We start from the raw sequence: 57671 nt of genomic DNA, 5'->3' as shown, positions 1-57671 counted from the left end.
TGGCTCCGGAGCCTCTCCTGAGGGAAGCGTCAACCTCGCCGGCAGGCGCACGCGAGACGACTGCGCGGTCCAATCCTGCGCTTGCGGAGGCTCCCTCGGTCAGTGAGCCCTGCCTGTTGTCGCTCGTCGTGCCGTTCTTTAACGAGGAGGAGATGATCGGCGCGTTCTTCAGCACGGTCACTCCTGTACTCGAATCGATCGACGGAACCGAGTTCGAAATCGTCTGCGTAAACGACGGCAGCCGCGATGACACGCTGGGCATGCTGATCGGCATGTCGAAAGAAGACAGCCGCATCCGTGTCATCGACCTGACGCGCAACTTCGGCAAGGAGGCCGCACTTTCGGCAGGGCTCGACGAAGCGCGCGGCGCCATAGTGATTCCTTTCGACGCGGACTTGCAGGACCCGCCGAAAATCATTCCGCTATTGGTCGAGAAATGGCGTGAAGGCCACGATGTCGTCGTTGCCAAACGTGTGAGCCGGCTCACGGATTCCTTCCTCAAGCGCCAGACCGCGGCGATCTTTTATCGCATTCACAACGCGATGTGCGACACGAAGATCCCCGAGAACGTGGGTGACTTCCGTTTGATCACACGGGAGGTCGTGGACGCGCTCAAACAGCTCCCCGAGACGCGCCGCTTCATGAAGGGGCTGTTTGCCTGGGTCGGCTACCGGACTGCAGTCGTCGAGTATGTGCGCGAGCCTCGCCTCGCCGGCAGGTCGAAGTTTTCGGGCTGGAAACTGTGGAACTTCGCGCTGGAGGGCTTCACGAGTTTCAGCACGCTGCCGCTTCGCGTATGGACTTACGTCGGCAGCTTCGTGGCATGCATCGCGATGATGTATGCCTCGTTTCTCATTGTGCGAACCTTGATTCAAGGGGTCGCCGTACCCGGCTACGCGTCATTGATCTCGGCCGTGCTCCTGCTCGGCGGGGTTCAGTTGATCGGAATAGGCGTACTTGGCGAATACATCGGCCGCATCTACTACGAATCGAAGAATCGGCCGGTTTATCTGATCCGCCGTCGCTATCAATCTGCAGGCACGAGCGATGCCTGATCTGCGCGCGGCAAGAAGGTTTGTGGTCTATGCGGGCGTCGGTGCGATCGGCACCGTCGCACAGTATTCGATTTTGATTGCGATGGTCCACTCCGGTCTTGCCTCCCCGGCGGTCAGTTCCATGGCCGGGGCGACCGTCGGCGCGATCGTCAACTACAGCCTCAACCGCCAGATCACGTTCCGAAGCAAGAGCAATCCCCTGTCGACCGCGCCGAAGTTCGCCATCATCGCCTTGCTCGGCGTATTGATGAACGGTGTGTGCATGAAGTTCTTCGCGACGGTTCTTGGGTTGAACTATCTGATTGCCCAACTGATTACGACCGCGCTCGTTTTGGGCCTGACTTATCTGCTCAATTCGAAGTGGACGTTTAAGGAACACGGGCGCCACTCCAATCCGAGCTCGAATGCGTCTCTCACCGCGACTTTCGATAAGGTCCCGTCGCCGGACGATGCTCGGTCGACCTAAACGCTGCAAATCGATCACGACGCAGGCCAATGCTTGCTGCGGAGGACACGACCGCGCTGCTGGCCCATTTCCTTTTCGTGGCAGCAGGGCATCCGGCTTGACACTGCCCCTGGCTCATTCAGGATGCGCACGTCCGCAGTGCCAATGCGTACTGGAGCCGCCGCGAGCCATCCGCGCGAGCACGCAAGCGACGCCCGGCGCACCAGCGTGTCGTAATTCCGGTTGGATTCCCCTCGTACAGACGGCTGCTTTGCGTAACTTGAGGATACGTTTCCAGATCTGGATGACGGCTGGCAACGCATGGTCCGCATGTGAGGGTACCCTGACGAAACGGCTTCGTTCGAGCGAACACCGCGTTGCCCAACGCACAGAGAGCTTAGCGCTCCCCGGCTACATTCGTCGCATGTCCTGGAATTTGCGTTGACCATAGGGCTGATCGGACCACAGGGCGACTAACGCCCTTATCTATTGGTCTTCTTGCCGCGAACGTGGAGGTGCTAGATGACAATAAAATGGCCGCCGGGGAGCGTGCATCTCGCCATTTCCTGGATCATTATCGGCATACTCGGTATGGTCGAAGGACTTTACGGGCGGACGCAATATTACGGCGACTGGATATCCTATCTGAACGTCAGCTGGGCCGTTTCAAACGTTGATTGGCGAGAAATTTTCAACCCATTCTGGAATCCTGGATATCCAGCGCTAGTTGCCGTGGGGCGCGCGCTAGCCGCCCCTACTCCGGAGGGTGAATGGTATGCGATAACGGTAGTCAATTGGCTGATCTATCTGGTTGCATATGCAGCCTGGCGTAGCCTGATCAAGAATGCCCTCGCGCTCTATTGGCCACAGTCTCTCGCGCTGATCAGACATCCATTTACGATCTGGATTGGAGTGTGCGTTTTTCTTGGTGCCTGCCTGGCGCTTAACCCTGTTTCAGCCGCGTGTCCGGACCTGCTCGTGACCACGGGCTTCCTCCTTGCTTCGGCTCAGCTTCTATCCCTTATCCGGCGGCGGGACGTGTTAGCAGCGATCTTGCTTGGCTTGATCCTTGGTATCGGCGTATGGGTAAAAGGCGTATTCACTCCATTTTCTTGCTTGTTTATTCTGACGCTGTTCATTTATTGCTGTGCGAGGGGTAGCCTGTGGCGACCATTCGGTGCGGTTGTGGGAACCTTCGGGGTGTTCTTCGCCATCTATATCGCCGGGATCTCGTGGTCGAATGGCGGATTGACTCTTGGTGCATCCGGTGCCCTAAACTTCGCCTGGCACGTGAACGAGTTACCTCACTTTACCAATTGGCAAGGGGGACCGGAGCAGTTCGGCCGGCCAATTCATCCAACCAGTCAGCTCGTAGCGGGCTTGCCAGCTTTCGGCTTTGGAACAACGTTCCGTACGACCTACCCTCCCTACAATGACATCGCATACTGGTACCAAGGTGTTCGGCCATTCTTCAATTTAAAACTCCAGGTAATCGCACTGGGGCGATCACTTTGGAGCTTGCAACAGATACTCAGGCAACATCCGGCTGTACTAGCTGTGGCCGCGGCCTTTTTACTACACCTTGCCAGGCGATCATGGCGAGCTTCGCTCGTTAAGATAGTGATCCGAATCTGGCCATTGCTATTACCAACCGTCGGAGGCTTTGGCACGTACTTTCTCGTGCATGTCGAAGATCGTTATCTCAGTGCCTTCGTCATGATTATGGCGCTTCTGTCCTTAGCGCCATTGGTTGAGGCGACGCTGCCTTCCCGTCGCGTGCTCGCCATTGCTTTAGCCGTAATCTATAGCGCAGGTGCTCTCGGCGAACTTGTGTTTGCCGATGCATCTACGCTCAAAACGGCGTTTCGCCATACGGACTTTCACGACGACCCGCAATGGCGCATCGCCACCGCTCTTACTGCCTCCGGGTTACGGCCGGGCGACCAGGTGGCCGTTATCCGGGATTCCATTCATGCTGTCAAGGTCACCTGGGCCTATGTGTCACGCTTGCGCATCATCGATGAGTTCGGCGGTCTCCCGTATCGGATTGAACCTACAGATCGCACCCGGTTCGATCCTGTCGACGCAAACCCTTTTCCGGACTACGGTGAAATATTTTGGACACAACTTACTCCACAACAGCGTGACCAGGTCATGAAGGCGTTCTCTCAAAGCGGGGCGCGAGCGGTCGTGTCGCTATCGATGCCAAAAAGTCGGCCCGATCCCGGCTGGGTCCCGCTCAAGGGAACGTCTGCCTGGATTTACACCTTTTCCAGTGTGACCAAATAGGTCGAAAGCCATAAATCGGACTAGTTTCATTACTTGCAAAAGTTTCGCAGATTTCCCGCGACTGGGTACCTTCTTGCCAAAGGGTTTTGCTTTTCCCAAACCAAATCAGACTGCTAGGAGCGATCACATGGAGACGTCGACGTTTCCCCCTGTTCTCGAAGCGGAATTGCCTGACAAGTGGATCGACGCGGATTCCTCGGTGTTTCGGGAGAATTTCGAGCGCAAGAGCTTCGACGTCTCCCACCACCTGGCGTCTCATCCGCTCTTTCAGCTTCCTCAATTGATGGAACTGGCGGAGCGAACCCTGAAAACACGTCCCGATGACCTCTACTTCGACATGGGCGATGTCGCGCCCGGTCAGAAATGGAAAGATACGAATCGTGCGTTCTCGCCGCTGAATGCATTAAAGCAGTTGGAGGACTCCAACGCCTGGTTCATTTTCAGAGGCCCGCAACAAGATCCGGCCTACGCCGAGCTGTACAGGCATGCGATGGCGGAGATCAAGGGTATGGTCGGCGGCGACATCGAATCGCAGATCAAGCGGGAAGACCTCATCATTTTCGTGACGTCACCGAAGCGTGTGACCGCGTATCACATCGATCGGGAATGCAATTTCATTCTTCAAATCCACGGGCAGAAGGATTTGTACGTCTTTGATCGGGAAGACCGGCAGGTGCTTCCGGAAGAAGAACTCGAGCGATTCTGGACGATCGATCACAACGCGCCGAACTATCGACCCGAGTTGCAGGACAGGGCGAAGACATACAGACTGGCCCCCGGAAAGGGCGTTCACGTTCCTGTCAATTGCCCCCATTGGTTGAAGAACGGCGACAATATCTCGGTAACGTTGAGCGTAAATTTTCAGTTTCTCAACACGCTGCGTGCGGATGTCTATCGGGCCAACTATTACCTCCGGAAGCTTGGACTCAACCCCACGCCGCCTGGACGAAGCGCGGTGCGCGATCGCGCCAAGGCTGCGGCGTTCTCGGCGGTGAATACCGCCCGCCGCGTCGCGAAGTCGACCCTGCAAGGAAGCGACTAGTCTTAACGTGTTGCCCTGGCCCGCCCCGGCCCACCGTGGCGGGCCTTGTTGTTGTACGCACGAGCAATGGGGATCACCAGCAGCCCTGTTGGCTTCCCCAATTGTGACCAGCTCGAGTCAGCGAATCACCCGACCTGTTCAACCAGCGCTCTCCAGCTAGCGAGTATCGGTTCGCGCGCAAACATCTGGAGGTGCACGCGCGCCTCGGTAATTCGCCGACCACGCTCCTCATCCGGCATTTCGGCTAGCGAACGCATACCGAACGCGATGGATTCGCGAGCAAGCGGATCGGCGCACAGCATCGCAGCGCCGCCGACTTCCGTCAGGATGCTCCCGCGAGAAACGAGGCATGGCAAATCGTGCTCTATCGCCTCGATCACCGGCATACCGAATCCTTCCAGCAGACTCATCAGCACGAAACCCGAAGCGTTGCGATAAAGCCAACGAAGCTCGTCATCTTTGGTATATCCGGGCATCACGACACCCGGAGATTGCTTCGCGAGTTCAATTGCGGCGTCCGCACCAGACTCGCGCCCTCCGACAACAACATACTGCCACCCTTTCTCCACAAGCCCGCTTGCCGAGAACGCCTCGATACAACGGGCCTGGTTCTTGCGATCGCCGATATTCCCCACCGTCAGCAGAAAACGGCGCGAAACGCCTTCCACCGGACGCCCCTCTCCTTTCTTGACTCCCAAACGGGTTGGAATATAGATGACATTCGACGAGGCAAAGTCATTGCCGTACAGCGCGTGAAATTCCCGCTGCGACGTCTTGCTGACGAAAACCATATGGGGCTTCATCCGCCGGATCTCGTCATAAGCCCGAACATACAATTCATTGACACCGGGCGCGAAATACTGAGGATGTGTGATCGGACCCACATCGTGGCACAGCACGATGTCTCGTGCTTCCAGGCGATGGCGCACGACGCTGAGCGGGTCGAGATGCAGCGTAGGGCGTGGATCGCGGATTACCGGCAAAAGAGCAACCAGCGGCGACCTGTTGACCCGCGCAATGGTTTCCTTGTGGGTCAAGCGGCCCGCGATCCGGCGCATCAGATCATTGTGGGGAAATTCGTGAAATCGTCCGTAGTGGACCGTCGTCACCCTGGTCCCGAGCGTCGAAATGATGTCCTTCCCCAAAAAGAGCTTGCCGGTTCGATCATTGAGCGCCAATGAGAAGTCGACATCAATAGACATTACGTGCCCCCATCAGCCGCTCACGGCCTTCACGGTATCGAACATGCTGCGCGCCGCCTGTCTCCAGGTGAAGCCGCCAGCCTGCCGGAGCCCGGCGGATATCAGCGACTGCCGCACAGGTTCATCGTTGAGTACGGTCAAAATATTCATCCGCCAGGCGTCCGGGTCGAACGGATCGGCATAAAGCACCGCCTTGCCGCAAACTTCCGGCAGCGCGCCATACGGCGCAGCGACGACCGGGCAACCCAGCGCCATCGCCTCCAGCGGCGGCAGACCAAACCCTTCCGTAAGCGAGGGAAAAGCAAGTGCGCCGGCATGGGTCATCAGCCCGACGAGCTCGGCGTCGCTAATGCGGCCGGTAAATCGCACGTTGGGCGGCACGACGTGCCCAACACTTTCGAAGTCGGCCTGCGTCGCGTTGCCGAACAGCACGAGTTCGACGTCGCTCAGCTGTGCGCCGGCGAAGGCCTTGAGCAAAATGCCGATGTTCTTGTGTTTCTGGGTGTTCGCGAGTGCGAGCACGTAGCGCCGTGGCTTCAGGCTCAATACAGCAAGCTGCCGTGCGTCGGGCTGAACCTGCAGAACATGGTCGCAGCCGTTGTGCACAACGACAATCTTGTCGGCGCTGGCAACGCCATAGCGCACAAGCTCGCCCTTGGAAAACTCGGATACGGTAAAGATAATCTTGTGCCGTTTGCCGATGAAAAAGTAGAGCGATTTGTACCAAAGCCGGAAAGGAAGTGAATAGGATTCCGGGGCCGAATACACCTGTGCGTCGTGGATCATCGTTGCCGAATCCCGATGAATCAGTGGCCCGAGATTGCACAGATTAAGAATAAAGTCCCTTCTGCGAGCCAGTGGAAAATAGCATTGCTCCCACGCGATGCGGTGAATCTTGCGAACCCAGCGACTCTCGCGAACGCACGAAATATTGCGGTAAAGCGGAATCTCGACGCGGTCTCTGACAACGAGGGCGCAATCGAGGCCGCTGCCGGCTTGCCCGGCAATCAGCGCGTCGGTCGCAGCAACGAGTTGCTCGGCCACCTTGTGCACGCCCGTCGGCGCTGCCCCGAAGAACTTGCCATTGAACGCTATCGTCTTCGACGCGATCGTCTTCATAACCCTCTCCACGTTCAAGCGTCAATGGCCCGGCAACCGATCAGATGGCCGCTCAAGCGGCAGCCACGATAGCTCCAGAGGTTTCGAGCAGGGTTCGCACAACGCGATGTCCGTTCTGACTCAGGACAGTGCGGCTTTCTCCGACGGGTATGCTATCGACCCAGCCGGCGCAGCACTGCTGGATACCGCACGCAAACGCGTGCGTATTCAGCCTGCGCACGCGCGAGCGCTACGCACGGCCTCAAACGGGTGTATCGGCCGCCGTGGTGTCGAGAACCGCTTTAGGCGTCGATCGGCCAAATCGGGATACGAGCCAGGCACGGATGGGCGTATCGATGAAACGCATGATGAGATAACTGGTCAGCAGGATCGCGGGCAAGAACACGGCGGCCTCCAGAATCGGATCCTTTCTGTGCATCAACTCCTGATAGATGCCGTTGAGCCAGACGAACGTGGGGTAATGCAACGCGTACACGGGATACGACAGTTCCCCAAGAACGAGCGCGGCCGTGCGCACAGGCCCGGTAAGCGCAATCGACGATCCGCCGAGGATCAGCAACGGCATCACGGCGGCAGCCCACAGCCACTGGACGAAGAAGGGGATCTGGCCATTCCACCCCATGATGACCAGGGTTGCGACGCACGCCGGAAGAAATAGCGATTTCCAGATCTTCAACGAGAGCAGCCCGAATTTCACATGGCTGTGATAAAGCAGGACGCCCAGATAATAAGCGCCAAATACACGCGGAAAGCCGGAAAGGAAGGTCTGCGGCGTATCGCCTCCCATACCGAATTCCGCCGTAAGCGCGTAGCCCGTGACCGCCACGACGAGCGCGAACTTTATTCCGTCGAATCGCCGTGTGAGCATCCAGAAGAGGTTGACGACCAGCTCGAGGAAAAGCGTGTATTCGGGGCCATTGAGCGGAAACACCTGCGGCCCGCCAATTGCATGCGGAGCGCCGAAGGTCGGAATGCACGATAGCCCAAGGAGCGTGGCGGCCGCGAGCCAGCCTGGAGAGATATCGGAATCGTGAAGCAGAACATATCTCGCCGCCAGATACGATGCGCTCAACAGGGTTCCGATCACGATCATCGGCATCAGCCGTATGAGTCTGATACGCGCGAAAAGCGCACCGCTCAGTCCTCTTTCGAAGCGGCCACGATACGCCACGCACAGGACATAACCCGACAGGCCAAAGAAAAAGTCGACGGCAATACCGGCGTTGGGGGCCAACCATGGGATCCCCAGCCAATGATTAAGGTGAAAGAGCAGGACCGAGATGGCTGCGAGGCCACGCAGGCAATCGGGCACCGCCAAATGGGAGTCTTTTTTCATCGCGTGCGACTAACACCAGCTCTCGAGAAAACCTTCTCCGCTACTAATATGTTGTCCGAATCGGAAGTACCTCAGAGGCTTGATTGCTAAAAACTCTCAGGTCGCTCAGGCGTGAGCCTTCCACGAAAGAAGTCCCACAAGCCGATCAGATTCCCCATCAGACGCCCTCGCCGGTCGATCCATGGCTCCGGCGCAAAGCTTCGCACGACGTTGCTCGCGATATTGCGTATGACATGATCGACCGCCGGGCGCAAAGGCATCGTCTTCTTTTTCACCAGATAAAACGGATTGATCACCTGCGAATAACCCAGCTTGCATCCGGACACCCTGCCGCGTTTGACGCCCAGGTGCACGCCGAGCGCCGTGTTGATACGCACGACGAGATAGCCCCGATTCCAGATCTGGCCTCCGAAATCGCGATCCTCCTGCCAGCCATAGAGAACGAGGCGCTCATCGAAGCGCAGACCAGCGATGCTGCTGGCGCGGAACGCCATGTTGCACCCGTAGGGACCGCCGGTCGGCGCGACGATCAACCGTTCCGGAAGATCGCCGATCCTCGCAACGATGTCGCGCCCTTCTTCGACGGAATAACCTGGCCCATGAATGCCATCCGCGATGACGGTTCCGGTGACACAGGCAATGGATGGATCGCTGTCCAGCGCCTTGAGGACTTCCGCAGTCCACTCGCTATGCATCAGAAAGTCATCGTCCAGAAAAATCACGACGTCGACATCGTCAGGCACATGGTTCAATGCATGATTGCGTTGCGTCGTGAGCCCAGGTCGCCCCTTCAGGACGATCATGCCGGGTTGGACTGACAGGTCGGCAACGTCCTCGTCCGAGACGCAGGAGACGATGATCAGATCAGGTTTAACCGTTTGCAAATCGACGAAGGCAACGACATCCCTGAGAATGTCTGCTCGACCACGAGTGGCAAAGATCAGGCAGATTTTCCGGTCTCCGCCAGGCGAAGGTTGACTCATTGGCCCGGCCATCGTGGCTCGCGAACTCAAGCTCGATTCCATCATTGACCTCTTCGATCATTACCGGCAGGACTGCGGAGGGCGCTGCATCGGCATGCGAGGCATCGCACGCCTGCCTGCCGCACGCGGCCGCGGATCTCACGCGTACACCACCACGCATGCGCAAAGCGATTGCCGGCGTTCGTTATTCGAGCCATCTGCCAAATCTCGCCGGCAAGGAGAAACCTTCGTCGAATCCGAAAATCTCGCGCAACAAGCCTGCTTTCCAGATTCCGAAAATCAGCATGACCAGCAATGATCCTTCCGCGAGGATTCGCGCGTAGACCATACCTGTGGCCCCCCAGTGGCTGGCAAGGGGAATGGCCACCATCAGGTTCACCACCGCGCTGATCACACCGCTCCAGGCAAGCTGCCTTTCGAGTTTTCGGGGAATCAGGAAATAGATACCGAGTACCCGCGTGCAAACGGTAAGCGGCAGAATGAAGATCATGATATTCAGAACCGGGACGGCATGGCGGAGCTCCGGTCCAAATACCAGCGGTATGAGCCATTCAGAGAGCAGTCTCGTGAGGATCACTCCCGCAACCGCGCCGACAAAGAAGACGGCAAACGTGCGCCGGGCAAGCAGATTCGCCCGGGCCGGGTTACGGGTAACCAGATACATGACCTTCGGCGCCAGAATCTGGGCGGCGGGCGCCATGATGCTCAATGCGGCACCCACCAGGCGCTCGGAGAGACCAAAGGCACTCACTTCCTGGGCCGCGGCCAGCAGCGACAGAATGTAGGTGGAAGCATCCAGCACCAAAACCGCTGTTCCACTGTAGATGAAGATCGTAGCCGACCGTTTGATCAGACCCATGGCCGCACGCACGGGTGAAAGGAAGCCGCTGTATTCTTTTCGGACAAGCCAATACGCCACCAGCGTCTGGATCATGCTGGAGGTAAAAATCACGGGAAACGCCCGGTCGACATCAGCCGGTTTGCGAATGAAGGTAAAGATCAGTGCGAGCGAAAGCAGGAGCCCCAGTACTTCGATCAGGACATTCGTGCGCGGGCGTCCCGTGCTGGTGAAATACCAGCCAATGTTAAAGGCGGACAGCAGCCCTCCCGCAACGACGAAAAACCCCGCAAGCGGCACATTGGCAATGATGTCCGACCTGCAAACCGCGATGCCTCCGACGATCGCACCGGGAACGGACAATAGCAGCCGGGCCGTGAATTGGTCCCGAAAAATCGTATCGCGTTCGCTCGCGACTTCGGTGTGGACGATATCCCGTCCCCCGATGGTAGAAAATCCGAAGTTGACGAGCAGCCAGAGAGCACTGGAAAGCGACAGTCCGGCCAATACCACGCCGTAACCACTCGAACCCAGCACTCTTCCGTAATAAGGAATGAGAACGAGTGGGTAGAGGTAGCGAATTGCGTACGAAAAATAAACAGCCAGCAGTTCCAGCTTTGACAGCGACGAATGCACCTTATTCATGAGCCCCCCTGGCAACCCATCCGCCACGCGCGGGCACACGTCGCAGCACACGCGGCGAGAGTGCGCCCGCTGCGGCCGCAAATAAATAAAAACACGTACCGAGTTCGAAGACGCTAAGCGAAGCCGAGGCGACGATCAAAGTGGCGATCATGGCGTGACGCGCCGCATAGGCGATGGCCCGCTCCGCGAACGGGTAATGGCCAGGCACCGGCGTGAGCAGCGTCTTGCCAAGGAACGTCCCGTAACACACCACACCCACGACGCCAAGGCTCGCCACCAGCACCACCAGAAAGCTCGACGCACGAATGCTTCCCAGCCCAACGCCTATTCCATACGTATCGAAGAAGTTGGTGATGCCCTGAGCATTCCAGCCCATTCTCTCGACGCCGGAGTCACTGCCCGCCTTGCTCAGGATCGCGGCATCGACGAAATCGCCGAGCACTTTCACCACGCCCGGCAAAAAGACGATCACGTAGAGCACGCCCAACAGACCCGCGCATGCCGAAATAACAGACAGCCGTTGCTTGCGTACCGGGGCGAAACGCGAGATCACCGCGGGCCGGCTAAAGAACAGTACGAGCTGATACGCGCCTAAACCGACATAGGCGGTTCCCGAAGTCGACAGCAGCAGGAGGCATCCTGTCGCAATCGAAAGCGGACCGGCCAGTTTCGGGCGATAGCCGACGAGCCAGAGATTCAGGCAATAGACAAAGATCGGCAGCGTAAAAGCCGCAAAGCCGGACGTTTCACTGAACGTGCCGCTGATGCGGACCATCCCGGCCATTTCCTGGCCGGTCAAATCGGCGAACTGCGCCGTCTTGATAGCCGAGAGAACGTCGAGGCCCGCCGCGTGCGCAACGATATCGATCACGCCGGCAAGCGCGTCGAGCGAGGCGAGCAGGAAGATGGCGTTGGCGAACGTCCGGTATACACCGCGATATTGCAGGAACGCAAACATGGAGCAATACACGATGACGTCGGCGACGCAATAGATCGTCTGGGACAAATTGCCGGACACAGGGCCAAGCGGCTGCAACACGATGAACTGGCTGCTGCGGTCGACAGGGAACACGAGTGTCGCGCCGCTCAGCAAACGCGGCAGCAGGATGGCACCCGTAACACCCCAGACGCAGGTGCAGAGCAGCCAGAAACCGGGCTTGCCCTGCGCGACTGCGTCAGCGAGCCCCTTCCCGCCCACGAGATTGAACGCCCTGAGTGCGAAGAACGCGAGAAAGACTTGCGCCGGCAAGATGCCGATGCCGCCCAGTCCGAGCGCGAGCGTACATCCAAACAGGGAAAACGCCGCCATGCCGTAAATCGCGCCGCGATACGACACGTAGAGCGCCGCCAGTCCGGCGACGAACACGATGACTCCGAATATCGTCAGTTCCACTTGCCGAAACCCCTATGCGTTCACCCAGCCTTCGTGCGTGAACGATTTCGTTATTGCGCCAACTCAGGCTGAGTGCCAGCGCCGCACCACAGGCGGCGTGTCGGCGAGCACCTTGTCGGCATCCATCGCGCGTTCCACCACACTGAGAAACTCCTGCTTGAACCGCTCTTCCGTAAAGCGCATCGCATTGCGACGGCAGACTTCCGCTTTGAGCGGGGGTTGCCGCTCGAAGCGCTCCACCGCATCGACAATCGATTCCACGCTTTGCTCGCTGAAGAAGAGCCCCGTGCCGCGCTCGGGATCCGGCGAATCCACCACGATCTCCCGCGAACCTCCGCGACCCAGCGCGATGACCGGCGTGCCACAGGCTTGCGCTTCCACCACGGATATGCCGAAGTCCTCCTCAGCGGCGACGACGAACGCTCGCGCACGCTGCATATGGTCCACCAGTACCTCATCGGGCTGATAGCCGAGCAACGTCACATTGGGCGTGGCACACGCCTTCACCCGCGCAAAGTCGGCGCCGTCACCGATCACCACGAGGCGCCTCGACGGCATCGTGGCAAATGCCTCGACGATGAGCGGTATGCGCTTGTACGGCACCATGCGCGAGGCAATCAAATAGAAGTCTTCGTGCTGGCCACCCAATTCGAACCGCTCCACATCGACGGGCGGGTAGACCACCGTAGCCTCGCTGCCGTAGGCCTTGCGAATGCGTCGCCCCACGAAAGCAGAATTGGCGACGAAAGCGTCCACCCCATGCGCCGTTCGCTGGTCCCAGATACGCATGTAGTGAAGCAACGCACGCACGATCCAGCTTTTCATGCCGCGCTGCAGCCCGGCTTCGCATAGATATTGATGCTGCAGATCCCACGCATACCGGATCGGCGAGTGCACATAACTGACATGCACCTGGTTCGGACCGGTCAAAATCCCCTTGGCCACGGCATGGCTCGAGGAAATCACGAGATCGTAGGACGACAGATCGAACTGCTCGATCGCCAGCGGCATGAGCGGGAGATAAGTGCGAAACGATTTGCGCGCCCGCGGCAAATGCTGAATGAACGAAGTCGTTGCGTGCCTGCCGCCCAGCACGCCCCGCTGCGACTCCGGGAAGAAGTCGACAACGCTGTATAGGTCGGCCTGTGGAAAGAGCTGAAGAATCTGCTCCACGACCTTCTCCGACCCAGCGTAAGTGACAAGCCACTCATGCACGAGCGCGACGCGGCCGAAACGGCGAGTGTCGTTCGCAAGATTGGACGCAAGCGTCACATTAGCCACGGCGAGATCTCCTCGATCAACCTGGTGGCAGTGGCTCGCCAGGTGAGTTCCGCTGTCCGTGCACGGCCCCGCTCGCGCAGATTCTCGCGTAACGCGGCGTCGCTCGTGATTCGTTCGAGCAAGCTCGCCAGCTCCGCAGGATCGTCCGGCGAGGTGTAGAGCACGGCGTCGCTGCACGCTTCCTGGACGGCCGGCAGCCGCGAAGCGATCACCGGGCAGCCGAGCGCCAGCGCCTCGACGGGCGGCAACCCGAAGCCCTCGTAGCGCGACGGATACACGAAGCACGCCGCGCGCCGATAAAGCGCAGCGAGTTCGCTGTCGCTCACGTAGCCGAGATGCTTCACAAAGGCGGGCAACGCATCCTGGCCCGTTCCGTAGACCCGTGCGTCGCCTCCGCCTACCACGATGATGTCGAACTGCGCTTCACGAATGAGGCGCGCAGCCTCAGCCACGAGCTGAAAATTCTTGTGCCGATTGAGGCTTCCCACTGCAAGTACGAATGGACGTTCGTCGAGCGTAACCGACGCTGGAGCCGCATCCTGTTGCACACGCAACATGTGCTCGCCGCTCTCCGGCACAACCCCGATCTTGTCTGCAGGAATCCGGTAAGCGTCACACAGCTCACGCCGCGAGAACTCCGACACGGTAATCACGCGCCGCGATATGCGGCCAAGACGCGGCGCCATCAGGCGATACCAGGCAACGAAAGACCGGCTGTAGCTGTCCGGCACGCGCGCGGGCGCCGCGTCGTGCAGCACCGTGATTTGACGGCGGTACCACAGGGGTCCGGAATTGCAGAGATTGAGCAGCAACCGGCCGCGTGCAGCTTGCGGCAGCGCCAGTTGTTCCCAACGCAGGCCACCGCCCTTTCCGCTCGCGCGCAACGCGACGTGCCGGAACGGATTTGGCATGGCCGCCAGCGCTTCGGGAACGATGATCTCGGTGCGCAATCCAGCGACGCGCGGATCGCGCAGCTCGATCAACTGGTCGAGCGCCCGGATCGTCTCGAACGCAAAGCGATCGACACCCGTCGCGCGGCGACCCAGGAAGCGGCCGTTAATCGTCAGATTGGGGGCAAGCACGTGTTTCATCCCAAGGTGGAAGGCATCGCTCACGGCCGGATTCGACGGGCGACGCCATGCAATTCATATGTCTTGAAGTGTGGCCGGTCTTCGCACCGGCGAATGTTCGCCGTCGCTCATGTCACGCCAACTCACGCATCCAGAGCCGGTTTAGGAGAGTCAGTTGCGACTTGCGATGGAAAGTCGCCGCTAATGCGATTGACGGATCCGGTCAAACGACCGATGGCCGAAGGGGCGTGATGAGTTCGCGTCGCGTGCGGGCGGACAGTCACTCTGCCGCCGGTGAAGTGGGCTGAAGCAGGGCGAATCCGCTCCAGCCCACGAGTCCAAACCATAAGGCGCCGCTCGACCTGCAATTCGACGGACCGCGGCGCTGTTGCCGACGAGCACACGACTGCCGGCGATACCCAGCTACTCCGCCTTCGCGCTCCCCGTATCCTTGGCAAAGCCGTAGCTCGAATAGCCGTACGCGGCATATTCGTTGCCATAGCGTCCCGGACGCGACGTCATGTCATTGAAGATCACGCCGCGAATGGGCACGCCAACCTGTTCGAAGCGTCGCACGGACTCGCGCAGATCGGCCACGCTCGTCGCGCCCTGGCGCGCGATCACGAACACGGTGCCCGCCAGTCTCCCGATGATCCCGGCGTCGGCCACCGGCAAAATCGGCGGCGCGTCGATCAGCACGAGCTCATAGGTCGAATTGGCCCATGCCACGAAATTCCTGAACGCGTCCTTTTGCAGCAGCTCGCTGGCATTGGTCACATAACCCCCGGTCGCGACGAAGTCGACGCCCGGCATCACGTCGTGATTCACCACGTGGTCATAGCTTTGGCAGTGCTCGAAGATGTTGGTGACGCCTGGCATGCTCGGCACCGCCATATGCTGGTTCAGCGAGCCCCGCCGCAGATCCGCGTCGATCAGGAGCACACGCTTGCCCGACGCACCGAATACGGCCGCCAGATTGACCGAGACGAACGACTTGCCGACCATGGGTGTCGGTCCCGCCAGCAGCACGATACGATTGGCTGCGTCCTCCAGCGAATGCTCGAGCGCGGTGCGGAAGCTGCGCAGGCTCTCGACTGCCGGGTCGAACACGGCCGTGTGCGCAAGCACCGTGTTCGCGCCCGGCGCGCCGTGGGGCAAATGACGCGCAAGCGAATGCTGAATGCGGCTGCGCGGTACGGCCGCGAAGACCGCCAGCCCGGTGCCCGTTTCGATTTCGTCCACGACGGAGACGCCGCGGTTGAGCCTCTGACGCAGCAGCACGAGCGCAGCGCCGGCAAACAATCCGGTAAACACGGCCGCGACCACGATAATTGCGCGCTTCGGCCGAATCGGTCCTTCAGGCGGCACAGCGGCGTCGATCATGCGCACATTCGACACGCGCCCTGCCTTGATCAGACGCAACTGCTCGCGGCTGTTCAAAAGATTGGTGTAGATGTTCGTATCGACGGTCACTTCACGCTGCAGGCGCACGAGCTCCTGCTCCACCGGCGGCAGCGCGCGGGTCTGGCCGGCGAGGTGTTCCAGCGACTTCTGCGCTTCGGACAGTTGCCCGTTGATGGCGACGAGAGCCGGGTTGTCGTCGGTGAAACGCGCCATCGCCTGCGCGCGTTGCTGTTGGAGATCGGCGATACGCTGCTGCGCCAGCGCCGAACTCTGCAACAATGCCGACGCTTCGGCGTCCAGATTGACGGCGCCGTGCGCCGAGCGGAACGTGTTGAACTCGTTCTCGGCTTTCTCGAGCTGGGCCTTGAGCAGAGGCAACTGCCGGTCGAGGAAGGCAATCTGCTTTTCCGCTTCTTCCTGCGTGCGCTGGGCATTCTGCCGGATGTATTCGTTGCCGATCGCATTGAGAATGGTGCTGGTGAGTACCGGGTCTTCGCCATCCAGCGCAACACCAATGACATCGGATTCCTTGCCCTTTTCCGTAATGGCGATTGCCGTCTGCAGCCCCTGGATGGCGCTCAGTTCGGACAGGCGCATCACGTTGAAGACCGTGCCCGGTTGCCCATCGATCCGGCCAACGACGAGGTCGATTGTGCCGCCCACCGTCGGCGCGTGCAACGCCTCTCCCACTTTGCCCTCGAGCGTGATGCCGCCCCCCTCGAGCGTGTAGGCGCCCTCGCCCCGGTAGGTCAAGACGAATGGCCTGCCTTGCAGGCGTGTCGGCACGTTGAACTGCGTTACCTCGATTGCCTCGTCGCCCCATGCGTAACCGCCCCATCCCGACCAGTGGTCGAGGCTCAGATGTCGCGCAGCCCAGCGGCCCACCACGGGGAAATAGCGCGGCGTTGCCTTGATGTAGAGCTTGGTCGCATCGACGGCGGAAGACACGACCATCCGCGAACGCAATACCTCCATTTCCGCCGATGCCTGGGTCTTGACCGCGAACTGGGAGGAAAGATCGGCCAGCGCCGACTTTGCCCCGTTCGGGCTCTCCTCCACCTGAATGAGCATGTCCGATTGATAGACAGGGGACGCCAGTACCGCGTAGAGAGTGCCGAAAAGCGTAAAGATCAGCGTAACGATCAGGATCGTCTTGCGGCCCGCATAAAGGGTATCCAGCATATTGCCCATATGTCCGCCGTCGGGGGCGATCGGCATGATCGTCTCCGCAGGCCCTTCGAGCAGATAGTCGCGGTTATTCATCTTGTTCCCCCGAAAGCGAACAGGTCGACTGACGCGGTTCGTGTGGTTTGTATTGTTCATGTGCACATCAGTATCCAATCGCACGGCTCGCCGCCGCGGCCTGGGTCGTCGGCAAAATCAGGCTGATGACACGACTCCACTTCACGAGAGTAGACGTATCGACGAATACGACATCATTCGGCTTGAGCTCGAACGAGTCGGCCGTTGCCATTGCAGAAGCGCTGCTCGCGTCGAGATGAAACACGACCGGCTGGCTGGTATCGCGTCCACGCACGACATATACCTGCGAAGCATCACCCGACGACTGGTTGATCCCTCCCGCGTTGCCAAGTGCCTCGTTGAGCGACATACGTCCGTTATTGAACATCACGCCGCCAGGACGCTCGACCTCGCCGACCACGAAGACCTTGCTGTCCGTCTGTGCAAAGATCCGCACGAGGTCACCATCGTGCAGAATGATCCGGTCGGGATTGAACCCCTTGCGGATCATCGCCGGCATATCGATATCCACGGTGGCGTCGCCGCGCGTCACAGACACATGCGAGCGGTCGGCATTGCTCGTGAAACCGCCGGCCCGGTTGATCGCCTCGGGCAATGTCATCGGTCGGTCGTTGAGCACCTGCACGCCCGGCGTCTTGACCTCGCCGTCGAGATACACGCGCTTGCTGCGATAGGTCTCGATGCGCACGGTGATCTGCGGCTGACGCACGTATTTCGCGAGCTTTCCCGCGAGGATGTCGCGCACGCCCATTTCCGAAAGACCGGCGACTTTCAGCGGACCAATATAGGCATACTGAATAAAGCCGTTGGTATCGACGGTGTAACCGGACGCAACCGAACTGGCGCCCGAGGGAGCGTCGCCACCGCCGCCGCTCGCAGGCAGGTTGAGTTCGGGATGATCCCAGACGACGATGGTGAGAATATCGCCGGGGCCGATTTCATATGGAGTGGCCTTGGCAAACATCTTCTCCACATCCGCGGGAATGCCCTTGGGTCGCGCCGCGGCTTCCTTGTCCACCAGGTCCCTCGTGATCTCGACGAGCGTACCGGATGGCGCACCCGCGATGCCCTTGGCCACCACACTATCGGGCACTGCCGCGCCCGGGTTCGCGCCGGTGCCGGCCGCGCCGGATGTGTAAGTCATGCCCGGCGCCAGGGCACAGCCGCTCAGCGCCGTGAGCGCCAGGCAAACGGCACACGCGCCCGCCAGTCCAAAATCCCGCACGACACGCGCGTGCGCAGTCCCGATCCAGTTCATCGCGTTCAGTCCCATCGCAAATACCCCCAATCGCTCTACACGCGTTCCTGGCCATGCCGTGTGGCCCGGATACCCGAAATGCCAGTCGCTCGCCCGCTCCGTTTTCGACTCAATACGCGCCAGTTCCGCGAATCACGACAAACAACGTCTTGAACAGAATCCCGATGTCCTTCCGGAAGGTCCAGTTCTCCACATAGGAAACGTCGAGCAAAACGCGCGTTGCGTAGTCGATGTCGTTGCGCCCGCTCACCTGCCACAGGCCCGTGATACCCGGCGTGGCCATCAGGTAGTACTTTCTCGCCTCGCCATAGCGCTCCAGTTCCTGGTCGATGATCGGCCGCGGGCCGACAAAACTCATCTGGCCGCGCAGGACGTTCCAGAGCTGCGGCAGTTCATCGAGGCTCGAGCGGCGCAGAAAGTGGCCGATCCGCGTGACGCGCACATCGTTCTTCAGCTTGAATTCGCGCTCCCACTCGGCGCGGGCTTCGGGGTCCCGCTCGAGCAGATCCTTGAGCACCTGCTCCGAGTTCACCACCATCGAGCGGAACTTGAGACAGCGGAATTTCTTGCCATGGCGGCCTACGCGCGTATGGCCGTATAACGCCGGACCACCGTCGCGCTTGACCAGCAGCGCGAGCACGGCGAGCAGCGGCGAGAGCAGCACGATCGCACTCACCGCCGCCACGATGTCGAAGACGCGTTTCAAGGCGTGCCCAATGACTGCGCTACGAACCTTGTCGCGCGCACCGACCTCATAAGCTTCCCGGCGCCACCATTCACGGGTCAGCCGCAGCACGCTGAATTCCGAAAAGAACAGCGTGTGCGACAGCAGCAGGGAAATACCCGTCGTCAACGTCCAGTACATGAACCACGGCAACGCCAGCAGATGATCGTGATGAATCGCATACAGCAGCACGAGTCCGCAAAGCTGCACCGCGAGCCAGGCGAACGCCGTGCGGCCCGCGACGCTGAAAAGCGACCGGCTGCCACGCGTGCCATAGGTCCCGCAGGCGGGAAAGACCGAGAGTGCGAGCGCCGCGCAAAATGCCACCAGCGTGGGATCGGGGTGATGCACCTCGGCCACCTGTCCGGAATTCAGATTCAGGTGGACGGCGCAAATGGCGCCCAGCACGATCAGCACGACATCGACCGTACGTTGCAGCACGATGTCGACCGTACGTTGCGCAAACTCTGACCGTTGCGTTAACTCTGACATTTCCCTACCCCAGTGCGTGTCGTGTTCGCCAGACGTTCATGGGCTGGTAGTCGTCCGCCACCGGCGAACGCACGGAAATCCCCGTCTCAGGCGATCCATACGTCACGTGCCGCCTGCCCCGATAACCCACGACAACACATTACGGCGCGAGCGACGCAGGAACCGTGCGCAATCCCACCAACGGTTTCTGATCGTCGCTGCCTCATGATGCGAACCACGCTGGGGGCGCTCTGCAAGTCACAATGCGAGCGTTGCGTTATGTGCGTAACCGCACATAACGCAACGTCTCTCGGACCCGGTTCGGCTGATTAATATGAAGGATCCCTAACTGTTTACCCTGAAAATCGCGACAATCGACTCTATTTTCATTATTCGATCGCGACATCTGTGATAGACGGAATCTAATCTCCTGTGGAGTGTCTATCCGTTCGCCGTCGCACACATGATGTAGCCAATGACGCGGCAAAATGCTTTCTGGCTGCGCCTCCAACGTGGGTAAGCCAATTGAAAATGCCGGCGTGGAGCGAGCAAGCGCGCGTAATCGGTAGCCGGCAACCGCTCCACGCGAGGAATACGCCGTGATGCATTCCGTAGCAACCACCCATCGTCTGCTCACCGGTACCGCCCGTTCGCGAGACGCGAGCCACGCGAAACGGACCTGGCCGTTCGGCATGCGTGCCATTAAAAGCTTCGCAGCAGGTATCTGCGCACTCGCGTGTGCAACGGCGGTGCACGCGGGCGACGCTGTGCACGCCATGCCAGCCGACGAATTCCTCCAGACGCTCGCTGTCGACACCCACGTCAGCTATACCGACGGCGCGTATGTCAACGTGCACAACGTCGCCGACGATATGGCGTGGCTCGGCATTCACCACGTCCGCGACTACCCGCCCGGCTCTTCCATTCCGTTCTCCAGCTATGTCTATCTCGCGCAGCGCGGAGTGAAATTCAACTTCCTGATGGGCGCGGACTTCGAGAAGCACATCGGGCAGGTTGCGCAGTTGAATACCGAGGTGCCCGGCAGCGTTGCGGCCATCGAAGGCCCCAACGAACTCAACAACTTTCCAGTCGCTTACCAGGGGCTTACCGGCGCGGCAGCCGGGCTCGCTGTGCAGCGCGACCTCTACGCACGCGTGCACGGCATGCCGGAGCTCAAGGCGGTGCCCGTCTACGACGCGACCGGCTTCGACCCCAAGTCAGTCGAGACGCGTGCAGCTTCGGCCGACTTTGCGAATCAGCATGTCTACCCGCAAAACGGCGAGCAGCCTCTCTGGAACGCGAACGGCGACAAGTGGATGCTTGCGGCCATTCACCTGGGCCAGAGATTTCAGTTGCCGCTCGTCATCACCGAGTTCGGCTACTTTTCATTGCCGCAGGCGGGTTGGTACATGCTCGGCGTCGACGAGGACACGCAGGCCAAGGGCGTGCTCAACGGTTATATGGATGCGGCGTCGGCGGGCGTGAGGCGGCTCTATGTTTATGAACTGCTCGACGAAAAGCCCGATCCGGCACACAAGAACGATGAAATGCATTACGGGCTCTTTCGCAACGACAACAGTCCCAAGCCGGTGGCCTACGCCATTCGCAATCTCACGTCGTTCCTGAACGCCAACTCCACGCGACGCGCAAGCGCAGCCGCGCGCAACACGCTCGCCTATACGCTTTCGGATATGCCGCAATCGGCGAATAGTCTGCTGCTGCAGAAGAAGGACGGCCGCTTCGTGCTGGTGCTCTGGAACGAAACGCTCATCTGGGACCGTGCGACAGCAAAGCCGCTCACCAGCCCGCCCGCGCGCGTCGGTCTCGACTTTGGCGAGACAGCGAAACGTGTCGAGATTTACGATCCGCTCGCTCCGGCGGAACCGCGCAAAATCCATCGCGACGTGCGCCAACTCACCGTGGAAGTACCCGACCACATCATCCTGCTCGAAATCACGCCCGCGAACACACCGGGAACCTGAGCGCAGCGCCGAGCGCATGAGCTTCGGGCGGGCAGCCTGTCCGCCTTTGTATAATCGCGCATTCCTCCTTCCGGTCGCGGTTTCCTTTCATGCTCAGTTTTGCCCTCGGCTTTCTCGTTTCCTTGCTGGTCACGCTGCTGATCGTGCGTTACGCGCATCTGCATGAAAGGTTCTCCGTCGATTCCGATCTCGCGGGCGTGCAGAAATTCCACGTGCGTCCCGTGCCGCGCATCGGCGGAACAGGCATCCTCGCGGGGCTCATCGTCGCGGCCGCGCAGTTGCATGGAGCGTATCCGGCTGTCTCGGGCGGCATACTCGGGATCGTCGCGTGCGGGCTGCCCGCGTTCGCTTCGGGGCTGATCGAAGACCTGACCAAGCGCGTTTCGCCGCTTGTGCGCCTCCTGTGCACGATGGGCGCCGCCGCGCTCGCGTTCTGGTTCCTCGGCATCGCGGTCACGCGCATCAGCGTGCCGCCGCTCGACTTTCTGCTTTCCTACGCGGCGATTTCCTTCGTCATCACCGTGCTCGCGGTCGCGGCACTCGCCAACGCGATCAACATCATCGACGGCTTCAACGGCCTCGCCTCGATGGTCGCGTTCATGATGTTCGCCTCGCTCGCCTACGTGGCCTTCCAGGTGCACGACCCCGTGGTGCTCTCCGCGTCGTTCATCATGATGGGCGCCGTGCTGGGCTTTTTTATGTGGAATTTCCCGGCGGGCCTGATCTTCCTCGGCGACGGCGGCGCGTATTTCATCGGCTTCATGCTGGCCGAGCTGTCGATCCTGCTCGTCATGCGCAACCGCGACGTGTCGGCGTGGTATCCGGTGCTGCTTTTCATGTATCCGATCTTCGAGACCTGCTTCTCGATCTACCGGAAAAAGTTCGTGCGCGGCATGTCGCCCGGCATTCCCGACGGCGTCCACCTGCACATGCTCGTCTACAAGCGCCTCATGCGCTGGGTCGTGGGCGCGCGCAACGCCCGCGAACTCACGCGGCGCAATTCGCTCACTTCGCCCTACCTGTGGCTGCTCTGCCTGATCGCCGTGATTCCGGCCACGCTGTTCTGGCGCCACACGCTGCATTTGTTCTGCTTCGTCGTGCTGTTCGCGCTCACCTACGTGTGGCTCTATGTGAGCATCGTGCGCTTTCGCTCGCCCAAGTGGCTCGTGGTGCGCAGGACGCGCAAGCGCTGAACACGGCTTGATGTCACGCATGCGCCGCTGCACAGCCTCGGCGCATGTGACCCCGCTTCGCGCGTAGAATCGAAAGAAAAGACGGCGCGCATGCCCCATGCCCGCCGCCGCTTCCATTCGACGCTATTTGCCGTCTATTCGATTCAGGGAGAGAGCCGATATGAGCCGTTATCTCGCGTTTGCGCTTGCGCTGTTCGCCGTGACGCTCGCCGCCTGCAACACCATCGCAGGCGCGGGCCAGGACATTTCGAAGGGCGGTCAGGCCATCACCAACACAGCGGACAAGGTCAAGTAAGCCGGTTGCGGGCGCGTCGCACTGCGAGCGCCCGCTTACGCCGCGGCGCCCTCGCGCAGCCGCGCAACCTCTGCCTCCAGTTCGCGCACGCGGGCCTCGCGTTGCGCGGCGGCCTCTTCCAGTTCGCGTATGCGCGCCTCGCGCTCGTCTAGCGCCGACTTCACGTCCGCTGCCTCGAAACGCTGCGGAATGTGCTGCGGGCAGTTCATGTCCCACGCGTGCACCGTGAAGACGATCACCCGCTCGGCGCGCGCCTGGTAGCCCGCGGGCATCAGCTCCGCGACCAGCGCCGGGTCTTCGACGACGCGCGCGCGGCCCCAGAGCTTCACGCGCCGCCGCCGCGCATAGTCGATCACGAACAGATGCGCCTTCGGGTTGTCGGCCAGGTTGCCGAGCGTGATGTATTGCTGGTTGCCGATGAAATCGGCGAAGGCAATGGTGTGCTCGTCCACCACGTGCAGAAAGCCCGCCGGGCCGCCGCGATGCTGGATGTACGGCTGCCCTTCGGTATTCGCGGTGCCGAGGAATACACTCGTCTGCGCGCCGATGAATTCCTGGATCTTCGGCGTGAGCGCCACGCCCCACGCGTGATCGCGCTCCACGCGCGCATAGAGTTCCCGCGAACCCAGCCGCTCCTGCATCGCCTTGACCGTCGGCGTGAAGGCGACGTCGCTCGGATAACGGAGGATGCGATCGGCATTCGAGGCGGTCGAGTCGTTCGGGCTCATGGCGGACTCCTGTGCAGCGCGCTGCGGAGTCTAAAGGCTAGGCGCTCCCGCAGAAAAAGATAATCCACCGCCAGCAAGAATCATCCTCCCAAATTCTGGAAGGGCGAGCCGCCAGCGGGCACGCGGCTCGCTGTTCCGACACTTTCGCGTCTCGCGCGAGCGCCAGCGGCGCGCCGACGAGCGCGGCGGCACTTCCCGCGCCGTGCGGCCCGAAGCGCGCTACCCTTGATGTTTACGCCGCGAGGCCCGAGTCCACTCAACCGCCCGGCGGCCGCATGCGCCGGGCGCCATGGCAGGGAGTCGAACATGTCAAAAACGATCTGGATTGTCGTCGCCAACCGTGTGACCGCGCGCATTTTCGCCGCCGAAAGCCCGCTGGGCGCCATCGATGAGGTCGAGACGCTGCTCCATCTGCAAGGCCGCATGTCGGACGAGAACCTCGTGACCGACAAGCCGGGGCGCACCACCGACCGCGTCGGCTTCGGCCGCAGCGCGACCGATCCGGACACCAGCCAGCACGACCACGAAGCCACCGTGTTCGCAGCGGAGATCGCGACGACGCTCGCGAAGGCCCGCAACGACGCGCGCTACGGCACGCTCGTGCTCGCGGCGCCGCCCGCGTTCCTCGGCGCGCTGCGCAAGGCGATCGACGCGCAAACGCGCAGCCTCGTCACGCTCGAACTCGACAAGGATCTTGCGGCGCTCGACGCACGCGAACTCCGCACGCGTCTGCCTGAGCGGCTCGTGCGGGCCGAGGCGTGAGCCAGCCTGTCGGCACAATCCGCGCGGAGCGATATCCGACGCGGTGAGTAAGGATTGCCCCGCTCACCCCGCGAGATGCGCGACGCATGCGCGCACGACGCCGATGACGTTCTCGCCCGCCAGCATGCCGAGCAGCCCGACGAGTGCGATGGTCGGCGGCGCGGGCGATTTCACCTGCAGCACGTTGTAGAGCAGCCCCGCGAGCGCGCCGACCGCGAACGACACCAGATAGCCCTTCATCTTCGTCTCCCGTTCGTCGTTGCGCGCTCACGCCATGTCGATCACGACGCGCCCAGGCGTGCCCGCGGCGACCGCCTCGTAGGCTTCGCGCGCCCGCGCGAGCGGAAAGTGCGCGGCCACGACGGGCGGCTCGAACTGGCCCGCGTCGAACGCTTCGGCGATCGCGCGCATGAGCGGCGCGGATTCGGCCACGCCGAGCTTCGCGCTATCGGCGCCGAGCAGCTGCGTCTCGTTGTGATAGAAGTCGATCAGGTCGAACTCCACGCGGCGCTTGCCCGTCGCGCTGATTTCGACCACGCGGCCGCGCCGCTTCGCAAGCGAGAGCGCCAGCTCGAACGCCACGCCGCCCACGGCGTCGTAGACCACGTCCGCGCCGGCTCCGCCCGTCAGCTCGCGTACGCGATCTGCGGTGTGCTCGTTCATGGGCACGAAGGCGTCGATGAGACGCGCAGCCGGCGAACCGGCAAGCGGCGCCTCGCGGCCCACGCCGATCACGCGTGCGCCGCGCGCCTTGGCGATCTGCGTGACCGCGCCGCCCACGCCGCCCGACACGCCGATCACGGCGATCGTTTCGCCCTCGGCGAGGCGCGCGTAATCGACGGTACCGAGCCACGCCACGACGAAATTCACGCCGATCGACGCGGCCTGTGCGTGCGAGAGCGCCGCGGGCTTGCGCACGAGCGCGGCCTCGGGCACCTCGATGAACTCGGCATGCGTACCGTCGTGCGTGAAGCCGATGTCGCCGCCCGTGCCCCAGACCTCGGCGCCGAGCCACTCTGCGGGGCCCGCCACGACCACACCGCTGAAGTCGCGTCCCGGCACGCGCGGCGGCACCGTGTGCTCGAAATGGCCGGCGACGTTCTTCACATCGCTCGGGTTGACCGAGGCGGCGCGCACCTGCACGAGCGCGCTCCCGGCTTTCGGTGTTGGCGTGGGCAAATCGAGGTACTCGAGCACCTCGGGCTTGCCGAAGGTCTTGAACTGGATGGCTTTCATGGGGGGACTCCGTGCAATCAGGTTTCGCGCAACGCCTTACGTGAACGCGGTATCGAACTGAAACCCAATGTAGTTTGCTGCAGCCCGGTTGTGTGGACAGACGCTTTCGAATTTCGGACAAGGTAACGCTTTAACTAATTGCTGGCTTCTGTACGGGCGCACACAAAACTACGCATTCGCATACCTTTCCGCGATGTCAGAATAGCCGCGATGAAACGCAGCACATCCCGCTCAGGCCGCCATTGGCGAACGCGCAGACCGCGCATCCACCATGCAAAAGCTAAAGTCCCTTACCGTGCTGCGCGCTGTTGCAGCAACAACGGTCATCTTCTTTCACATCATGTCGCCGACTGGACACACGTTCGGTGAATTCGGCGTCGACATTTTCTTCGTGATAAGCGGTTTCGTCATCGCGCTCGTGCTGGACAATCCAGAATTGACCACCCAGCGCTTCCTCGCGGACCGCATCGCCCGCATCGTGCCGCTGTACTGGGTATTGACGTTTGGCGTATTCGCTGGGGCACTCATTGCGCCTGAGTTGTTGAATTCAACGACGGCCGACCTCGGGAATCTGCTGAAGTCGCTCTTTTTCATTCCTTATCGCAAGGAAAGCGGCCAGATATTCCCAATGTTGTTCGTCGGCTGGACGCTGAACTACGAAATGCTGTTTTACGTAGTCACAGCCGTTTCGTTGATGCTGGTGCGCCGTCACCGCCTGCTGTTCACTTCTGCGCTGATCCTTGCGATTTTTTGCACGGCGAAGGCATCGCACTCGCATGGCGTGTTTGCCGCGTTCTATACGAACCAGCGCCTATTCGAGTTCCCGCTCGGCTTCATGGCCTACCAGCTTTGGAAGTTCGGAATCCGGATCAAGCTGCCGCTTGCGGGATGCATCGCGGTAGCGGCCTATGCGTGGATGGCCTACATCAACTGGCACGACCTTTCCAACGCACCGCTGCTCTACTACGGCCTGCCGGCTTTCGTGCTGATCGGCAGCACACTGAGCCTGGAACCGGCGATGGGCTCGGGCTCGTTGACTCGCGCAGCCATATTCATCGGCAATGCGAGTTATGCCATCTATCTGAGCCATCCATACTGTGTGGAAGCTGCACGCAAGCTGCTGCCGGACGCTATCGAGGGCTTCGACGCGACTGCGCCGCTCGGGGTGGCGCTCACGATGATCGTGGCGACGGCGATGGGCGCCGCGCTCTACCAGTTCGTCGACTGGCCGCTGCACAGGCACGCGCGTCGTCTGTTGCACGCCGTGCCGGCCATACGGTTGCGCAGATCGCGCACTGCCGGCGCGAACGATACAGGCATGGGCTCGCAGGAGGAAGCGGCCGGCGACTTGCCAGTCAACGAAGACGCGAACTGAACAGCGCAGTGCGCGGGCAGCGAGCGATCAAAGACGTTTTCCCGCGCTCCCGGACGCGGAGCTCACGCCGCAAAAATTCAAAGCGCGTCGATCGGAATCTTCAGATACCGCACCCCGTTGGCTTCGGGCTCCGGCATGCGGCCCGCGCGGATGTTCACCTGGATCGACGGCAGGATCAGGTTCGGCATGGCGAGCGTGCGGTCGCGCGCGGTGCGCATCTGCACGAACGCCGCTTCGCTCACGGTCTCGTTCAGATGGATGTTGCCGCTGCGCTGCGCGCTCACCGTGGTCTCGAAACACGGCCCGCGCGAAGCGGGCGGATAGTCGTGGCACATGAAGAGCCGCGTGTCGCCCGGCAGGTCGAGCAGCTTGCGCGCCGAACGGTAAAGCGTGTGCGCGTCGCCGCCCGGGAAGTCGCAGCGCGCCGAGCCCACGTCGGGCATGAAGAGCGTATCGCCCACGAACACGGCGTTGCCGATCTGATACGCGAGATCGGCAGGCGTGTGGCCGGGCACGTGCAGCGCACGCGCCTCCAAAGCGCCGACCTGGAATGTCTCGCCGTCCCGGAACAGCACGTCGAACTGGCTGCCGTCCGGGCTGAGCGTCTCGCCCAGATTGAACACCGCGCGGAACACGCCCTGCACCGCGCGAATGTGCTCGCCGATGGCGATGCGCCCGCCCAGTTGCGCCTTCAGATACGGCGCCGCCGAAAGATGATCGGCGTGCGCGTGCGTTTCCAGCAGCCACTCGACGCGAAGGCCATGGTCGCGCACGAACGCAATCACGCGTTCGGCCGATTCCGTGGCGGTGCGGCCCGATTTGGGATCGTAATCGAGCACCGGGTCGACGATCGCGCAGGCGCTGCCGCGCCCGGCGTGCACGACGTAGGTGACCGTGGCCGTGACGGGGTCGAAAAAGGGCTCGACGCTCGGTTCGGGTTTAGGTAGCTGGGCTGGGTTGGACACTGGGTTGGGCATCAACGACTCCGCACAAATGACCCTCTATTGAAACACATATTATAAATTTATATAATGTTTTTAGACAAAGTATAATCTGGATCATTGACTTGCAACCTCGTCCCACGAGGCGACACATGAACTCACCACTCACGCCCGAAGCGCTCGCGGCCCTGCGCGAATCCGCCGAAAAGTGCTGTGCGCTGCTCAAGGCGCTTGCCCACGAAGACCGTCTCCTGCTGCTTTGCCAGCTCACCGAAGGCGAGCGCAACGTCGGCGAGCTCGAGGAGTTGGTGGGCGTGCATCAGCCGAGCCTTTCGCAGCACCTCGGCAAGCTGCGCGACGAAGGCCTCGTCGATACGCGCCGCGAAGGCAAATACATCTACTACCGCCTCGCGAGCCCCGAAGTCATCCAGGTCATGCAGACGCTCTCGAGCCTCTATTGCGGGCGGCTCAAGGTCCATCCGGCATGAGTCTCGACCTCGCTCATTTCACGCCCTACGCCTCGTTCGCGGGCGGCCTGATGATCGGCGCGGCCGCCGCGCTCTTCGTGCTCGTGAACGGGCGCATCGCCGGGATCAGCGGCTTGCTCGGTGGGTTGCTGCCGGGCTCGGGCGGCGAGCGCGGCGTGAATGCCGCGTTCGTCATCGGCCTCATTGCCGCCCCGTTGCTGTGGCGACTGCGCGCGACGCTTCCGGTCACGCAGATCGATGCGTCGATGCTCACGCTGGTCGTGGCGGGCCTGCTGGTCGGCATCGGCACCCGTTACGGCTCGGGCTGCACGAGCGGCCACGGCGTGTGCGGGATCGCGCGCGGCTCGCGCCGCTCGTTCGTCGCCACGGGCGCGTTCATGGCGGCGGGCTTCGCCACCGTGTTCGCCGTGCGTCACCTGGTCGGAGGCTGAAATGCGAAAACTCAGTGCGTTCGCGTGCGGTTTGCTGTTCGGCATCGGCTTGCTCGTCTCGGGCATGGCCAACCCGGCCAAGGTGCTCGGCTTTCTCGATCTCGCCGGCAACTGGGACCCGTCGCTCGCCTTCGTGATGGCGGGCGCCATCGCAGTCGCCGCGCCCGCCTTCTGGCTCGCGCGCAAGCGAGCGTCGAGCCTCGCCGGCGCGCCGATTCAACTGCCCACCTCGCGCCGAATCGACGGCCGGCTGATTGGCGGCGCCCTGCTGTTCGGCGCGGGCTGGGGACTCGCGGGCTTCTGCCCCGGCCCCGCGCTCGTCGCCGCGGGCGGCGGACAGCCGCGCGCCTGGCTCTTCGTCGCCGCCATGCTCGCGGGCATGGCAATTTTCGCCTTGCTGGAGCGGCACCGCCGTTCGCAGGAAGCCACACGAATCAGCACGAAACCGCAATAAAGCAGCGCTACGCCGCACCAGCATCGGGACCAAAATTACATGCAAATCACGCAACACGACGCGCGCTTCGCGAGCGCCGACCAGATCACGCCCGACGACCTCGCCGCCCTCCAGGCCGCGGGCTATCGCTCGATCATCTGCAACCGGCCCGATGGCGAGGGCGGCGACGCGCAACCCACGTCGCAGGCGCTGCGCGCTGCGGCCTCGCAGCTCGGTCTGCAGTTCGCGTATCTGCCGGTGAAGCCCGGCCAGATCACCGCCGAAGACGCTGCGCGTTTCGCCCAGTTGCTGATCGATCTGCCCGGCCCCGTGCTCGCGTACTGCCGCAGCGGCAACCGCGCCACGAGCCTCTATCGGCTCGCGCAGCAAGGCGCGCCCACCCAGGCCGCGCAACCCGCGAACGCCGCGCGCGCCGCGACGGCGGCCTGCGCGTGGGAAGGCGAAACGTGGGACGTCGTCGTGATCGGCGGCGGCACGGCGGGCATCGCCGTCACCGCGAGCCTGTTGCGCCGCGAGCCGAACCTGAAGATCGCCATCGTCGAGCCGAGCGATCACCACAACTATCAGCCCGCGTGGACGCTGGTCGGCGGCGGTGCATACGACGTGACGAAAACGCGCCGGCCCATGGCGAGCGTCATGCCCGCGGGCGTGAAGTGGTTCCGCGCGGCCGCCACGCGCGTCGAGCCGGAAGCGAACGTCGTGCAGCTCGACAGCGGCGTGCGCGTGGCCTACCGCCAGCTCATCGTGGCACCGGGACTGCGGCTCGCGTGGGAGCGCATTGCGGGCCTCACGGAAACGCTCGGCAAGCATGGCGTGACCTCGAACTATTGCTACGACCTCGCGCCCTACACCTGGCAGCTCGTGCAGCAGATGAAGGGCGGCACGGCGCTCTTCAGCCAGCCCGGCATGCCGATCAAGTGCGCGGGCGCGCCGCAAAAAGCCATGTACCTCGCGTGCGACCACTGGCAACGCCAGGGCGTGCTCGGCCAGGTCAACGTGGAGTTCAATCTCGCGGGCGCCGTGCTGTTCGGCGTGGCGACCTTCGTGCCGCCGCTCATGGCGTATGTGAAGCGCTACAACGCGAACCTCGCGTTCTCGTCGAATCTCGTGGCCGTGGACGGCCCGGCGCGCATCGCCACCTTCGAAGTGAAGGATGCGAACGGCAACGTCACGCGTGTGGAAAAGCGCTTCGACATGCTGCACGCCGTGCCGCCACAGGCCGCGCCCGACTTCATCCGCGACAGCCAGCTCGCCGACGAAGCCGGCTGGTGCGAAGTGGATCACGCCACGCTCCAGCATCCGCGCTATCCGAACGTGTTCTCGCTCGGCGACGTGTGCTCGGCGCCGAACGCCAAGACCGGCGCGGCCGCGCGCAAGCAGGCCGTGATCGTGGCCGAAAACCTGCTCGCCGCGCGTGCGGGCGCGCCGCTCGCGTATCGCTACGATGGCTACGGCTCGTGCCCGCTCACCGTGGAGAAGGGCAAGGTCGTGCTGGCCGAGTTCGGTTACGGCGGGCGCCTTTTGCCCACCTTCCCGCTCGACCCGACGCGGCCGCGCCGCCTCATGTGGCTGCTCAAGGCGAGCGTGCTGCCGAGCTTTTACTGGTGGGGCATGCTCAAGGGCCGCGAATGGCTCACGCGGGCTGCGCGCGGCTGACGACACTCGAGGGCCAGGGCGCGCTTAGCCCTCGAAATCGAGCCCGCCTAGCAGCACCTCGGGCTCGCCTTGCGTGCGCGAGGCGAAATCGACGGAGCGCGCCGACTCCCATGACGCCAGCTTGCGCCCGGTCGCTTCGAGATAGTGCTCGAAGCGCGCTTCGCCGCCGGGCTCCATGAGGCGCTCGATCTCCTCGGTGTCCCAGGTCAGCGAGACGTTCAGCGGATACACGTACGGATGCCGGTGCTCGTTCGCGACGCCGCGCAGGCGCACGCGCGTCGGATGCCCGTGACCCGCGTTGGGCACGACATCGACGTGCACCGAAGGGCCGAACTGTTTCGCCAGCTTCGCCGCAATGCGCGGCGCGAATTCTTCCTCGAACCGGCGAACGGCTTCGATACTCATGCGCGGGACACTCCACTGAGGATTGACTGCGGATCAAGGCACTGCCGGTCACGACTGGATCGCGCAACCGGCACGCGATTCACCACGACCGTGCAGCGCGTCGTCCTGGCATCCTACCGCGCCGCCGGCAGGTCAGCCAATGCCCGGCAGCGCACCGCCGCCCAGCCCCCTCACGCCGCGCGGCGCTCCCGCGCGGCCACAAGGCTGCGTACGCCTTCGAGCGAATACACGAAGAGCGCGACCCAGATCGCGCCGTAACCCACGGCGCGCACCGCGCCGAACGGCTCCCCGTAGATGAGCACGCCGGTGAGCAGCTGAAGCGTGGGCGTGACGTACTGGATCAGACCGAGCATCGACAGCGGAATGCGCCGCGCGGCCGCGCCGAACAGGAGCAGCGGGACCGCCGTGATCGGGCCGGAGGCCGCGAGCAGCAGCTGCAGCCCGCGCGACGCATGCGTGAAGTGGCTCGCGCCGGCCAGGCCCACGATCGTCAGATAAACGACCGCAACGGGAAAGAGCAGCACGGTTTCGAGCGCTAGGCCTTCGAGCGCGCCGAGCTGCGCGGTCTTGCGCAAAAGCCCGTAGCCGCCGAAGGTCACGGCGAGCGCGAGACTGATCCACGGCGGCGCGCCGTTCTGCCAGGTGAGCCACACGACGCCCGCGGTGGCCAGCACCACGGCGGCCCATTGCAGGGGGCGCAGGCGCTCGCGCAGGAACGCATAGCCGAACAGCACGTTGATGAGCGGATTGATGAAGTAGCCGAGACTCGCCTCGACGATATGCCCGGCATTGACGGCCCAGATATAGATGCCCCAGTTGGCCGAAAGCAGCACGGCGCTCGCCACGAAGCGCCCGAGCAGACGGCGGTCGCGCAGCGTGGGCCCGAGCCAGCGCCAGTGGTGGCGCACGACGAGCACGGCGACCACGAACACGAGCGACCACGCCATGCGGTGCGCGAGCATTTCGAGCGCGGGGATCTGGTGCAGCGTCTTGAAGTAGATGGGGAAGAGCCCCCAGAGAACGAATGCAGCGAAGGCGTAGAGGATGCCGGGATTCATGTTCGATTCGGATTATGGTGGCGCCAGTGCTGCGCGGCGCTGTTCGGCACGTGCCTGCGCGCAAAGGGACGCGCAAGGCACGTGAAGCTGCGAGCTGGCATCTGGCCCGCATCCTGCCTGTGGGACCGTGCGAAGGCAATTGAAAGCCAGGCGCAACGCGCCTGATTTCGCTAAACCCTGCGCCAAGCCGCCGGTTTTGCGACAATAGCGGATTTTCGCCGCCAGCCCTGGCCGTTGTCCAGCCTGACGCGCCGCTTACGGCGCGCGCTGTTCTCAACGCGGCAGGCGCGGGCGTAGCCCCCTGAACCGGCCTCTTCGCGCGCGATGTCCTTCCCCCATATCGATCTGCTGTATTCGCTGTCCGGCCTGTTCGTCGGATTTCTGGTCGGCCTGACCGGCGTGGGTGGCGGCTCGCTGATGACGCCGATCCTGGTCCTCGTCTTCAACGTGCATCCGGCCACGGCTGTCGGCACCGACCTGCTCTACGCAGCGGCGACCAAATCCGCGGGCACGCTCGTGCACGGGCTCAAGGGTTCGGTGGACTGGCGCGTGACGCTGCGGCTCGCAGCCGGCAGCGTGCCCGCCGCGACGATCACGCTGATCCTGCTGCACCGCTATGGCATGGACACGCCGCGCGCCGGGCATCTGATCCAGGCCGTGCTGGGCGTAGCGCTCCTCATTACGGCCGTCGCGCTCATTTTCCGCCCGCAGCTCGCTGCGTTCGCTTCGCGCCACCGCCACGGGCCGGGCGAAGCGCGCACGCTCTTCTTCACGATCCTCACGGGCGCGGTGCTCGGCGTGCTCGTCTCGCTGACCTCGGTGGGCGCGGGCGCCATCGGCGTGACCGTGCTGCTGCTGCTCTACCCGGCGCTGCCCACGGTGCGCATCGTCGGCTCCGATGTCGCGCACGCCGTGCCGCTCACGCTCCTCGCGGGCGCCGGCCACTGGCTGCTCGGTTCGATCGACTGGCACATGCTGCTTTCGCTCTTGTGCGGCTCGCTGCCCGGCATCGCGATCGGTAGCCTGCTGTCCACCAAGGCTCCCGAAAAGCTGCTGCGAGTGCTGCTCGCCGCGACGCTCACGCTCGTGGGCGTGCGGCTCGTGCTCTCCTGAATGCGGCACACGCCATGCCCGCCGCGCACCTCGCGCACGCTCAAGCGTGGGGCGCCTGGCGGAAAAATCTCCCGTTGAGATCGACCTCGAACTGGCGCAGCCACTGGCCGCGGGCGTCGATGCGGTAAGCCTGCGCCCAGGCGCCGCGCCGCACGATCAGCATGTCGCCATGGTCCGGGTCGTTGGGATCGGCTTCGCCGCGAATGTCGAACTGCATGGGCGCAAAGCCGTGCCGCGCACAGGCCAGCTCGAAGGCCGCCCGGTCGACGAGCGGCAAGTCGGTGTAGGTGTGAATGGTCATGGCGATTTCCTGCTTTCCAGCGATGAGGCCGCGCTCGACCTCGGGAAAGACGCGCGATACCCACGGTATACCCCCAACGGCGGGAAGACTGTGTGTCAAACTACACTTTGGCGGCTGCAGTGCAACATGACGCAATCGCATGCCGCTTGCGTTTGCGGGCTGCAGGTTCACGCGCTACGCGTACAAGCTGCCGGCTTCGAGCGATAACTGCCCCCAAGCACACGCCAACCGTACGCCTGCGAGACCTATGCGCACAAAAAAAGCCCGGCCTGTAGCGGCCGGGCTTTTTGCTGTCGCTTGAGCACAGGCGCCCCGTTTCCAGGGTGCGCTGCTGCGTTTATTGCTCCACTCTGACCGTCAGCTTGTTCGACACCGACGTCACGCCAGGCACACCCTTCGCGACTTCTCCAGCCTTGTCGATTTGGCCCTGATCCGGCACCGTGCCGGTCAGCGTGACAGCGCCACCGTGCGAGCGCACGTTGAGCTTGGAAACGTCGAGGCCTTGGGTCTTCGAGAGCGCCTTGCGCACCGTGTAGCCCAGCTTGCGGTCGGCCTTCTTGGCCGAGGTGGCCGGAGCGGCCGTGGTGGCGGCGGGAGCACTTGCCGACTCGTCCTGCGCGTACGACGCGCTGCAAGCTACCGACAGGCACAGTGCCACGCCCAGCGTCTTCAGAATAGCGACCGATTTCATGTTTTCTCCTTGTGTCTTCGCGTTGTTGCGAGTTGTTGTCTGCAATAGGACCGCCTGCCTTGCCGGAGGACGGCTCGAAGGCCGCCCGTCAGCCATGGTCCGACGGCTTTGTTACCACTACCGATGGCAGCGCACAGCGCGCACTGCGCGCGTACACGGCCAGGGTCTGGACGCGATGCGAGAGGCAAAAGGATGAAAGGACGTCGAATGACACCCGCCGGAACAGGTCCGTGCCCGTTTCCCGTTGTTATGAATTGATGCTCGCGCGAGCCCGCTCGTTCAACTTCTCCACCACTCCCGGGCCCCGGCGCGCCTTGCGAAGCGCAGCAGGCGAATCACAATTTAGCCTGGCTGTGGCGCAAGCGCAAAGAGTTTAGCTCAGGCGCGTGCAGCATGCGCTTAAGGTGTTCGCGGGGCACCCAGGCATGCCGCCGCAACGCCGAATCTCATGTACCATCGGCACCACAGAGCCCGCGCGGCGCGCGCGCCTGAGCCGAGCCGGCGCCAGCGCCGGACCCGACGCGGACCCGACCCGCACTCCCCGAACCACCCGAGGCCCGCCCCACCCCGATGAAGTCCCGCACCGGCCGCAAACCTCCTCCCCGTCTCGTCGCGCGTTTCGTGGCGATCTCGTGGCGCGACCTGGCCGTCACGTTCGGTCCCATCCTGCTCGTAAGCGCGGCGGCCATCTGGCTCGCGGTGCGCCTCATCCAGCCCGCGCCGCCCAACACGCTCACCATGAGCGCGGGGCCCAAGGGCAGCACCTTCTGGAACGCCGCGGAAAAATACAAGGCCATCCTCGCGCGCAACAACATCACGCTGAACGTGCTCGAATCGGAGGGCTCGGCGCAGAACCTGCAGCGTCTCGCCGACCCGAAGTCGAACGTCGACGTCGCGTTCGTGCAGGACGGCCTCGCGAGCAAGGTGCCAGGCGGCCTCGTCTCGCTCGGCAGCGTGGCTTACGTGCCGCTCGTGGTCTTCTATCACGGCCCCGTCGCCACACGGCTCTCGCAGTTCGAAGGCCAGCGCATCGCCATCGGCGCCGAGGGTAGCGGCACGCGCGAGCTCGCGCTCACGCTGCTCAAGGCGAACGGCATCGAGCCAGGCGGCCCGACCAAGCTTTTGCCGCTTTCCGGCGACGACGCCGCGCGCGAACTCGTGGCGGGCAAGATCGACGTCGCGATTCTCGCGGGCGACTCCGCCCAGCCGCCCGTGATGGGCCGCCTCATGCGCATGCCGGGCGTGCGCTTCTTCGACTTCGTCCAGGCCGACGCCTACGCGCGGCGCTTTCCGTTCCTCACGGCCATCACGATCCCGATGGGCGCGTTCGACTTCGGCCGCAACCTGCCGGCCGCTCCCCTGCATTTCATCGCGCCCACGGCCGAACTGGTCGCGCGCGACTCGCTGCATCCCGCGCTCTCCGACCTGCTGATCGAAGCGGCCAAGGAAGTGCACGGCCGCTCCACCCTGCTGCAGCGCGCCGGCGAATTCCCGGCGCCGCGTGCCCAGGACTTCCCGATCAGCGCCGACGCCGCGCGCTACTACAAGTCGGGCAAGAGCTTCCTCTACCGCGTGCTGCCCTTCTGGGTGGCGAGCCTCGCCGACCGGCTCGTGGTGCTGCTCGTGCCGATCATCGTCGTGCTGATTCCGGGCCTGCGGATCGTGCCTTCGCTCTACGCCTGGCGGGTAAAATCGCGCATCTACCGCTGGTACGGCTCGCTCATCGCACTCGAGCGCGCCGCGATGGCGGACAACTCGCCCACCGAGCGGCGGGCGCTGATCCGCCAGCTCGACAAGATCGAGGAATCGGTGAACGGCATGAAAATGCCGCTCGCCTATGCGGAACAGTTCTACGTGCTGCGCGAGCACATCGGCTTCGTGCGCGCGCGGCTTGCCGGGACGCGCGAAGCGCCGGACGCAGGCGCCGGGGCTGAAGAAGAGCAGACAACGGAAAGCGCCGAAGACGCAGAGGCGCCGGAAGGCGGTAGCAACGAGGCAGGCACAGCAGGTACAGAGGCGAGCCATGCAAACGAAAGCGGCGGCAATGAAACAGGCGAGCGCACGCATTAGCGCCGCTGCACGCATTTTGAACCGAACAATGGGCCATGCAGGCAATGGCCCGGATATCGCCCTGGAGAGGAGGAACAGCATGATCGACGGCATCGACGCCAGCCAGCCGGCCTGGTTTTACGACTTCGTGTCGCCGTTTTCGTATCTGTTGCTGGAACAGCAGGACAAGTGGCCCGGCTTCGATTTCGTGCCGACGCCCGTGCTGCTTTCCGAGCTATACCGCCACTGGGGCCAGCCGCTCAGTTCCGCGGTCCCGGCCAAGCGCGTTTTCACCTACCGGCACGCGCTGTTTCGCGCCGAGCAGCTCGGCATTCCGTTCAAGATGCCGCCCGCTCACCCGTTCGACTCGGTCAGGCCGATGCTGCTCGCCATCGCGGCGGGCGGCGAATTCGCGTGCGTGCGCGAGATCTTCCGCTTCATCTGGCGCGAGGGGCGCGACCCGTCGAGCGACGAGGGCTTCGAGCAGCTTTGCGAGCGCGTGGGCATTCCGCACGGCGAGTCGCTGATCGAGGAAGAAGCCGTACGCGCGCAGTTGCGCCGCAACACCAACGACGCGATCGCGATGGGCGTGTTCGGCGTGCCGACGTTCTGGATGAACAAGCAGCTCTTCTGGGGCGAGGACGCCTTGCCGATGGTGCTCTACTGCGCGCGCAGCCCGAACTGGCTCGACTCGCGCGAGGTCAAGCGCATCACCACGCTGCCTTCGGGGCTCGTGAAGCCGGTTACCGAGTGACGGCAACGCGCCGCAGAACCATCCCGCGCGCGTCCTTCTGATGCCGGTCATGCCGCGCGCCCTATGGCGGTAGCGCACGAGCAGGCATATGGTTATGGCTGAATCCGTGCGCGCAACGCTGTTCGTCTGCGCGCACGCGCCCTTGCCCGCCACACCCCATGGACGACGATAACGCCCTCACCCTCGACATCTGGCTGGTGCGCGTGCTGCGCACGCTGCTGGTCGAGCGCAGCGTCACGCAGGCCGCGCTGCGCCTGAACCAGACCCAGCCCGCCATCAGCACGGCGCTGCGCCGGCTGCGCGAGATCCTGGGCGATCCGATCCTCGTGCGCGGCAAGGCCGGCATGGTGCCGACCGAGTACGGCGAGTCGCTGCTGCAGCATGCGCAGCGCGTGCTGCGCGACGTGGAGTTCGTGGCCACGCCGCACGGCGACTTCGACCCGGAGCGCTCGAAGCGCACGTTCCGCCTCGCGGCCCCCGACTACCTCAACGACTTCTTCATGCCGACGCTGATCGCGCGCTTTCGCGAGACGGCGCCGGCGGCGCGGCTGGAAATCCTCTCGCTCTCGCCCACGCTCGATCATCACGGCGCGCTGGACGCGGGCGAACTCGACATCGTGATCGGCAACTGGCCGAAGCCCGAGGCGCGTTTCGCGCGCAGCGACCTCTTCTCCGACAAGGTCGTCTGCATGATGCGCGCAGACCATCCGCTCGCGCGCCGCGAACTCACGCGCGAGGCGTATCTCGCCGCGCCCCACCTCGCGCCCACGCCCTATACGGGCTCGCACGCGAGCGCGATCGATCTGGGGTTTGCGAAGGCGAAAGCCGAGCGCCGCATCGTCGCGACGCTGCCCTACTTCGGGCTCGTGCCGCAGGTCTTGCTGCAATCGGACCTGATCTTCACGACGACCCGCCGCTTCGCGCAGCATTACGCGAAGCTCATGCCCATCGCCGTCGTCGAGACGCCGTTCGCGTTTCCGCGCATTCACTGCTATCAGATGTGGCATCCGCAGCCGGACCGGCCGAGCGATGTGGGATGGCTGCGCGGGTTGATCGAGGAGGTGTCGGGATCGTTGACCGCCGAGCGCGGGACGAAGCGCGCCGGGGCGAAGAAGGCCGCGAGCGCGGCAAGCGAAGCGACGCCCACACCGCCGCTCGAAGCGGCTTGAACCAGCACAAACGGGCGCCCTCGTCATCGAGGCGCCCGTTTCGCTTGCGCGGCGCGTGGAATCAGGCGCGCTCGAGCGCGACCGTTCTCACCACCGCCGGGCGCTGCGCCACCCGCATCTGCATGAGTTGCGCGGCGACCGCCACCGCAATCGACGAAGGCGCCTTGTCGACGATCCCCGTCACGCCGATCGGGCACGTCATCTCGTCCATGCGCCCGCTTTCCACGCCGCGCTCCATGAGCCGCCGCTCGAACTTCACGCGCTTCGTTTTCGAGCCGATCAGCCCGAACCACGCGAAATCGCGCCGCCGCATGATGCGCTCGGTCAGCTCGAAGTCGAGCGCGTGATTGTGCGTCATCACGAGGAAATACGCGCCCGCCGGCGCTTCGTCGACGATGGCCGCCGGCGTGTCCGTCGCTTCGATCTGCACGTTGGCGGGCACCTCGTCGGGGAACAGCTCGTCGCGCTCGTCCACCCACTGCACGACGCACGGCAGCATGCCGAGCAGCGTGACGAGCGCATGGCCCACGTGGCCGGCGCCGAACAGCACGATGTGCATCGGCCCGTAGTGCAGCACCGGCGTGCTGCGGCGGCCGATGATCACGCGCCCGGTTTCGTCGACGCGCACGCAATGTTCAGGATGGCGATTCATTTCCCAGCCCCCTCGCGCGCCATCGCCCGCACCGCGCGCACGCCCCTGAGGATTTCCTCGGCGGTGGCCGGCGCATTCATCGGCGGATTGAAGCGGTAGTCGGCCACGCTCGCCACGGCGTCGCGAATCGCGAAGAACACCGAGAACGGCAGCAACAGCGGCGGCTCGCCCACGGCCTTCGAACGATGGATGCTGTCCTCCGCGTTGCGGTTCTTGAAGAGCCGCACATTGAATTCGGCGGGCGTGTCGTTCACGGTCGGGATCTTGTAGGTGGACGGCGCGTGCGTCATGAGCTTGCCGTCCGGCTTCCACCACAGTTCTTCCGTGGTGAGCCAGCCCATGCCCTGGATGAAGCCGCCTTCCACCTGGCCCACGTCGAGCGCCGGGTTCAGCGACGCGCCCACGTCGTGCAGCGCATCGGCGCGCAGCACGCGCATTTCGCCCGTGAGCGTGTCGATCACGACTTCCGATACCGCAGCACCATACGAGTAGTAGTAGAACGGCCGTCCGCGCAGCGTCGCCTGATCCCAGTACAGCTTGGGCGTGGTGTAGAAACCATCGGACCAGAGCTGGACGCGCGCGAGATAGGCCTTCGACACCAGCGTCTCGAACGGCACGATCGTCTCGCCCACGATCACGGAGTCGTTGGCGAAGCCCACCTCGGCGGCGCTGACTTCGCCCTTGCCGTAGGTCGTCGCCGCCAGCGCGGCGAGGCGCTCGCGCAGCTGACGTGCGGCGTCCTGCGCCGCCTTGCCGTTCAGGTCGGTGCCGGTCGATGCCGCCGTGGCGGAGGTGTTCGCGACCTTGCTCGTGTCCGTCGCGGTCACGCGCACACGGCCGAACTCGATGCCCAGTTCATGCGCCACGACCTGCGCGACCTTCGTGTTCAGGCCCTGGCCCATTTCGGTGCCGCCGTGGTTCACGAGCACAGAGCCGTCGGTGTAGATGTGAACGAGCGCGCCCGCCTGGTTGAAGTGCGTGACGTTGAACGCAATGCCGAACTTGACCGGCGTGAGCGCAATGCCCTTCTTGAGCACATCGTTGTTCGCGTTGAATTCGCGAATCGCGGCGCGCCGCACGTGATAGCCGCTCGTTTCCACCAGCTCGTCGATCAGCTCGTGAATGACGTTGTCCTCCACGACCTGGCCATAGGGCGTCTCGTTGTTCTGCGTCTTGCCGTAGAGATTGCGGCGGCGCACTTCGAGCGAATCGAGGCCGAGCGTGCGCGCGACATCGTCCATGATGTATTCGATCGCGAACGCGCCCTGCGGGCCGCCGAAGCCGCGGAACGCCGTGTTCGACTGCGTGTTGGTCTTGCCGCAGAAGCCGGCGATCGACACATCGGGCAACCAGTAGGCGTTGTCGAAGTGGCAAACCGCGCGCGTCATCACCGGGCCGGAGAGGTCGGCGGAAAAGCCGCAGCGCGAGGTCATGTCGACCGACACGCCTTCGATCGTGCCCTGGTCGTCGTAGCCCACTTCGTACGTGTAGTGGAAATCGTGGCGCTTGCCCGTGACCATCATGTCGTCGTCGCGATCGGGGCGCAGCTTCACGGGGCACAGGAGCTTCCACGCGGCGAGCGCCGCACAGCAGGCGAAGAGGCCCGACTGCGATTCCTTGCCGCCGAAGCCACCGCCCATGCGGCGGCATTCCACGAGCACGTTGTGCGAGGCGACGCCCAGCACATGCGCAACGAGGTGCTGCATCTCGCTCGGGTGCTGGGTGGAGCACCACACGTGCATGCCGTCGTCGTCCTTCGGCACCGCGTAGGCAATCTGGCCTTCGAGGTAGAACTGCTCCTGGCCGCCCAGCAGCATCTCGCCTTCATGCCGATGCGCGGCGCGCGCGGCGCGCGTGGACGCCTCGCCGCGCGCAAGCTTCATCGGCGGCAGCACCGACTGCTGCGCGGCGCGCGCCTGCTGCGCCGTGAGCACGGCGGGCAGCTCTTCGTACTGCACCTCGGCGCGGCGCGCGGCGAGGCGCGCCGTGTCGTGGGACGTCGCCACCACGATGAACATGGGCTGGCCCACGTACTGCACGAGGCCGTCGGCGAGCACCGGATCGTCGTGGATGATCGGGCCGCAGTCGTTCACGCCGGGAATGTCCTCGGCGGTGAGCACCGCCACAACGCCCGGCGTCGCGCGCACTTTGGCGAGGTTCATCGACACGATGCGGGCGTGCGGCTTCTGCGAAAGCCCGAGCGCGGCGTGCAGCGTGCCGGCCACGACCGGAATGTCGTCGGTATAGGTCGCGCGGCCGCTCACGTGCAGATACGCCGACTCGTGCGGGCGCGAGACGTGCACTTGCGCGAAGGGCTCGCGTGCCTTGAGTTCGTCCAGGAACGGTTCGGCTTGCTGGTTCATTGTTTCGTTCTCCGTATTTCTATTCCGGTTCCTGAATGTCTCAAGCGGTTGCTGCGGCTACGTTGCGCACATTGAGCGCTTGCGGCGCAAGCGGGTTATGCGGACGCGTTTCGAGCCAGAAGCGGTACAGCGTGTTCTTGGCGGCTTCGAGGCGGTAGTCGCTCGTCGCGCGCATGTCGGACAGCGGCGCGTAGTCCTTGCCGAGCGCGATCATCGCGGCCTGGGCCGTGGCTTCGTGCCAGTGCGCATCGGCGAGCACGCCTTCCGCGTGAGTCGCGCGCTTCGGTGTAGCGGCCATGCCGCCGAACGCGATGCGCGGCTCGCGGATCACGTCGCCATCGGCGATATAGGCGTAGGCGGCGCACACGGCCGAGATGTCCGAGTCGAAGCGCTTCGAGACCTTGTAGGTGCGAAAGCGCAGGTTCGCGCGCGCGCCGGTGCGCGTGGGCACCTTGAGCGCGAGCACGAACTCGTGCTCGGCCATGTCCTTCTTCTGGTAGGCGAGGTAGAGGTCTTCGAGCGGCAGTTCGCGTTCGGTCTCGCCGCCGCGCAGCACCACGCGCGCGCCGAGCGCGATGAGCCCCGGCATCGAGTCGCCGATGGGCGAGCCGTTCGCGACGTTGCCGCCGATCGTGCCCGCGTTGCGGATGGGCAGCGAGGCGAAGCGCTGCCACATCTCTTCGAGTTCCGGATAATGCTTCGCGAGTTCCGCATAACCGCGCTCGACGCTCACGCCCGCACCGATCTCGATCCACGCGTCGCTCACGTCGATGCGGCGCATCGCATCGACCTGGCCCACGTAGACGATGTCGCCGAGTTCGCGCATCTGCTTCGTGACCCACAGGCCGATGTCGGTGCTGCCCGCGAGAATGCGCGTGTCGGGGCGCGCGGCCTTGATGGCGGCGAGCGCGTCGACGGTGCGCGGCGCGTCGTACTGCTGGCCGCGGCTCTCGTAGTGGAAGGTGTCCTGGCGTTCGAGCGTGGCGAGCGTCTGGGCGAGCGCCTTCACGTCGATGGGCTGCTTCGGCGCATCGGCCTTGAACATCTGCTCGGCGGCGTCGAGGATCGGCCGGTAGCCCGTGCAGCGGCACAGGTTGCCCGTGAGCGCATTGGCGATCTCGTCGCGCGACGGCACGCTGCACGCGCCCTTCGCCGCACAGGCGTGGTTGGGCTGGCCCGCGTGCTCGTGGCCATGCTTCTCGTAGAGCGCCCACATCGACATCACGAAGCCCGGCGTGCAAAAACCGCACTGCGAGCCGTGGCAGTCGACCATGGCCTGCTGCACGGGGTGCAGCGAGCCGTCGGGTTGGCGCAGGTCTTCGACGGTGAAGAGCGCCTTGCCGTCGAGCGTCGGCAGGAACTGGATGCAGGCGTTGACGGCCTTGAAACTCACGCCGCCCGCCTCGTTGCGCTCGCCCACCACGACCGTGCAGGCGCCGCAGTCGCCTTCGGCGCAGCCTTCCTTGGTGCCGGTGCAGCGCGCGTCTTCGCGCAGGTACTGGAGAACGGTGCGGGTGACGCCCGCGTCGCTGACTTCGCGAATCGCGTTGCGATGGTAAAAGCGGATCGGCTGGCTCATGGTTTCTGGCTCGTCGTTGGCTGCGGCTCGCAAAAGGCGTGTGCCGCTCGAGTGGACGGTTCGAAAACTATCACTGCCAATATTGGCAACCCATAGCTACAGGAGCATGGGGGATATATCGTTGAATCGATAAATCGCCGTGCTGCAGTGCGGCTGTGCTTATGTTGCAGCGTCTCGATTGCGCGATTTCATGGCCGACTTGCGAGTATCGGACAGATTCGACTGATGATTTATCCGTTTAAATGCCGATTTCCCAGCACGAACGGTCGGACCGGGACGGCGCCATTGCACCAATTGTCGCCAACGTCGCGCAATGGCAATGGATCTTCGCGACTGGGTTATCGGTTGCAAAACGCCGTCATTAACGCAGAAAACGAGTGTTCCGCCGGCCGGAACATCTTTTCAGTTTCTGCATAAAAACCGGTTCCATGGGACAATCACGCCTTTCCCGCCGTTTTCCATCCGCATTTTCCCCATGTCCGCTGATTTGGCGCCCCCGCGCAAAGCCGCGTCGACGACCCTGCAGATCATTCCGGTCGTCTTTTTCACCTTCCTCTGCTACCTGACGATCGGCATTCCGCTCGCCGTGCTGCCGGGCTACGTGCACAACGACCTCGGGTTCAGCACCGTGGTGGCGGGCGCCGCGATCAGCGTGCAGTACATCGCCACGCTCTGCTCGCGCGCGCTCGCGGGCCGCTCGGCCGATACGCTCGGCCCCAAGAAGACCGTGACGATCGGCCTGACGATCTGCGGCGCGAGCGGCGTGCTGCTGCTGCTCGGCACGCTCGTCGATCACTGGCCGGGCCTCTCGCTCGCGCTGCTGGTGGTGGGCCGCCTGTTGCTCGGCTGCGGCGAAAGCCTGTGCGGCACTGGTGCGATCCTCTGGGGCATCGGCCGCGTTGGCACCGCGCACAACGCGAAGGTGATCTCGTGGAACGGCATCGCCACCTATGGCGCGCTCGCGATCGGCGCGCCGCTGGGCGTCGTGATGGCGCACGCCCTCGGCTACTGGGTGCTCGGCATTTCGGTCATCGCGTTGGCCGCGCTCGGCTTCTGGCTCGCGCGACCGATCGCGCCGGTGCCGATCGTGCACGGCGAGCGCATGTCGTACCGCAGCGTGTTCACACGCGTGCTGCCGCACGGCATCGGCCTCGCGCTCGGCTCGGCGGGCTTCGGCTCCATCGCGACCTTCATCACGCTGTTCTACGCCGCGCGCCATTGGCCCAACGCCGCGTTCACGCTCACGGTGTTCGGCCTGATGTTCATCGGCGCGCGCCTGTTGTTCGCCAACACCATCAAGCGCTTCGGCGGCTTCCGCGTCGCCATCGTCTCGTTCTCGTGCGAATGCGCGGGCCTCTTGCTGCTGTGGCTCGCGCCCACGCCCCAAGTCGCGCTCGCGGGCGCGGCGCTCACCGGCTTCGGCTTCGCGCTCGTCTTCCCGGCGCTCGGCGTCGAGGCGGTCGGGCTCGTGCCGCCCGCCAGCCGCGGTGCGGCGCTTTCGGCCTACTCCGTGTTCCTCGACCTCTCGCTGGGTATCACCGGCCCGCTCGCAGGCTACGTGGCGAATCTGTTCGGCTATGGGTCGGTGTTTCTCTTTGCAGCCATCGCGGCGGCTTCGGCCGTGGCGCTGTCGGTTTCGCTTCATCGCAAGAGCGTGCGTGCGCGCGCCGCGCAGGGCGCACAACACGCGAGCGGCGCGAGCGCGCCCGCCGGGCAACGAGCCGAATAAAGAAGGTTTCTCGCGGATTTCCGGGGAGCGACGACTACGGTCTTTCAGTCATCTGGACCGGTCGGGGAGTGCGGCACGCGTGTCACGCGCCGACGCTTTCCTCAAATTCGAATAGCGCGCCCTCATGAGCCTCGAGCATGGTGCGTACCTCGGGCAACGCACGGCGAACCATCGGGCGCGCAGACCTCGGGAGATCCGAGCAGGCGAGCTCGATATCGCCGCTTCTGTGCTCGCCGAGCATCGCGAGCATCACGCACGCCTGCTGGATATCTTTCTGCGACTTGACCCGCATGTTGGTGCGCAAGCGTGAAACGAGGATCTTGTGGATCGCGAAGCGTGCGGGGTCCGGCACGCGAACCGGCACCGCGCCGTGCCTTGAAAGCAGCGTGCCCATGTAGGACTGGCCGAGCAGGTAGGCGAGATAAGGCATGCCGCTCGCATGCGCACCGAGCTCCGGAACGGCGACGGTCGGAAATCTGTTGTCCTTCGAGGGCACAAGCAGATCAACGTGAAAACGCGTCCGACCCGCCTGCTTGAACGACGTGGACGGATCGCCCCTGTTGAACCCCGGCACCGGCACGAAGTCGATTCCCGTCTCTTTCAGGATTTCGAGCAGGCCGCCCGAAGGTACCCCCTGCAGCGCGAGCTGGCGGGCGCGCGCGATATCGATGTCCTCGGTCTCGTAGGCAAGCGCCTTGATGCCAAGGCTGTTGAGCAGAACCGCATACGCGTGAGAACCCACGAGCACCGCGCCGGCCTGGAAAAGTCCGTAGTTGTGGAGGACTGCCATAGTCGCGTAGGTCTTGTTGTCGGCAATCTGGAAACCGAGCTTCGCGAGCTCCCGGATGCGGCTGATGAGGTCTTTGGACTGCTCGATCTGTGTCATCACCGCAGCGACGCGTTCGTCGGCCGCCGGATCGCCCTTGGGTCCGCCAAGACTCTCCTGCTGCCGCTTGCCCTCCGCGTTCATGAACTGCCGATAGTAGTAGACAGCGTTCCCGCGATGGTGCTCGGTGATCGTGCCCGGCGCACCCACGAGAACCCGCCCCTGGCTGGCGGCAGCCTGCTCGACGTTCGCGTACTGGGAGCAGAATGCCTGATCGTGTCGCTGGTAAAGAGGTAGTCCGTGCATGCCAGAGAATTGCAGTAATTTTTTTAATTTTACTGCAAACGGTGAAGCCGTGATTGCAGTAATTTCATGAAAATTACTGCAATGACCATGAGATGCCTCGCGGCCGGGAGCCCTCGACTGTCCGACTGTCCAATACGCCAGGCGAGAGAGCCCTACCCCGGAACTCTGCGAAGAACCATAAAAAAACCGCACCCGGCAAACTGAACTGCACGCCGGATGCGGCCCGGACTTCAAACGTATCGAGGCTCGAGGCGGCTGCGCGCCGCCTGCGCTTACTTCTTCACCGCAGTCGGATCGAGGTTCTTGCCCGTGGCCTCGTTATAGCGCTGCACATACTCCTCGGTGAGCTTGCGCACCGCGCGGCCGATCTTGCGATAGTCCGACTCGTTGAGGTTCGCGAGCGACACGCGGCCCGACGGATGCGGCGTACCGAAGCCCTTGCCCGGCAGCAGCACCACGCGTGCTTCCTCCGCGAGACGGAACAGCAGTTCGTTGGGCTTGACCTGCTTGAGCAGCCAGTCGACGAATTCGCGGCCGAAGCGCTTCTCGCCCATGTATTCCATGTCGAGGATCGTGTAGTAGTCGACCTGGTTCGGATCGCCCTCGCCGTAGGGCACGCCCATTTCCTCGAAGAGCGCGCGCTTGCGGTTGCGAATGAGGCGCTTGAGCGCGTTCTTGTAAGCGTCGGGCGTGTCCATGAGCGAGAACAGCGAGAACAGCACCATCTGCACCTGCTGCGGCGTCGAAAGACCCGCCGTGTGGTTCAGCGCGACGGTGCGGCTGTCGGCCACCAGACGGTCGATGAACTTGAGCTTGTCCGGCTCGGTCGTGATCGACTCGTAGCGCTTGTGCAGTTCCTTCTTTTCGTCCTTCGGCAGCTTTGCGAGCGTGTGGTCGAGCACGTTGTCGCGATGCGTGGCGATCGCACCCAGACGCCAGCCCGTCGCACCAAAGTATTTCGAATAGGAGTACACGAGAATCGTGTTTTTCGGCGCGAGCGCGAAGAGCGAGACGAAGTTGTCGGCGAAGGTGCCGTACACGTCGTCGGTCAGGATGATGAGGTCCGGACGCGCTTTCACGATCTCGGCGATGTACTCGAGGCTCGCGTCGTCGATCTTCACCGAAGGCGGGTTGCTCGGGTTCACGAGGAAGAACGCCTTGACCTTCGGGTCGCGCAGCTTGTCGAGCTCCTTCTTCGAGTACTGCCAGTTGTTTTCCACCGTGGCGTTCAGGTGCACCACGTTGAGCTGGTAGTCGTTGAGTTCCGGAATCTCGATGTACGGCGTGAAGATCGGCATGCCGAGCGCAATGGTGTCGCCCGCCTTGATCAGGAAGTTCTCGCGCATCGTATTGAAGATGTACGTCATGGCAGCCGTGCCGCCTTCCACCGCGAACACGTCGAACTCGCCGACGAACGGATGCTTGCCGATCATCTCGCGGCGCAGGTACTGGCCGACGATGATCTCCGAAAGCTTGAGCATGCGGTCCGGCACCGGGTAGTTGCAGGCGAGAATGCCTTCGCACATCTCATAGAGGAAATCGCCCGCCGAGAGCCCCAGCTGATCGCGCACGTACGACACCGCGCCCGCGAGGAACCTGATGCCGGGCTGCCCCTTGTTCTCGCGCACGAACAGGTCGAAACGCTCGACGATGCCGTCGCGCTGCGGGAAGCCGCCCACGCCCTCGGGCATGTAGGCAAACGAGCGCTCCGACTCGCGCATCGCGAACAGGCCGAGTTGCCAGAAGCCGTGACGCGGAATCGTGGCGAGGAAGTTGGGGTTGCCGCGGCCCGCGTTGAGCATCGCGAGATTGGCAGGGCGCGCGGTCGCGCCGCCGCCGGCCGCCTTGATGAGTTCGTCCTTCAGCTCGAACGGGCTCAGTGCATCGAGACCCGACTTTTCTTTCGCGCCGCTACCCTTCGCTTTCGTTGCCATGGTGTTCTCCATTGGAAGACGTTGCGTGTGCCGCGCGCTTTTTTCCTCGCGCAGCACACGTTGGATGCATGTCATGCAAGACCGACCACGAGCGGCCCGAGCAGCGTGAGCAGCACGTTCGCGATCGCGTAGGTAATGGCGAACGGCACGGTGGGCACCGCGCTCTCCGCCTTGTCGAGAATGCCGCCGAAGGCCGGGTTCGCACTGCGCGCGCCGGACAGCGCACCCGCCAGAATGGCCGCGTTGTTGTACTTGAGCACGTAGCGGCCAAACAGCATCGTGAGAATGAGCGGCACGATCGTCACCACTACGCCGAGCAGGAAGATCGTGATGCCGCTTTGCTTGATCGTCACGACGGCCTGCAGGCCCGAGTTCAGCCCCACCACCGCGACGAACGCCGCAAGCCCGAAGTCCTTGAGCAGTTGCGACGCCGCGGGCGGCATCACGCCGTACATGGGGTGCTTGCCGCGCATCCAGCCGAACACGAGACCCGCGAGCAGGCAGCCGCCGCCCGAGCCGAGCGTAAGCGGAATGCCCGCCACGTTCACCACGATCAGGCCCACCAGCAAGCCGAGCACGAGGCCCACGCCCATGTAGATGAAGTCGGTCTTGTTGCTGTATGCGAGTTCGTAGCCGGCGGCCTGCACGGCGCGTTTCGTATCCGTTGCGGTGCCATAGATCGTCACCACGTCGCCGTGCTCGAGCTTCGTTTCGGGCAGCAGCGGCACGGGCTGGCCCACACGCTCGATCTTTTCGATGTACACGCCATGACGCAGATCGCGGTCGACGTTCTTGCGCACTTCGGCGATCGTCGTGTGGTTCATGCCCTTCTTCGTGAAGACGAGCTGGCGCGTTTGCATCACGAGGCTCATGCCGCCCGAGTCCGGCACTTCCGGCCCGATCAGCGCACCCACTTCGACCATCTGCTCGCGGCGGCCCACCACCAGCACGACATCGTCGCGGCTCAGCACGAAGTCGGGGGTGGCGTCGAGCAGCTTGCCCGCGCGGCGAATCTTCTCGACCGCCACCAGGTCGCTCTCGGCCAGCTCGATCTGCTTGACGGTCCTGCCCGCCGCGTTCTCGACACGGAACACACGCCCGAACAACTCGGGCAGCGCCGTGATCTGGCCCGGCCCCGCGGCGGCGTTGCCGCCCGACATCTCGCGCTCGGCGTCCGCGGAAGCATCCTTGAGACTGCGGCCCATGAACTTCGGCAGGATGTTCACGCAGACGATGATCGCGCCGAGCGAGCCGAACACGTAGGTGACGGCGTAGCCGATCGCGACGTCGGCCTGCATGGCCTTGACCTGGTCGGGCGGCAGCCCGAGGCGCGCGATCGCGTCGCCGGCCGTGCCGATGATGGCCGACTGCGTCATGCCGCCCGCCGCGAGACCGGCCGCGAGGCCCTTGTTGAGGTGAAAGAGCTTCGCGCAAATCAGCACGGTGGCGAGACCCGCCAACGCCATGAACACCGCCATGGCGATTTCGCGCAGCGTCTTGCGGTTGAGCGAGTTGAAGAAGCCCGGGCCCGAGTCGTAGCCCACGGCATAGATGAAGACGGCGAACATCACCGACTTCACGCCGTTGTCGACGGTCACGCCCACCTGGCTCACGACGACGGCCGCGAGCAACGAGCCGCCCACGCCGCCTAGCTGGAACTTGCCGAAGTTGATCTGGCCGATCCAGTAGCCCACCGCCAGAGAAAGAAATAGCGCGATTTCCGGGGATTTGTGAAAGATGTCATGCAACCATTCCATCGTGTCCTCGCTTTGGAAAGAATCCCCATTGCTGCAGGGGATGGCCGGCAATGGAACACCGCCGGCCAGATCGAGCCGAAAACACCAGCCAATATTCGTCAGCCAAACTTCGCCGCGAGCCCTACCACCACGGGGCCCATGAGCGGCAAGAGGATGTTCGACAGCGCGTAGGTGATCGTGTAGCCGATCACGGGAGTCGAGTTGCCGGCTACGCCGACGAGCGCACTGATCGCCGGCGTGCTGCACTGCTGGCCCGCAATGGCGCCGAGCAGCATCGGCGCTTCGAGCTTGAGGAACATGTGCCCGATCCACAGTGAGAGGAGCCCGGGAATCAGCACCATCAGAATGCCGGCGAGCGGCAGCGCGAGACCGTACTCGCGCACGAGCTTGATGGCGTCGGGGCCCGCGGAAAGCCCGACGGCCGCGATGAAGGTGGCAAGACCAAAGTCCTTGAGCACCTGCGCCGCGGCCGAGGGCAGCGAGCCCACCAGCGGGTAACGCGAACGCAGCCAGCCGAAGAACAGACCCGAGAGCAGGCACCCGCCGCCCGTGCCGAGCACCAGCGTGACGCCGCCCACGTTCACGCCGAAACGCCCGATCATCATGCCGACCAGCACGCCGAGGCCCAGATAGACGAAGTCGGTCTTCTGGGTGTGCTGGATCACGTAGCCAAGACGCTTCGCGCCGCGCGCGACGTCACTGGGCGTGCCGACCAGCGTCAGCACGTCGCCGCGATGCACGACCATGCCGGGCAAGGCGGGCACCGTGTTGTCGAGCCGCGTGATCGCGCCGACGTAGATGCCGCGGCCCGCTTCCGGCGCGGCGCGTTCGCGCATTTGCGCTAGCGTGAGGCCGTTGACGTCGCGCTGCGTGACCATCACGTCCACGCGTCTGGCGAGCAGCTTGAACAAGCCCTCGCCCGGCATCTCTTCGCCAAGACTGCCTGCCGCTTCGATCACGGCTTCGCGGCGCCCGGCGATCAGCACGATGTCGCCCGCCTGCAGCACGGACTGCGCGTTGGCGTCGAGCTGGCGTCCATCGCGCAGCACGTATTCGATCGTGAGGTTGTTGCCAAAGCGCGCCTCGAAGGCGGCGACTGCGGCGCCGGCTGCGGGACCCACCTTGAACGCACGACCTTCGAGCGGCGCGAGCGCGAGACGCTGCCCTTCGTCGAGCGCGCCGTCGCCGCCGAGCTTGCGATACAGGCGCGCGGCCTCTTCGCGCAGGTTCACGCGCAGGATCAGCGGGGCGATCTGGCTCGTGAAGAGCACGATGGTGACGAGGCCAAAGAGGTAGCTCACGCTGTACGCGGTCACGATATGCGCCTGCAGCGTGCTCACCTGGGCGTCGGTGAGGCCGAGCCGCGTGATCGCCTCGGAAGCCGTGCCGATCACGGCCGATTCGGTCGCCGCGCCCGCGAGCAGGCCCGCCGCGGTGCCCGCATCGAGCTTCATCACGACGACCGCGATCATGATGAGCGCCATGACCGAGACGATCTCGACGATCGAAAGAAGTCCGTAGCGCCAGCCACGACCGACGTTCGCGAAGAATTGCGGACCGCCCGTGAAGCCGAGCGCAAAGATGAAGAGTGCGAAGGCAATGTTCTTGAGGTCCGGCGAGAGGCGCGCGCCGGTTTGCCCGAGCACGAGCGCGACGATCAGCGTGCCGCACACGCCCCCGAGGGAGATCGGGCCAAAGCGGATCGAACCGATCAGATAACCGAGCGCGAGGCTCACGAACAGGGCAATCTCGGGTTGCGACTTCAGCAATTCGACGATCATGTCTGGTCTGCCGATTTACGTTGTAGTTAGCCCGAAAGCGTGCTCAAAAAACGAGCGGTAATGCACATTAAATAACATGCAGCGCTAATTCCCGGTCGTTATTTTCCCCACGCGCAACAATTCATTCACGCAGAAAAAGCATCAACGTGTGCTTAATGCCGGCTTGTAAATGACGGGGAATTCACCGACCGCAATGACTCACAATTCGCCGCAGGCAAAGGGCGGGCCGCCATGAATCTGGCAGTTCTGACAGATTTCCGATGCTTGCGTGAATTACGCAAACAGGTTATCCGCAATGCACAATATTTAGATAGTGGCAAAAACGCACAACGCATTCCTCACTCAATACATGCCGATTGCGTATTGGATCTTTTACAAGTAAGAAATGCTGCCGTGTGTTGAGATAGATATTGTAATTCTCACGGACTGTCAATATTATTTTTGTTAGATTCCCGCAGTCGTCGATCGCAGTAGTTCATTCGAGGCACATTGACCATAACAACGCGACACGCCGCTTCGCTCCTCAACTTCGCCAGCAGTTGCAGTGTCCCTCAACCGGTCCATGCATCGAGCATACGAGGCTACACATGAACCAGATACACGCCATGCGCGTCTTCGTCAGGGTTGCGGAAACCGAGAGCTTTCGTCGCGCCGCGCAGCAGCTCGACGTCTCCAACGCGCTCGTCACGCGCTCCGTCGCGATGCTCGAGGCGCACCTGAATACACGCCTCATCAATCGCACCACACGCAATCTCGCGCTGACCGAGGCAGGCCAGCGCTACCTCGAAGGCTGTCGTTGCGTGCTGGAGGAACTCGATCATCTGGAGCGCTCACTGGCGCACACGGAAAGCGAGCCGAGCGGCACGCTGCGCGTGGTGGCCGCGGGTGCGCTCTCGCTCGCCACGCTCACGCCGCTCATCGACGGTTACCGGCGTCTGTATCCGCGCGTGAACGTGCGCCTCACGCTCGCCGAACGGCCCGTGGATCTCATGGAAGACGGCTTCGACGTGGGCATCGTCGGCGCCACGCCCGCACGCAACGGCGAGTGCGTGGAACGCGCGCTCGGCACCACGACGTTCGTCCCCTGCGCGGCGCCCGCGTGGCTCGCCGAGCACGGCGAGCCGCATACGCCTGAGGAGCTCGCACAGTGCGCGGCGGTCGCGCTGCCCCCCGAGGAGCGCAGCGCGACGTGGCAGTTCGCGAAGCCCGGCGAGCGTGCCCGGCAGGTCACGCTGGAGCCCGGCTACGCCGTCAACAACATGCTGATGGTGCGGCTCGCCGCGCTGGCCGGCATGGGCGTGGCGGTCGTGCCCGCGCCGCTCGTCGCCGACGACTTTACCGCGGGCACGCTGCGCCGGCTGCTGCCCGACTACGACATCGACGATCCCGACTCGCGCATGTCCATCGTCTATCCGAGCCGCCAGTATCTGCCCGCGAAGACGCGCCGCTTTGTCGACTACACGGTCGAGCATTTCGAGCATGCACGTCATGCATCGCCGGTGGCGGCGAGTTCCAATGGCGCACCGAGCCGGCCGCTGAGCGTGGCATGAGCACACACATCGGGCGGGCGATGTGTGCCCGCCCGATGGTTTGAGAACATGCCGCTTGCAAACGCGCCGTTAGCGAACATGCCGTTCGCGCGCGACGGCGCATCAGAGCCGGGGCGAGCTGCCGTCGACCGGAACCAGCAGGCCCCCGTCGCCCGCGCCGCACAGTTCGCGCAGCAATGCCGCTTCGCGCTCGTGCACTTCCACCGGTAGCCACAACGCCCCTGCCCATGCGAGGTAGCGCGCGCGATGCTGGCCGTTGCGAAACGCCACGACCCCCTCGTGCGCGAGTCCGAGCCATCCGGCGAGCCCCGCCACGCGGCGCTTGCTGATCGTCACGTAGGGCATCTGCGGCACGCGCTCGTTGTCCGGATCGAGAAACTCGCGAATGCCGCGAATCTTGCCGCTATGCCAGTCGTCGACGGGCTTGAGCACGTAGTCGGTGTCGTCGCGGTCGGCACAGAGAAGCAGCTTGTGCAGATCGACGATCACGACGACGTGGCGCGTGCCGTCGGTCGTGAAGACGCGCTTGAAGCGCACATGGTCATACGCGTCGTGGTCGGGCAACGGGACGGTCCACAAGGGTCCACAAGCGGGATACGGCGAGGAATCCGAAACGGAGGTGATGCTGGACATGGACGTCGATTGCATGCGTGCGGTGGGGGAAAGCGCAGTTCAGGAAATGAAACCGGCCTAAGCTACGGATGGACCATTAAATTTTTATGACGAATGCGGGGCGCATCGAGGAGCCACAAATGACGATCGAATCTTTCGGCGAGCACGTCCGTATCGAGACTCAGGAACGCGTAGCAATTCTCGTGCTCGACCGCCCGGCGCAGCGCAACGCCATCGACCGGCCCGTTGCGAACGCACTCGCTGCCGCCTTTACGCGCTTCGAGGAAAATCCCGCATGGCTCGCGGGCGTGCTGTACGGCGCGGGCGGCACGTTCTGCGCGGGCGCGGACCTCAGCGCGCTCGCCGACCCCGCACGCCGCAATGAAATCCACGCCGACGGCAGCGGCCCAGGCCCGCTCGGCCCCACGCGCATGTCGCTCAGCAAGCCCCTGATCGCGGCGATCTCAGGCTATGCCGTTGCGGGCGGGCTCGAACTCGCACTGCTGTGCGACCTGCGCGTGGTCGAGGAAGACGCCGTGCTCGGCGTGTTTTGCCGCCGCCTGGGCGTGCCGCTCATCGACGGCGGCACGGTGCGCTTGCCGCGCCTGATCGGCCTGTCGCGCGCACTCGATCTGATCCTCACGGGGCGCGCCGTCGATGCGCAGGAAGCCCTCGCATTCGGCCTCGCCAATCGTGTGGTCGCAAAGGGTGGCGCGCGCACGGCCGCCGAGCAACTGGCCGCGCAGCTCGCAGCATTGCCGCAGGCAGCGTTGCTCGCGGACCGCCGCTCGGCGCTCGAGCACAGCATGCTGCCCGACACCGCCGAGGCGCTGCGCCGCGAAGGCGCGCTCGGCTATCGCGCGGTACTCGACGAAGGGCTCGCACTCGCGGCGCGCTTCGCGGCCGGCGCGGGCCGTCACGGTGAACCGCTCGATCCACGCGAATCGTAGTCCGCTAAACGAAAGTCGCACGCGAACCCTCGCGACGGTCGATTGAGTCGATCGACGTGCCGGTGGCCACTGTGCGCAGCGCTTGACGCTTGAAGGCGCGCGCGCGACCCACTACATTGAAATTGATCCGCGCCGCTGCCCCCGCCCCTGCCGCCATGTGTCATGACGCTGAGTCCTGCTGCGTCGTCTAACGGCAATCTTCAGACGAACCGCCCCGGCGTCCCCTTCCCTGATGCCGCATCACGGGAGAGCTCTCATGCCGACGGATCGAATCATCCGCTTCGCGGACTTCGAACTCGACGTCGAGCGGTACCAGTTGCGCCGAGAAGGTACGGAAGTCAAGCTGGAGCGGTTGCCCATGGATCTGCTGATCCTGCTGGCCTCGCGCCGCGGCGAGCTGATCTCGCGCGCGGACATCGTCGACCGGCTGTGGGCCGGCAGCCCCTTTCGCGACACCGACAACGGCCTGAACACGGCGATCCGCAAGATCCGCATCGCGCTCGCCGACGACCCCGCCAAACCGCGTCACCTCATCACCGTGAAGGGCAAGGGCTACCGGTTCGACGGCGTCCTGCCCGCACTTGCCGACGCTCACGATGCGCCGGCTGCCGCGCGCGACCCGCACGCGCCGCGCGAGAGCGAGCACGCTCCGCCCGCCGTGCGCATGCTGGTGCTGCCGTTCACCAACCACACCGGCGACGCGAGCCAGGACAGCCTGTGCAGCGCGCTCGCCGACGAGATCTCGGTCACGCTCGGCGCGCTCAACCCGGAGCGCCTGCTCACGATCGCACGCACCACGGCGGCGCGTTACCGCGCGACGCAAAAAAGCATCGGCGAGATCGCGCGCGAGTTGAAGCTCGACTACGTGCTCGAAGGCTCGCTCACGCGCGCGGGGCAGCAAACCCGCATCCTCACGCGTCTGATCCGCTGCGCCGACGAAGCGCAGATCTGGAGCCGCGCGCACGAAAGCGCCACGCAAGGCGCGCTCGACATCCTCAAGGAAGCGGTCGCGGCGCTCGCCGAGAACCTGGCGTCCACGCTTTCCGAGCAACAGCGCACGCGCCTCGAGCGGCGCCTGCCCGTCGATCCCGCCGCGCACGACGCGTATGTGCGCGGGCGTTTCTTCTGGTATCGCCGCGTGCATTTCGAAGCGGGCTTTTGCGCGTATCACGGCATCGACGGCGAAGACTTCGTGCGCAGCCGCACTTACTTCGAGTCCGCGCTCGAACACGACCCGAGCTATGCGCTCGGCTATACGGGCCTTTCGAACTACTACGGATCGACGGTGGTGCATGGCTTCGTCGCGCCCGACGATGGCTGGCCGGTCGCGCGCTCGCTTGCCGAAAGCGCGCTCGAACTCGACCCGGACCTGCCCGAGGCGCATCACGCGCTCGCGGCCGTGCGTTACTTCTACGACTGGGACTGGGACCAGGCCGAGGCCGGCTTCAAGGCTGCGCTGCGGCGCAATCCGAGTTACCCGGAGGCGCATCGGCTCTATGCGCGCATGCTGGTGGCGGCGGGCCGCCGCGCGGAAGGCGACGCCGCGATGGAGCGCGCCGAACGCATCGATCCGCTGGCGTTCCAGGGGTCGCGCGCGTTCGGCATGGTGATGTCGGGCAGACATGCGGAAGTCGTGAGCGAATATCTCGCGCCGGGGCACATGGACCATCCGCCGCTCGTCTATCAGTTGCTCGCTACCGCGTTCGAAGTGAAAAAGCTCTACGCGCAGGCCGTGGACGCCACCGTGGAGGCGCTCGAACACTGCAGCCAGCAGGCGCGCGCGAGCACCATTCGCGCTCGCTGGGAAACGGGCGGCTATGACGCGGTGTTGCGCTGGTATCTGGAAGACCTGCTCGCGCGACGGCGGGCCCGGTACACCTCGCCGCTGCTCATCGCCGAGGCCTATGCGCGCCTCGCGCAACCCGACGAAATGTTCCGCTGGCTCGAAACGGCGCTGGCCGAGCGCAGTTCGCGGCTATGCGAGTTGCGCACGAATCCATGGTTCGCGCCCTGGCGTCCGACGGGGCGCATGCGGCTCATCGAAAAACATATTGGCGGCGGCCCGACACGCTGAGCGCCGGGCGCAGATCGCGAGAGCGCGTCGGGTCGCCGTCCTGATACCTGGGTCTCCCTGTTGACTCAGTTCCCGTGATAGAGCCCTTCGCTCAGCGCCTTCTGCTGGCCCGATTGCTCGGAGCGCACCAGGTCCTGGTAGACCTGCGCGTGCGTGAGCGCCATCGGCGCACCCGAAGCGCTCGTCGACATCGGCGCGCCGCCGACGTCCTGCGCAGCCGGCGGCGTGCTGGCCTGTTGTGTCTGGTCGTCGCTCTGCGCTTGCGCCAGCGCGCTACCTGCGAATAAGGCGGCCGCTGCGGCCACCGCGATGCGTACTGTGTTCAGCGTGTTCATGTCATCGCTCCAGGAGGGTTGCGCATGTTCGGTTCCGTCATGCGCGAGACGGACGATGCGAGGGCGGCGCCTGCCGGCGGGCGGGCCGGCGGGCGGACTGTTTCGCTCGTTGAATCGTGTGGGTATCGTGCGGCCCGCGAGCGCGTTGCGCCATGCACGTAACCTGTAGAAATCGTCAAGAAAAATGTAGGTATGGTGAACGGGGTCCAGCGAGAAAAGCTGTTGTTTTCCCAACAGCTTTGAAAAGCGTGCCGTATGCGTTGCGTCAGGTTTCAGTACAATTCCGCGTTGACTTAAATAAAACGGCTTCGCGCTCAAGGCCCG

General features: G+C 63.8%; 49 protein-coding genes (1 of these 49 cut by a window edge). 21 read left to right on the top strand and 28 right to left on the bottom strand.

The genetic code is table 11. From position 1 onward, the window contains the following. From AB4Y40_RS26415 to AB4Y40_RS26400, 4 genes are all read left to right on the top strand, one after another. A protein-coding gene (locus AB4Y40_RS26415) for a glycosyltransferase family 2 protein (protein ID WP_368690315.1) crosses the window boundary here: on the top strand, positions 1–1055 show its 3' portion. Its footprint begins 28 nt before the window's first position; 1055 of the gene's 1083 nt are visible here — the last part of the coding sequence; the start codon falls outside the window, past its left edge; it ends in the stop codon at positions 1053–1055. Continuing rightward, positions 1048–1521, top strand: a complete 474-nt coding sequence (locus tag AB4Y40_RS26410; protein WP_368690314.1) for a GtrA family protein — start codon at positions 1048–1050, stop codon at positions 1519–1521. The genes AB4Y40_RS26415 and AB4Y40_RS26410 overlap by 8 nt, the downstream gene beginning before the upstream one ends. A 501-nt stretch (positions 1522–2022) precedes the next feature. Continuing rightward, a complete protein-coding gene (locus tag AB4Y40_RS26405; protein WP_368690313.1) occupies positions 2023–3789 on the top strand; it encodes a hypothetical protein in 1767 nt (588 codons plus the stop codon). Positions 3790–3916: 127 nt separating this feature from the next. Continuing rightward, entirely contained in the window at positions 3917–4831 is a 915-nt protein-coding gene (locus tag AB4Y40_RS26400) for a transcriptional regulator (protein ID WP_368690312.1), read from the top strand. 125 nt (positions 4832–4956) lie between these two features. Here AB4Y40_RS26400 and AB4Y40_RS26395 read toward each other — a convergent pair whose 3' ends face one another. From AB4Y40_RS26395 to AB4Y40_RS26345, 11 genes are all read right to left on the bottom strand, one after another. Next, the gene (locus tag AB4Y40_RS26395; protein ID WP_368690311.1) at positions 4957–6033 is read right to left on the bottom strand and encodes a glycosyltransferase; all 1077 of its coding nucleotides are present in this window, start codon (positions 6031–6033) and stop codon (positions 4957–4959) included. A 12-nt stretch (positions 6034–6045) separates the two neighbouring features. Next, positions 6046–7152: a glycosyltransferase family 4 protein gene (locus tag AB4Y40_RS26390; protein ID WP_368690310.1), complete on the bottom strand. Its 1107-nt coding sequence runs from the start codon at positions 7150–7152 to the stop codon at positions 6046–6048. Between the two features lie 241 nt (positions 7153–7393). Beyond that, positions 7394–8488 carry an acyltransferase family protein gene (locus AB4Y40_RS26385; protein WP_368690309.1) on the bottom strand — a complete coding sequence of 365 codons (1095 nt, stop codon included), beginning with the start codon at positions 8486–8488 and terminating at the stop codon, positions 7394–7396. A gap of 86 nt (positions 8489–8574) precedes the next feature. Then, positions 8575–9516 (bottom strand): glycosyltransferase family 2 protein, encoded by a 942-nt coding sequence (locus AB4Y40_RS26380; RefSeq protein WP_368690308.1) that lies wholly within the window; start codon positions 9514–9516, stop codon positions 8575–8577. 139 nt (positions 9517–9655) lie between these two features. Continuing rightward, positions 9656–10954 (bottom strand): oligosaccharide flippase family protein, encoded by a 1299-nt coding sequence (locus tag AB4Y40_RS26375; RefSeq protein ID WP_368690307.1) that lies wholly within the window; start codon positions 10952–10954, stop codon positions 9656–9658. Further along, a complete protein-coding gene (locus AB4Y40_RS26370) occupies positions 10947–12347 on the bottom strand; it encodes a hypothetical protein (RefSeq protein WP_368690306.1) in 1401 nt (466 codons plus the stop codon). The genes AB4Y40_RS26375 and AB4Y40_RS26370 overlap by 8 nt, the downstream gene beginning before the upstream one ends. Before the next feature lie 63 nt (positions 12348–12410). Beyond that, positions 12411–13628, bottom strand: coding sequence for a glycosyltransferase family 4 protein (locus AB4Y40_RS26365; protein WP_368690305.1), 1218 nt, complete (start codon positions 13626–13628; stop codon positions 12411–12413). Continuing rightward, a complete protein-coding gene (locus AB4Y40_RS26360; RefSeq protein ID WP_368690304.1) occupies positions 13616–14743 on the bottom strand; it encodes a glycosyltransferase family 4 protein in 1128 nt (375 codons plus the stop codon). The genes AB4Y40_RS26365 and AB4Y40_RS26360 overlap by 13 nt, the downstream gene beginning before the upstream one ends. Positions 14744–15121: 378 nt before the next feature. Continuing rightward, a complete protein-coding gene (locus AB4Y40_RS26355; protein ID WP_368690303.1) occupies positions 15122–17365 on the bottom strand; it encodes a polysaccharide biosynthesis tyrosine autokinase in 2244 nt (747 codons plus the stop codon). A gap of 67 nt (positions 17366–17432) precedes the next feature. After that, positions 17433–18509, bottom strand: coding sequence for a polysaccharide biosynthesis/export family protein (locus AB4Y40_RS26350; protein ID WP_368690302.1), 1077 nt, complete (start codon positions 18507–18509; stop codon positions 17433–17435). Between the two features lie 223 nt (positions 18510–18732). Further along, the gene (locus AB4Y40_RS26345; RefSeq protein ID WP_368690301.1) at positions 18733–19839 is read right to left on the bottom strand and encodes a sugar transferase; all 1107 of its coding nucleotides are present in this window, start codon (positions 19837–19839) and stop codon (positions 18733–18735) included. Positions 19840–20420: 581 nt separating this feature from the next. Between AB4Y40_RS26345 and AB4Y40_RS26340 the strand changes: the two genes are divergently transcribed. The 3 genes from AB4Y40_RS26340 (at position 20421) to AB4Y40_RS26330 (ending at position 23288) form a co-directional block, all read left to right on the top strand. After that, positions 20421–21800, top strand: coding sequence for a calcium-binding protein (locus AB4Y40_RS26340; RefSeq protein WP_368690300.1), 1380 nt, complete (start codon positions 20421–20423; stop codon positions 21798–21800). An 89-nt stretch (positions 21801–21889) separates the two neighbouring features. Beyond that, a complete protein-coding gene (locus AB4Y40_RS26335; RefSeq protein ID WP_368690299.1) occupies positions 21890–22993 on the top strand; it encodes a glycosyltransferase in 1104 nt (367 codons plus the stop codon). A 160-nt stretch (positions 22994–23153) separates the two neighbouring features. Continuing rightward, the gene (locus tag AB4Y40_RS26330) at positions 23154–23288 is read left to right on the top strand and encodes an entericidin A/B family lipoprotein (RefSeq protein WP_368690298.1); all 135 of its coding nucleotides are present in this window, start codon (positions 23154–23156) and stop codon (positions 23286–23288) included. Between the two features lie 35 nt (positions 23289–23323). On the opposite strand, the gene AB4Y40_RS26325 is transcribed toward AB4Y40_RS26330, so the two are convergent. Further along, complete coding sequence (locus tag AB4Y40_RS26325) at positions 23324–24016, bottom strand: pyridoxamine 5'-phosphate oxidase family protein (protein WP_368690297.1); 693 nt, start codon at positions 24014–24016, stop codon at positions 23324–23326. Between the two features lie 306 nt (positions 24017–24322). On the opposite strand from AB4Y40_RS26325, the gene AB4Y40_RS26320 reads away from it, so the two are divergent. Next, positions 24323–24778 (top strand): host attachment protein, encoded by a 456-nt coding sequence (locus tag AB4Y40_RS26320; RefSeq protein ID WP_254318411.1) that lies wholly within the window; start codon positions 24323–24325, stop codon positions 24776–24778. A gap of 63 nt (positions 24779–24841) precedes the next feature. On the opposite strand, the gene AB4Y40_RS26315 is transcribed toward AB4Y40_RS26320, so the two are convergent. Together AB4Y40_RS26315 and AB4Y40_RS26310 are read right to left on the bottom strand one after the other, a co-directional pair. Continuing rightward, on the bottom strand, positions 24842–25018 hold the full coding sequence (locus AB4Y40_RS26315; RefSeq protein ID WP_035512139.1) for a DUF1427 family protein: 177 nt from the start codon (positions 25016–25018) through the stop codon (positions 24842–24844). A 27-nt stretch (positions 25019–25045) separates the two neighbouring features. Continuing rightward, positions 25046–26014 (bottom strand): zinc-binding alcohol dehydrogenase family protein, encoded by a 969-nt coding sequence (locus tag AB4Y40_RS26310; RefSeq protein ID WP_368690296.1) that lies wholly within the window; start codon positions 26012–26014, stop codon positions 25046–25048. A gap of 271 nt (positions 26015–26285) precedes the next feature. On the opposite strand from AB4Y40_RS26310, the gene AB4Y40_RS26305 reads away from it, so the two are divergent. Next, a complete protein-coding gene (locus AB4Y40_RS26305) occupies positions 26286–27389 on the top strand; it encodes an acyltransferase family protein (RefSeq protein WP_368690295.1) in 1104 nt (367 codons plus the stop codon). 77 nt (positions 27390–27466) lie between these two features. On the opposite strand, the gene AB4Y40_RS26300 is transcribed toward AB4Y40_RS26305, so the two are convergent. Further along, positions 27467–28366 carry an MBL fold metallo-hydrolase gene (locus AB4Y40_RS26300; RefSeq protein ID WP_368690294.1) on the bottom strand — a complete coding sequence of 300 codons (900 nt, stop codon included), beginning with the start codon at positions 28364–28366 and terminating at the stop codon, positions 27467–27469. Between the two features lie 116 nt (positions 28367–28482). Here AB4Y40_RS26300 and AB4Y40_RS26295 point away from each other — a divergent pair, with 116 nt between their 5' ends. The 4 genes from AB4Y40_RS26295 to AB4Y40_RS26280 are packed head-to-tail and all read left to right on the top strand — an operon-like array spanning position 28483 to position 31359. Continuing rightward, the gene (locus AB4Y40_RS26295) at positions 28483–28818 is read left to right on the top strand and encodes a metalloregulator ArsR/SmtB family transcription factor (RefSeq protein WP_028202089.1); all 336 of its coding nucleotides are present in this window, start codon (positions 28483–28485) and stop codon (positions 28816–28818) included. Further along, positions 28815–29249 carry a YeeE/YedE family protein gene (locus tag AB4Y40_RS26290; RefSeq protein ID WP_368690293.1) on the top strand — a complete coding sequence of 145 codons (435 nt, stop codon included), beginning with the start codon at positions 28815–28817 and terminating at the stop codon, positions 29247–29249. Before AB4Y40_RS26295 ends, AB4Y40_RS26290 begins: the two co-directional genes overlap by 4 nt. Position 29250: 1 nt before the next feature. After that, complete coding sequence (locus AB4Y40_RS26285) at positions 29251–29703, top strand: DUF6691 family protein (protein ID WP_368690292.1); 453 nt, start codon at positions 29251–29253, stop codon at positions 29701–29703. 39 nt (positions 29704–29742) lie between these two features. Next, complete coding sequence (locus tag AB4Y40_RS26280) at positions 29743–31359, top strand: TIGR01244 family sulfur transferase (RefSeq protein ID WP_368690291.1); 1617 nt, start codon at positions 29743–29745, stop codon at positions 31357–31359. 24 nt (positions 31360–31383) lie between these two features. Here AB4Y40_RS26280 and AB4Y40_RS26275 read toward each other — a convergent pair whose 3' ends face one another. After that, on the bottom strand, positions 31384–31764 hold the full coding sequence (locus tag AB4Y40_RS26275) for a DUF5594 family protein (RefSeq protein ID WP_069267732.1): 381 nt from the start codon (positions 31762–31764) through the stop codon (positions 31384–31386). A 170-nt stretch (positions 31765–31934) separates the two neighbouring features. Then, positions 31935–32822 (bottom strand): EamA family transporter RarD, encoded by an 888-nt coding sequence (rarD, locus tag AB4Y40_RS26270; protein ID WP_368690290.1) that lies wholly within the window; start codon positions 32820–32822, stop codon positions 31935–31937. 324 nt (positions 32823–33146) lie between these two features. Between rarD and AB4Y40_RS26265 the strand changes: the two genes are divergently transcribed. Then, complete coding sequence (locus AB4Y40_RS26265; RefSeq protein ID WP_342921587.1) at positions 33147–33935, top strand: sulfite exporter TauE/SafE family protein; 789 nt, start codon at positions 33147–33149, stop codon at positions 33933–33935. 40 nt (positions 33936–33975) lie between these two features. Here AB4Y40_RS26265 and AB4Y40_RS26260 read toward each other — a convergent pair whose 3' ends face one another. Then, the gene (locus AB4Y40_RS26260; RefSeq protein WP_158757093.1) at positions 33976–34236 is read right to left on the bottom strand and encodes a hypothetical protein; all 261 of its coding nucleotides are present in this window, start codon (positions 34234–34236) and stop codon (positions 33976–33978) included. Between the two features lie 337 nt (positions 34237–34573). Then, the gene (locus AB4Y40_RS26255; protein ID WP_069267735.1) at positions 34574–34927 is read right to left on the bottom strand and encodes a BON domain-containing protein; all 354 of its coding nucleotides are present in this window, start codon (positions 34925–34927) and stop codon (positions 34574–34576) included. Positions 34928–35497: 570 nt separating this feature from the next. Here AB4Y40_RS26255 and AB4Y40_RS26250 point away from each other — a divergent pair. The 3 genes from AB4Y40_RS26250 (at position 35498) to AB4Y40_RS26240 (ending at position 38899) form a co-directional block, all read left to right on the top strand. Beyond that, positions 35498–36997 carry a TAXI family TRAP transporter solute-binding subunit gene (locus tag AB4Y40_RS26250; RefSeq protein WP_368690289.1) on the top strand — a complete coding sequence of 500 codons (1500 nt, stop codon included), beginning with the start codon at positions 35498–35500 and terminating at the stop codon, positions 36995–36997. A 79-nt stretch (positions 36998–37076) separates the two neighbouring features. Beyond that, positions 37077–37730, top strand: a complete 654-nt coding sequence (locus AB4Y40_RS26245) for a 2-hydroxychromene-2-carboxylate isomerase (protein WP_368690288.1) — start codon at positions 37077–37079, stop codon at positions 37728–37730. Between the two features lie 158 nt (positions 37731–37888). Then, complete coding sequence (locus tag AB4Y40_RS26240) at positions 37889–38899, top strand: LysR family transcriptional regulator (protein ID WP_368690287.1); 1011 nt, start codon at positions 37889–37891, stop codon at positions 38897–38899. A 61-nt stretch (positions 38900–38960) separates the two neighbouring features. Here the strand turns inward: AB4Y40_RS26240 and xdhC are convergent, their stop codons facing one another. The 3 genes from xdhC to xdhA are packed head-to-tail and all read right to left on the bottom strand — an operon-like array spanning position 38961 to position 43493. Beyond that, a complete protein-coding gene (gene xdhC / locus AB4Y40_RS26235) occupies positions 38961–39551 on the bottom strand; it encodes a xanthine dehydrogenase accessory protein XdhC (RefSeq protein ID WP_368690286.1) in 591 nt (196 codons plus the stop codon). Then, positions 39548–41914, bottom strand: a complete 2367-nt coding sequence (gene xdhB, locus AB4Y40_RS26230) for a xanthine dehydrogenase molybdopterin binding subunit (protein WP_368690285.1) — start codon at positions 41912–41914, stop codon at positions 39548–39550. The genes xdhC and xdhB overlap by 4 nt, the downstream gene beginning before the upstream one ends. A gap of 40 nt (positions 41915–41954) precedes the next feature. Then, positions 41955–43493, bottom strand: coding sequence for a xanthine dehydrogenase small subunit (gene xdhA, locus AB4Y40_RS26225; RefSeq protein WP_368690284.1), 1539 nt, complete (start codon positions 43491–43493; stop codon positions 41955–41957). Between the two features lie 475 nt (positions 43494–43968). Between xdhA and AB4Y40_RS26220 the strand changes: the two genes are divergently transcribed. Further along, the gene (locus AB4Y40_RS26220; protein ID WP_368690283.1) at positions 43969–45222 is read left to right on the top strand and encodes an MFS transporter; all 1254 of its coding nucleotides are present in this window, start codon (positions 43969–43971) and stop codon (positions 45220–45222) included. Between the two features lie 82 nt (positions 45223–45304). Here AB4Y40_RS26220 and AB4Y40_RS26215 read toward each other — a convergent pair whose 3' ends face one another. The 4 genes from AB4Y40_RS26215 to aspT (AB4Y40_RS26200) all read right to left on the bottom strand — a co-directional run bounded on the left by AB4Y40_RS26215 (position 45305) and on the right by aspT (AB4Y40_RS26200) (position 51826). Next, the gene (locus tag AB4Y40_RS26215; RefSeq protein ID WP_368690282.1) at positions 45305–46588 is read right to left on the bottom strand and encodes a GSU2403 family nucleotidyltransferase fold protein; all 1284 of its coding nucleotides are present in this window, start codon (positions 46586–46588) and stop codon (positions 45305–45307) included. Positions 46589–46626: 38 nt separating this feature from the next. Beyond that, a complete protein-coding gene (locus AB4Y40_RS26210) occupies positions 46627–48288 on the bottom strand; it encodes a bifunctional aspartate transaminase/aspartate 4-decarboxylase (protein ID WP_368690281.1) in 1662 nt (553 codons plus the stop codon). A gap of 71 nt (positions 48289–48359) precedes the next feature. Beyond that, complete coding sequence (gene aspT / locus AB4Y40_RS26205; protein WP_368690280.1) at positions 48360–50045, bottom strand: aspartate-alanine antiporter; 1686 nt, start codon at positions 50043–50045, stop codon at positions 48360–48362. A gap of 98 nt (positions 50046–50143) precedes the next feature. Beyond that, on the bottom strand, positions 50144–51826 hold the full coding sequence (gene aspT, locus AB4Y40_RS26200) for an aspartate-alanine antiporter (protein WP_368690279.1): 1683 nt from the start codon (positions 51824–51826) through the stop codon (positions 50144–50146). 587 nt (positions 51827–52413) lie between these two features. Between aspT (AB4Y40_RS26200) and AB4Y40_RS26195 the strand changes: the two genes are divergently transcribed. Further along, positions 52414–53376: a LysR family transcriptional regulator gene (locus AB4Y40_RS26195; protein ID WP_368690278.1), complete on the top strand. Its 963-nt coding sequence runs from the start codon at positions 52414–52416 to the stop codon at positions 53374–53376. 102 nt (positions 53377–53478) lie between these two features. Here AB4Y40_RS26195 and AB4Y40_RS26190 read toward each other — a convergent pair whose 3' ends face one another. Continuing rightward, the gene (locus AB4Y40_RS26190) at positions 53479–54009 is read right to left on the bottom strand and encodes a hypothetical protein (protein WP_342919261.1); all 531 of its coding nucleotides are present in this window, start codon (positions 54007–54009) and stop codon (positions 53479–53481) included. A gap of 119 nt (positions 54010–54128) precedes the next feature. On the opposite strand from AB4Y40_RS26190, the gene AB4Y40_RS26185 reads away from it, so the two are divergent. Further along, positions 54129–54938, top strand: a complete 810-nt coding sequence (locus tag AB4Y40_RS26185; protein WP_368690277.1) for a crotonase/enoyl-CoA hydratase family protein — start codon at positions 54129–54131, stop codon at positions 54936–54938. Between the two features lie 256 nt (positions 54939–55194). Then, on the top strand, positions 55195–57012 hold the full coding sequence (locus tag AB4Y40_RS26180; protein ID WP_368690276.1) for a winged helix-turn-helix domain-containing protein: 1818 nt from the start codon (positions 55195–55197) through the stop codon (positions 57010–57012). Between the two features lie 65 nt (positions 57013–57077). On the opposite strand, the gene AB4Y40_RS26175 is transcribed toward AB4Y40_RS26180, so the two are convergent. After that, entirely contained in the window at positions 57078–57665 is a 588-nt protein-coding gene (locus tag AB4Y40_RS26175; protein WP_368690275.1) for a hypothetical protein, read from the bottom strand. Positions 57666–57671: the final 6 nt, after the last annotated feature.

This window comes from Paraburkholderia sp. EG287B (genome assembly GCF_040965595.1).
Taxonomy (GTDB): domain Bacteria; phylum Pseudomonadota; class Gammaproteobacteria; order Burkholderiales; family Burkholderiaceae; genus Paraburkholderia.
This window is presented reverse-complemented; position numbering and strand designations above follow the sequence as displayed.

Bases quoted from the DNA above. Each gene is read 5' to 3' on its own strand.
- AB4Y40_RS26410 (WP_368690314.1), top strand. From the start codon at position 1,048: ATGCCTGATCTGCGCGCGGCAAGAAGGTTTGTGGTCTATGCGGGCGTC.
- AB4Y40_RS26405 (WP_368690313.1), top strand. From the start codon at position 2,023: ATGACAATAAAATGGCCGCCGGGGAGCGTGCATCTCGCCATTTCCTGG.
- AB4Y40_RS26400 (WP_368690312.1), top strand. From the start codon at position 3,917: ATGGAGACGTCGACGTTTCCCCCTGTTCTCGAAGCGGAATTGCCTGAC.
- AB4Y40_RS26395 (WP_368690311.1), bottom strand. From the start codon at position 6,033: ATGTCTATTGATGTCGACTTCTCATTGGCGCTCAATGATCGAACCGGC.
- AB4Y40_RS26390 (WP_368690310.1), bottom strand. From the start codon at position 7,152: ATGAAGACGATCGCGTCGAAGACGATAGCGTTCAATGGCAAGTTCTTC.
- AB4Y40_RS26385 (WP_368690309.1), bottom strand. From the start codon at position 8,488: ATGAAAAAAGACTCCCATTTGGCGGTGCCCGATTGCCTGCGTGGCCTC.
- AB4Y40_RS26380 (WP_368690308.1), bottom strand. From the start codon at position 9,516: ATGATGGAATCGAGCTTGAGTTCGCGAGCCACGATGGCCGGGCCAATG.
- AB4Y40_RS26375 (WP_368690307.1), bottom strand. From the start codon at position 10,954: ATGAATAAGGTGCATTCGTCGCTGTCAAAGCTGGAACTGCTGGCTGTT.
- AB4Y40_RS26355 (WP_368690303.1), bottom strand. From the start codon at position 17,365: ATGAATAACCGCGACTATCTGCTCGAAGGGCCTGCGGAGACGATCATG.
- AB4Y40_RS26350 (WP_368690302.1), bottom strand. From the start codon at position 18,509: ATGACTTACACATCCGGCGCGGCCGGCACCGGCGCGAACCCGGGCGCG.
- AB4Y40_RS26345 (WP_368690301.1), bottom strand. From the start codon at position 19,839: ATGTCAGAGTTAACGCAACGGTCAGAGTTTGCGCAACGTACGGTCGAC.
- AB4Y40_RS26340 (WP_368690300.1), top strand. From the start codon at position 20,421: ATGCATTCCGTAGCAACCACCCATCGTCTGCTCACCGGTACCGCCCGT.
- AB4Y40_RS26335 (WP_368690299.1), top strand. From the start codon at position 21,890: ATGCTCAGTTTTGCCCTCGGCTTTCTCGTTTCCTTGCTGGTCACGCTG.
- AB4Y40_RS26330 (WP_368690298.1), top strand. From the start codon at position 23,154: ATGAGCCGTTATCTCGCGTTTGCGCTTGCGCTGTTCGCCGTGACGCTC.
- AB4Y40_RS26325 (WP_368690297.1), bottom strand. From the start codon at position 24,016: ATGAGCCCGAACGACTCGACCGCCTCGAATGCCGATCGCATCCTCCGT.
- AB4Y40_RS26320 (WP_254318411.1), top strand. From the start codon at position 24,323: ATGTCAAAAACGATCTGGATTGTCGTCGCCAACCGTGTGACCGCGCGC.
- AB4Y40_RS26315 (WP_035512139.1), bottom strand. From the start codon at position 25,018: ATGAAGGGCTATCTGGTGTCGTTCGCGGTCGGCGCGCTCGCGGGGCTG.
- AB4Y40_RS26310 (WP_368690296.1), bottom strand. From the start codon at position 26,014: ATGAAAGCCATCCAGTTCAAGACCTTCGGCAAGCCCGAGGTGCTCGAG.
- AB4Y40_RS26305 (WP_368690295.1), top strand. From the start codon at position 26,286: ATGCAAAAGCTAAAGTCCCTTACCGTGCTGCGCGCTGTTGCAGCAACA.
- AB4Y40_RS26300 (WP_368690294.1), bottom strand. From the start codon at position 28,366: ATGCCCAACCCAGTGTCCAACCCAGCCCAGCTACCTAAACCCGAACCG.
- AB4Y40_RS26295 (WP_028202089.1), top strand. From the start codon at position 28,483: ATGAACTCACCACTCACGCCCGAAGCGCTCGCGGCCCTGCGCGAATCC.
- AB4Y40_RS26290 (WP_368690293.1), top strand. From the start codon at position 28,815: ATGAGTCTCGACCTCGCTCATTTCACGCCCTACGCCTCGTTCGCGGGC.
- AB4Y40_RS26285 (WP_368690292.1), top strand. From the start codon at position 29,251: ATGCGAAAACTCAGTGCGTTCGCGTGCGGTTTGCTGTTCGGCATCGGC.
- AB4Y40_RS26280 (WP_368690291.1), top strand. From the start codon at position 29,743: ATGCAAATCACGCAACACGACGCGCGCTTCGCGAGCGCCGACCAGATC.
- AB4Y40_RS26275 (WP_069267732.1), bottom strand. From the start codon at position 31,764: ATGAGTATCGAAGCCGTTCGCCGGTTCGAGGAAGAATTCGCGCCGCGC.
- rarD (WP_368690290.1), bottom strand. From the start codon at position 32,822: ATGAATCCCGGCATCCTCTACGCCTTCGCTGCATTCGTTCTCTGGGGG.
- AB4Y40_RS26265 (WP_342921587.1), top strand. From the start codon at position 33,147: ATGTCCTTCCCCCATATCGATCTGCTGTATTCGCTGTCCGGCCTGTTC.
- AB4Y40_RS26260 (WP_158757093.1), bottom strand. From the start codon at position 34,236: ATGACCATTCACACCTACACCGACTTGCCGCTCGTCGACCGGGCGGCC.
- AB4Y40_RS26255 (WP_069267735.1), bottom strand. From the start codon at position 34,927: ATGAAATCGGTCGCTATTCTGAAGACGCTGGGCGTGGCACTGTGCCTG.
- AB4Y40_RS26250 (WP_368690289.1), top strand. From the start codon at position 35,498: ATGAAGTCCCGCACCGGCCGCAAACCTCCTCCCCGTCTCGTCGCGCGT.
- AB4Y40_RS26245 (WP_368690288.1), top strand. From the start codon at position 37,077: ATGATCGACGGCATCGACGCCAGCCAGCCGGCCTGGTTTTACGACTTC.
- AB4Y40_RS26240 (WP_368690287.1), top strand. From the start codon at position 37,889: ATGGACGACGATAACGCCCTCACCCTCGACATCTGGCTGGTGCGCGTG.
- xdhC (WP_368690286.1), bottom strand. From the start codon at position 39,551: ATGAATCGCCATCCTGAACATTGCGTGCGCGTCGACGAAACCGGGCGC.
- xdhB (WP_368690285.1), bottom strand. From the start codon at position 41,914: ATGAACCAGCAAGCCGAACCGTTCCTGGACGAACTCAAGGCACGCGAG.
- xdhA (WP_368690284.1), bottom strand. From the start codon at position 43,493: ATGAGCCAGCCGATCCGCTTTTACCATCGCAACGCGATTCGCGAAGTC.
- AB4Y40_RS26220 (WP_368690283.1), top strand. From the start codon at position 43,969: ATGTCCGCTGATTTGGCGCCCCCGCGCAAAGCCGCGTCGACGACCCTG.
- AB4Y40_RS26210 (WP_368690281.1), bottom strand. From the start codon at position 48,288: ATGGCAACGAAAGCGAAGGGTAGCGGCGCGAAAGAAAAGTCGGGTCTC.
- aspT (WP_368690280.1), bottom strand. From the start codon at position 50,045: ATGGAATGGTTGCATGACATCTTTCACAAATCCCCGGAAATCGCGCTA.
- aspT (WP_368690279.1), bottom strand. From the start codon at position 51,826: ATGATCGTCGAATTGCTGAAGTCGCAACCCGAGATTGCCCTGTTCGTG.
- AB4Y40_RS26195 (WP_368690278.1), top strand. From the start codon at position 52,414: ATGAACCAGATACACGCCATGCGCGTCTTCGTCAGGGTTGCGGAAACC.
- AB4Y40_RS26190 (WP_342919261.1), bottom strand. From the start codon at position 54,009: ATGTCCAGCATCACCTCCGTTTCGGATTCCTCGCCGTATCCCGCTTGT.
- AB4Y40_RS26185 (WP_368690277.1), top strand. From the start codon at position 54,129: ATGACGATCGAATCTTTCGGCGAGCACGTCCGTATCGAGACTCAGGAA.
- AB4Y40_RS26180 (WP_368690276.1), top strand. From the start codon at position 55,195: ATGCCGACGGATCGAATCATCCGCTTCGCGGACTTCGAACTCGACGTC.